53 protein-coding genes, 1 pseudogene and 1 other annotated feature (1 of these 55 cut by a window edge) are annotated in these 57,671 nt (G+C 40.3%); of the genes and pseudogenes, 14 read left to right on the forward strand and 40 right to left on the reverse strand.

The annotated features are described in order from the left end of the window. Positions 1-80 precede the first annotated feature (80 nt). Positions 81-551, reverse strand: coding sequence for a DUF441 domain-containing protein (locus tag BLR93_RS14665; RefSeq protein WP_093216139.1), 471 nt, complete (start codon positions 549-551; stop codon positions 81-83). Positions 552-730: 179 nt separating this feature from the next. On the opposite strand from BLR93_RS14665, the gene ytvI reads away from it, so the two are divergent. Then, positions 731-1,837, forward strand: a complete 1,107-nt coding sequence (gene ytvI, locus BLR93_RS14670) for a sporulation integral membrane protein YtvI (protein ID WP_093216142.1) — start codon at positions 731-733, stop codon at positions 1,835-1,837. A 96-nt stretch (positions 1,838-1,933) separates the two neighbouring features. Here ytvI and BLR93_RS14675 read toward each other — a convergent pair whose 3' ends face one another. From BLR93_RS14675 to dnaE, 8 genes are all read right to left on the reverse strand, one after another. After that, positions 1,934-2,326 (reverse strand): FxsA family protein, encoded by a 393-nt coding sequence (locus BLR93_RS14675; protein ID WP_093216144.1) that lies wholly within the window; start codon positions 2,324-2,326, stop codon positions 1,934-1,936. A 112-nt stretch (positions 2,327-2,438) separates the two neighbouring features. After that, positions 2,439-4,199, reverse strand: a complete 1,761-nt coding sequence (gene pyk, locus BLR93_RS14680) for a pyruvate kinase (protein WP_093216147.1) — start codon at positions 4,197-4,199, stop codon at positions 2,439-2,441. Positions 4,200-4,244: 45 nt separating this feature from the next. Continuing rightward, positions 4,245-5,204 (reverse strand): 6-phosphofructokinase, encoded by a 960-nt coding sequence (gene pfkA, locus BLR93_RS14685; RefSeq protein WP_093216149.1) that lies wholly within the window; start codon positions 5,202-5,204, stop codon positions 4,245-4,247. 186 nt (positions 5,205-5,390) lie between these two features. Next, positions 5,391-6,356: an acetyl-CoA carboxylase carboxyl transferase subunit alpha gene (gene accA / locus BLR93_RS14690; RefSeq protein WP_093216152.1), complete on the reverse strand. Its 966-nt coding sequence runs from the start codon at positions 6,354-6,356 to the stop codon at positions 5,391-5,393. Then, positions 6,353-7,213, reverse strand: a complete 861-nt coding sequence (gene accD / locus BLR93_RS14695; RefSeq protein ID WP_093216154.1) for an acetyl-CoA carboxylase, carboxyltransferase subunit beta — start codon at positions 7,211-7,213, stop codon at positions 6,353-6,355. Before accD ends, accA begins: the two co-directional genes overlap by 4 nt. A gap of 60 nt (positions 7,214-7,273) precedes the next feature. Then, positions 7,274-7,891 (reverse strand): FadR/GntR family transcriptional regulator, encoded by a 618-nt coding sequence (locus BLR93_RS14700; protein ID WP_245690169.1) that lies wholly within the window; start codon positions 7,889-7,891, stop codon positions 7,274-7,276. Positions 7,892-8,056: 165 nt separating this feature from the next. Beyond that, positions 8,057-9,295 carry an NADP-dependent malic enzyme gene (gene ystJ, locus BLR93_RS14705; protein ID WP_093216157.1) on the reverse strand — a complete coding sequence of 413 codons (1,239 nt, stop codon included), beginning with the start codon at positions 9,293-9,295 and terminating at the stop codon, positions 8,057-8,059. 149 nt (positions 9,296-9,444) lie between these two features. Beyond that, complete coding sequence (gene dnaE / locus BLR93_RS14710) at positions 9,445-12,789, reverse strand: DNA polymerase III subunit alpha (RefSeq protein WP_093216159.1); 3,345 nt, start codon at positions 12,787-12,789, stop codon at positions 9,445-9,447. A gap of 172 nt (positions 12,790-12,961) precedes the next feature. Between dnaE and ytrH the strand changes: the two genes are divergently transcribed. Beyond that, on the forward strand, positions 12,962-13,294 hold the full coding sequence (gene ytrH / locus BLR93_RS14715) for a sporulation membrane protein YtrH (RefSeq protein WP_093216162.1): 333 nt from the start codon (positions 12,962-12,964) through the stop codon (positions 13,292-13,294). Further along, positions 13,294-13,797, forward strand: a complete 504-nt coding sequence (gene ytrI / locus BLR93_RS14720; protein WP_093216164.1) for a sporulation membrane protein YtrI — start codon at positions 13,294-13,296, stop codon at positions 13,795-13,797. Before ytrH ends, ytrI begins: the two co-directional genes overlap by 1 nt. A 63-nt stretch (positions 13,798-13,860) precedes the next feature. On the opposite strand, the gene BLR93_RS14725 is transcribed toward ytrI, so the two are convergent. Next, positions 13,861-14,808 carry a DHH family phosphoesterase gene (locus BLR93_RS14725; protein WP_093216167.1) on the reverse strand — a complete coding sequence of 316 codons (948 nt, stop codon included), beginning with the start codon at positions 14,806-14,808 and terminating at the stop codon, positions 13,861-13,863. A 113-nt stretch (positions 14,809-14,921) separates the two neighbouring features. Here BLR93_RS14725 and BLR93_RS14730 point away from each other — a divergent pair, with 113 nt between their 5' ends. Beyond that, a complete protein-coding gene (locus BLR93_RS14730; protein WP_093216169.1) occupies positions 14,922-15,230 on the forward strand; it encodes a YtpI family protein in 309 nt (102 codons plus the stop codon). A 357-nt stretch (positions 15,231-15,587) separates the two neighbouring features. On the opposite strand, the gene BLR93_RS14735 is transcribed toward BLR93_RS14730, so the two are convergent. The 8 genes from BLR93_RS14735 to BLR93_RS14770 form a co-directional block, all read right to left on the reverse strand. Further along, on the reverse strand, positions 15,588-16,901 hold the full coding sequence (locus BLR93_RS14735) for a DRTGG domain-containing protein (protein WP_093216172.1): 1,314 nt from the start codon (positions 16,899-16,901) through the stop codon (positions 15,588-15,590). Positions 16,902-16,975: 74 nt separating this feature from the next. Further along, positions 16,976-17,203: a hypothetical protein gene (locus BLR93_RS14740; protein WP_093216174.1), complete on the reverse strand. Its 228-nt coding sequence runs from the start codon at positions 17,201-17,203 to the stop codon at positions 16,976-16,978. A gap of 141 nt (positions 17,204-17,344) precedes the next feature. After that, complete coding sequence (locus BLR93_RS14745; RefSeq protein WP_093216177.1) at positions 17,345-18,025, reverse strand: metal-dependent hydrolase; 681 nt, start codon at positions 18,023-18,025, stop codon at positions 17,345-17,347. Positions 18,026-18,110: 85 nt separating this feature from the next. Then, positions 18,111-19,661, reverse strand: a complete 1,551-nt coding sequence (locus BLR93_RS14750; RefSeq protein WP_093216179.1) for a polyamine aminopropyltransferase — start codon at positions 19,659-19,661, stop codon at positions 18,111-18,113. 133 nt (positions 19,662-19,794) lie between these two features. Continuing rightward, complete coding sequence (locus BLR93_RS14755) at positions 19,795-20,190, reverse strand: DUF350 domain-containing protein (RefSeq protein ID WP_093216181.1); 396 nt, start codon at positions 20,188-20,190, stop codon at positions 19,795-19,797. 19 nt (positions 20,191-20,209) lie between these two features. Further along, the gene (locus BLR93_RS14760; RefSeq protein WP_093216184.1) at positions 20,210-20,866 is read right to left on the reverse strand and encodes a DUF4247 domain-containing protein; all 657 of its coding nucleotides are present in this window, start codon (positions 20,864-20,866) and stop codon (positions 20,210-20,212) included. A gap of 128 nt (positions 20,867-20,994) precedes the next feature. Next, entirely contained in the window at positions 20,995-21,663 is a 669-nt protein-coding gene (locus BLR93_RS14765; RefSeq protein WP_093216186.1) for a PspA/IM30 family protein, read from the reverse strand. A gap of 16 nt (positions 21,664-21,679) precedes the next feature. Next, positions 21,680-22,189, reverse strand: a complete 510-nt coding sequence (locus BLR93_RS14770; RefSeq protein ID WP_093216189.1) for a DUF4178 domain-containing protein — start codon at positions 22,187-22,189, stop codon at positions 21,680-21,682. 215 nt (positions 22,190-22,404) lie between these two features. Between BLR93_RS14770 and BLR93_RS14775 the strand changes: the two genes are divergently transcribed. Beyond that, entirely contained in the window at positions 22,405-23,499 is a 1,095-nt protein-coding gene (locus BLR93_RS14775; protein ID WP_093216191.1) for a M24 family metallopeptidase, read from the forward strand. 625 nt (positions 23,500-24,124) lie between these two features. On the opposite strand, the gene ald is transcribed toward BLR93_RS14775, so the two are convergent. Both ald and BLR93_RS14785 read right to left on the reverse strand, forming a co-directional pair. Beyond that, positions 24,125-25,252 carry an alanine dehydrogenase gene (ald, locus tag BLR93_RS14780; RefSeq protein ID WP_093216194.1) on the reverse strand — a complete coding sequence of 376 codons (1,128 nt, stop codon included), beginning with the start codon at positions 25,250-25,252 and terminating at the stop codon, positions 24,125-24,127. 78 nt (positions 25,253-25,330) lie between these two features. Then, complete coding sequence (locus BLR93_RS14785; RefSeq protein WP_093216196.1) at positions 25,331-26,083, reverse strand: SDR family oxidoreductase; 753 nt, start codon at positions 26,081-26,083, stop codon at positions 25,331-25,333. Positions 26,084-26,235: 152 nt separating this feature from the next. On the opposite strand from BLR93_RS14785, the gene BLR93_RS14790 reads away from it, so the two are divergent. Continuing rightward, positions 26,236-26,676: a universal stress protein gene (locus tag BLR93_RS14790; protein ID WP_093216199.1), complete on the forward strand. Its 441-nt coding sequence runs from the start codon at positions 26,236-26,238 to the stop codon at positions 26,674-26,676. 49 nt (positions 26,677-26,725) lie between these two features. On the opposite strand, the gene BLR93_RS14795 is transcribed toward BLR93_RS14790, so the two are convergent. The 6 genes from BLR93_RS14795 to BLR93_RS14820 form a co-directional block, all read right to left on the reverse strand. Then, positions 26,726-27,040, reverse strand: a complete 315-nt coding sequence (locus tag BLR93_RS14795; RefSeq protein ID WP_093216201.1) for an EcsC family protein — start codon at positions 27,038-27,040, stop codon at positions 26,726-26,728. A gap of 145 nt (positions 27,041-27,185) precedes the next feature. Then, a complete protein-coding gene (locus BLR93_RS14800; RefSeq protein ID WP_093216204.1) occupies positions 27,186-28,373 on the reverse strand; it encodes an acetate kinase in 1,188 nt (395 codons plus the stop codon). 148 nt (positions 28,374-28,521) lie between these two features. Further along, positions 28,522-29,514, reverse strand: a complete 993-nt coding sequence (locus tag BLR93_RS14805) for a class I SAM-dependent methyltransferase (protein ID WP_093216206.1) — start codon at positions 29,512-29,514, stop codon at positions 28,522-28,524. A 264-nt stretch (positions 29,515-29,778) separates the two neighbouring features. Further along, complete coding sequence (gene tpx, locus BLR93_RS14810) at positions 29,779-30,279, reverse strand: thiol peroxidase (RefSeq protein WP_093216209.1); 501 nt, start codon at positions 30,277-30,279, stop codon at positions 29,779-29,781. A gap of 82 nt (positions 30,280-30,361) precedes the next feature. Continuing rightward, positions 30,362-30,892: a GerW family sporulation protein gene (ytfJ, locus tag BLR93_RS14815; protein WP_093216211.1), complete on the reverse strand. Its 531-nt coding sequence runs from the start codon at positions 30,890-30,892 to the stop codon at positions 30,362-30,364. 13 nt (positions 30,893-30,905) lie between these two features. Beyond that, a complete protein-coding gene (locus BLR93_RS14820; RefSeq protein ID WP_093216214.1) occupies positions 30,906-31,529 on the reverse strand; it encodes a DUF2953 domain-containing protein in 624 nt (207 codons plus the stop codon). A gap of 210 nt (positions 31,530-31,739) precedes the next feature. Here BLR93_RS14820 and BLR93_RS14825 point away from each other — a divergent pair, with 210 nt between their 5' ends. Next, entirely contained in the window at positions 31,740-32,540 is an 801-nt protein-coding gene (locus BLR93_RS14825; protein ID WP_093216217.1) for an NAD kinase, read from the forward strand. 84 nt (positions 32,541-32,624) lie between these two features. On the opposite strand, the gene BLR93_RS14830 is transcribed toward BLR93_RS14825, so the two are convergent. From BLR93_RS14830 to refZ, 7 genes are all read right to left on the reverse strand, one after another. Then, the gene (locus tag BLR93_RS14830) at positions 32,625-34,220 is read right to left on the reverse strand and encodes an amidohydrolase (RefSeq protein WP_093216219.1); all 1,596 of its coding nucleotides are present in this window, start codon (positions 34,218-34,220) and stop codon (positions 32,625-32,627) included. Positions 34,221-34,433: 213 nt separating this feature from the next. Further along, positions 34,434-34,628, reverse strand: a complete 195-nt coding sequence (locus BLR93_RS14835; RefSeq protein WP_093216222.1) for an alpha/beta-type small acid-soluble spore protein — start codon at positions 34,626-34,628, stop codon at positions 34,434-34,436. A gap of 96 nt (positions 34,629-34,724) precedes the next feature. Further along, positions 34,725-35,927, reverse strand: coding sequence for a tRNA uracil 4-sulfurtransferase ThiI (gene thiI / locus BLR93_RS14840; protein ID WP_093216224.1), 1,203 nt, complete (start codon positions 35,925-35,927; stop codon positions 34,725-34,727). Positions 35,928-35,933: 6 nt separating this feature from the next. Beyond that, on the reverse strand, positions 35,934-37,073 hold the full coding sequence (locus BLR93_RS14845) for a cysteine desulfurase family protein (RefSeq protein ID WP_093216227.1): 1,140 nt from the start codon (positions 37,071-37,073) through the stop codon (positions 35,934-35,936). 93 nt (positions 37,074-37,166) lie between these two features. Next, positions 37,167-37,451: a hypothetical protein gene (locus tag BLR93_RS14850; protein ID WP_093216229.1), complete on the reverse strand. Its 285-nt coding sequence runs from the start codon at positions 37,449-37,451 to the stop codon at positions 37,167-37,169. Positions 37,452-37,462: 11 nt separating this feature from the next. Next, positions 37,463-39,154 carry a septation ring formation regulator EzrA gene (gene ezrA, locus BLR93_RS14855; RefSeq protein ID WP_093216232.1) on the reverse strand — a complete coding sequence of 564 codons (1,692 nt, stop codon included), beginning with the start codon at positions 39,152-39,154 and terminating at the stop codon, positions 37,463-37,465. A gap of 353 nt (positions 39,155-39,507) precedes the next feature. Then, a complete protein-coding gene (gene refZ, locus BLR93_RS14860) occupies positions 39,508-40,152 on the reverse strand; it encodes a forespore capture DNA-binding protein RefZ (protein WP_093216234.1) in 645 nt (214 codons plus the stop codon). A 189-nt stretch (positions 40,153-40,341) separates the two neighbouring features. On the opposite strand from refZ, the gene BLR93_RS14865 reads away from it, so the two are divergent. Continuing rightward, positions 40,342-40,821 (forward strand): GAF domain-containing protein, encoded by a 480-nt coding sequence (locus tag BLR93_RS14865; protein ID WP_093216238.1) that lies wholly within the window; start codon positions 40,342-40,344, stop codon positions 40,819-40,821. A 41-nt stretch (positions 40,822-40,862) separates the two neighbouring features. On the opposite strand, the gene BLR93_RS14870 is transcribed toward BLR93_RS14865, so the two are convergent. Continuing rightward, positions 40,863-42,755, reverse strand: a complete 1,893-nt coding sequence (locus BLR93_RS14870; RefSeq protein ID WP_245690170.1) for a sensor domain-containing diguanylate cyclase — start codon at positions 42,753-42,755, stop codon at positions 40,863-40,865. Positions 42,756-43,185: 430 nt separating this feature from the next. Between BLR93_RS14870 and rpsD the strand changes: the two genes are divergently transcribed. Further along, positions 43,186-43,788, forward strand: a complete 603-nt coding sequence (gene rpsD / locus BLR93_RS14875) for a 30S ribosomal protein S4 (RefSeq protein WP_093216240.1) — start codon at positions 43,186-43,188, stop codon at positions 43,786-43,788. A 319-nt stretch (positions 43,789-44,107) separates the two neighbouring features. Then, a pseudogene (locus tag BLR93_RS14880) lies at positions 44,108-44,458 on the forward strand (transposase); the annotation flags it as partial. A gap of 476 nt (positions 44,459-44,934) precedes the next feature. On the opposite strand, the gene BLR93_RS14885 reads toward BLR93_RS14880, so the two are convergent. From BLR93_RS14885 to tyrS, 3 genes are all read right to left on the reverse strand, one after another. Beyond that, a complete protein-coding gene (locus tag BLR93_RS14885; protein ID WP_093216243.1) occupies positions 44,935-45,567 on the reverse strand; it encodes a type 1 glutamine amidotransferase family protein in 633 nt (210 codons plus the stop codon). Positions 45,568-45,641: 74 nt separating this feature from the next. Then, positions 45,642-46,604, reverse strand: coding sequence for a helix-turn-helix transcriptional regulator (locus tag BLR93_RS14890; protein ID WP_093216245.1), 963 nt, complete (start codon positions 46,602-46,604; stop codon positions 45,642-45,644). A 1,041-nt stretch (positions 46,605-47,645) separates the two neighbouring features. After that, on the reverse strand, positions 47,646-48,917 hold the full coding sequence (gene tyrS / locus BLR93_RS14895; protein ID WP_093216248.1) for a tyrosine--tRNA ligase: 1,272 nt from the start codon (positions 48,915-48,917) through the stop codon (positions 47,646-47,648). A 62-nt stretch (positions 48,918-48,979) separates the two neighbouring features. Further along, positions 48,980-49,185: a binding site (T-box leader), on the reverse strand. A gap of 161 nt (positions 49,186-49,346) precedes the next feature. Between tyrS and BLR93_RS14900 the strand changes: the two genes are divergently transcribed. From BLR93_RS14900 to BLR93_RS14915, 4 genes are all read left to right on the forward strand, one after another. Beyond that, positions 49,347-52,358, forward strand: coding sequence for a transglycosylase domain-containing protein (locus BLR93_RS14900; RefSeq protein WP_093216250.1), 3,012 nt, complete (start codon positions 49,347-49,349; stop codon positions 52,356-52,358). Between the two features lie 674 nt (positions 52,359-53,032). Then, positions 53,033-53,686, forward strand: coding sequence for a GNAT family N-acetyltransferase (locus BLR93_RS14905; protein WP_093216253.1), 654 nt, complete (start codon positions 53,033-53,035; stop codon positions 53,684-53,686). After that, entirely contained in the window at positions 53,687-54,337 is a 651-nt protein-coding gene (locus tag BLR93_RS14910; RefSeq protein WP_093216255.1) for an acetoin utilization AcuB family protein, read from the forward strand. It begins immediately after the preceding gene. Then, positions 54,330-55,517 (forward strand): acetoin utilization protein AcuC, encoded by a 1,188-nt coding sequence (locus BLR93_RS14915; RefSeq protein WP_093216258.1) that lies wholly within the window; start codon positions 54,330-54,332, stop codon positions 55,515-55,517. The genes BLR93_RS14910 and BLR93_RS14915 overlap by 8 nt, the downstream gene beginning before the upstream one ends. Positions 55,518-55,570: 53 nt before the next feature. Here the strand turns inward: BLR93_RS14915 and motS are convergent, their stop codons facing one another. From motS to ccpA, 3 genes are all read right to left on the reverse strand, one after another. Then, complete coding sequence (motS, locus tag BLR93_RS14920; protein WP_093216260.1) at positions 55,571-56,326, reverse strand: flagellar motor protein MotS; 756 nt, start codon at positions 56,324-56,326, stop codon at positions 55,571-55,573. Next, entirely contained in the window at positions 56,316-57,140 is an 825-nt protein-coding gene (motP, locus tag BLR93_RS14925; RefSeq protein ID WP_093216263.1) for a flagellar motor protein MotP, read from the reverse strand. The genes motS and motP overlap by 11 nt, the downstream gene beginning before the upstream one ends. Positions 57,141-57,266: 126 nt before the next feature. Further along, a protein-coding gene (gene ccpA / locus BLR93_RS14930; protein WP_093216265.1) for a catabolite control protein A crosses the window boundary here: on the reverse strand, positions 57,267-57,671 show its 3' portion. The gene runs 603 nt beyond the window's last position; 405 of the gene's 1,008 nt are visible here — the last part of the coding sequence; the start codon falls outside the window, past its right edge; the stop codon is at positions 57,267-57,269.

Raw genomic sequence — 57,671 nt, forward strand, 5'->3', positions numbered from 1 at the left:
AATAAATTCCATCCACAGCCAATAATATAATAGAAAGGATGTAATCATTTAATAAAACGTCCTTTTACCAAGTGTTTTCTTTAACCGATCTTCAGTAAAAAATCGACAAACTTCATTGCCATATAAGCGATTCCTGCACCTATCAGCGGACCGACTGCCACCCCGTGGAAAAAAACTACTGCCAAAATCGTCCCCATTACCAGGGCTGTCGTCAGGTGCGGATCGTTAGCCAGCAGGTCAAGTCCGTTTTTAGCTATTAATGCCACGAAAACTCCTGAAGCTAAAGCAATCCATGCATAGTAAGACTTGATGCTGTCCAGTAAATCCTTAAACCCAATATCCCCGGTAGCGATAGGGACAAGCACTGCGATCGTAATAATGGTAACACCCCAACTGATGCCTTTATCTGCGAAATAAGGAAATACCTTTTCATCCAGGCGAAAAATCTGTAACCCGAGCAGTACATAAACGGCAATCATGATTGATTGATTTTTTCCGATGTATCCTAATATAAATAATATAAGCAAGAACAACGTTGATTGATTAAACATAGCTGAATCCTCCATTACCTAGATGCTTTATAAGACCATTTTTTATCCTATCACAAAGAAATCTGTTTTCAAATGTTCCAGGAAGAACACCTCTCCTTTGCCGCTATTTATTGGAGCTGAATTGACTGGAAGGCTGCCGTGGCACCTGGATGTGAATATGAATAAAGGGAAGTGTTGTCATGATAAACGCACACTTATCCAAATGGTTTAGGCTGATCGTTGTACTGGCTGCCACAGCAACTGCTATGATCTCCATATTTTATATAGCCAGCTATACCTATCCATTCATTATAGCAATTATTATTGCCATGGTACTGAACCCTTTTGTTAATGGTTTAGAAAAAAAATTGAACATGCCAAGGGCGCTGGCTGTAATATTTACAATGCTCTGCTTTTTGCTATTAATGTCAGGGATAATCGTGGTTCTAATCGTTGAACTGATTAACGGCACCGCCTACTTAGCCGATATGATTCCTGGCTATTACAAAGAATTGATTCGTTTTTTTGAAGACTTCATTGCTTACTATATTACCCCATTATACGAAAAAGTTTTAACAGTCGTAGATATGCTTGAACCTTCGCAACAAACCATGGTTTATGACCAATTAAAAAAAATTGGCGAAGAGGCTGCGATTACTGGCGCTTTTATATTACAGAGACTATTCCAACTCGTGACAATGACGCTTGCCAGTCTTCCCAGCTACTTGTCTATTTGGTTATTTTCTCTTTTGGGTACCTTTTTTATTAGCAAGGATTGGTACAAGCTAAAGAAAGCAATGTTCACCTATCTCCCTGAAACAATCACTCAGTTTGCTGAAGCGGTGTATACAGGATTAAAGAATGCTTTTTTTGGATTTCTGAAAGCTCAGCTGACTTTAATATGCATTACCTTTCTCATTGTGTTATCAGGTCTCATGATCCTTAAAGTGAATCATGCTTTGACAATAGCTGTTATAACCGCCTCCGTTGATTTACTTCCTTATCTTGGTACAGGAATAATATTCATTCCCTGGATCTGTTACTTGTTCTTTTCCGGTAATTATGCAATGACTATCAGTTTAGCCATTTTATATGCGGTAGTCATCGTCCAAAGGCAAATAACCGAACCAAAGCTCTTAGCTACCACAATCGGCATCCATCCGTTAGCTACGCTTGTTGCATTATTTGCAGGATTTCAAATATGGGGACTGTGGGGATTAGCTGCTGGACCGGTAATCCTTGTCCTTATTGTCACTCTTGTTAAAAGTGGAGTGATTCTTCAATTATCCAACTATATTAAAGGGTGAACCAGGAAGAAAACAAAAACACAAGAAACGCTTCAGCATCCTTGTGTCATGATTTTCGATATTGAATTCTTTTCGCTTACCCATATCCTTCCATAATCACTTTCGGAAAATAGTAATCGTTCCCTTGTTTAACATTGCCCGGAGAATTTTTAGCATCCATTGTTTTACAGGCTTACGTGTAAATGGCAGCAAAAGAATAAATCCAAAGGCATCCGTGATGAACCCTGGAGTTAACAGTACTGCAGCACCTAATAAAATACAAATTCCATCCAGGATTTCTTCCCTGGGAGGCTGGCCATAAGCCATTGCCTGCTTTGCCCTTGCCACAGTTTCCAATCCTTGCCGTTTAGCCAGCCATGCACCTAATACGCCTGTTGAAATGATTAAAAGAATTACCCACCATGGGCCGATCAAGTTTCCTGACCAAACGAGCAATCCTACCTCTAAAGCGGGCACAATCAAGACTAAAAGGATTAACCATCGGAACATATTGTAATCTCCCTTCTTCTCCCGACATCGGGAAGCAATTCCTTCCATTACGAGAAGAATTTCCTTAGCTAAAGTGAAAAGAAGAGGTATAAACCTCTTCTTTTACTAAATATTATAGAACACTTGCATGGCCTTTGTAGATATCGCCTTTGCTGGCATCAATCGTAATGTCTTTGCCATCTTCAATGATGTCAATTGCTTTTTCCACGCCTACGATAACAGGTATGCCAAGACTCAACCCTACAACAGCGGCATGGGAAGTTAAGCCGCCTTCTTCTGTAATCAGCCCGCTTGCTTTTTCAATAGCAGGCATCATTTCTTTGTCTGTACCATAAGTAACCAAGATGTCATCTTCTTGGACTTTTTCCAGAGCATCTGCAGCGTTTTTGGCGATAACAACTCTGCCATAGCTGCTGCCCTTGCCTACTCCTTGTCCTTTCGCTAATACATCACCGATTACATGAACCTTCATAAGGTTGGTAGTACCACTTTCACCTACAGGAACGCCGGCAGTGATAATTACACGGTTGCCTCTTTGCAGGATACCGGAATTTACTCCACGATCGATGGCAACGTCAAGCACATCATCAGTAGAATGGGCAAGTTCGCCGACAATCGTTTGAACTCCCCATACTAAAGCAAGTCTGCGATTGATTTTTTCATCAAAAGTCACTGCTATAATTGGTGCTTTGGGACGGTACTTAGAAATCATACGAGCCGTATGCCCACTGACAGTTGGCGTTAAAATCGCATCGACTTCTAAATTCATCGCTGAGTGATTGACAGACTGGCTGATCGCATCTGTAATTGTCATATCGCTATTTTTAGAACGCAAGTCTAAAATTGCTTTATGGTCTATTGCAGTTTCGGCTTTCATCGCAATGTTACTCATCGTCTGTACTGCTTCGATTGGGTAATCACCTGCAGCTGTTTCTCCCGATAGCATGATGGCGTCTGAACCATCGAAAATAGCATTTGCTACGTCTGAAGCTTCAGCCCTTGTCGGCCTCGGGTTCCGCTGCATAGAATCCAGCATTTGAGTGGCTGTTATTACTGGCTTTCCGGCAGTATTACACTTCCGTATCATATTTTTCTGAACCAATGGTACTTCTTCTGGGGGAATTTCCACGCCCAAGTCCCCACGGGCGACCATCAAGCCATCACTAACCTGAAGGATATTATCTAAATTATCGACACCCTCTTGGTTTTCGATCTTAGGAATAATCTGAATGTGCCCGGCATTTTTCTTCTCTAATAAATCGCGGATTTCCAATACGTCTGTCGCGCGTCTTACAAAGGAAGCGGCAATGAAATCGACACCCTGTTCAATACCAAACTCAATATCCTTCGCATCTTTATCGGTTATACCCGGCAAATTTACACTAACGTTTGGGACATTGACGCCCTTTTTATTTTTAAGCAGGCCTGAATTCAATGCTGTTGTTTTCAATTCATTTTTGTCTTTATCAATTTCCGTAACTTCCAACTCAATTAAGCCATCATCCAGCAATAGCTTGGAACCGACATGAACGTCATTGATTAACTCTGGATAAGTAACAGAAATACGCTCAGCGCTTCCTTCGATATCTTCCATGGCCACATAAACAGTGTCACCTTTAGTCAGCTGTGCTTCTCCACCTTTAAGGGTTCCTGTTCTAATTTCCGGTCCTTTGGTATCAAGAAGGATAGCAACTGTATGGCCTGTTTTCCCTGCTGCTTCTCTAATATTTTTAATTCGTTGTCCATGCTCTTCGAAATCTCCATGAGAAAAGTTCAATCGGGCAACATTCATACCGGCCTTGATTAACTCGGTAAGTGTTTCTACTGATTCAGAAGCAGGTCCAATTGTACTAACTATTTTTGTTTTTCTCATATGATTTCCTCCTTTCAAATTTCCCTATTTTGTCATTTTTTTCTCTTAGATGGAAAGCTGTTTAGATAGTTGATACATTTCAAAATCTACTACATGTTTTTCATCCAGTATTTCTAAAATATCATGGTCCACCAGCTTATTGTTTTGAATGCCAACCACTCTTCCAGCTTGGCCAGCCAATAACAAATCGACCGCTTTAGCTCCAAGCCGGCTGGCAAGGACACGGTCAGAAGCAGTAGGTGATCCGCCGCGTTGTGTATGGCCCAAGACAGTTACTCTTGTTTCAAGCTTGGTGGCATCTTTAATGCGCTGGCCAAATTCCATGCCGGAACCGACACCTTCAGCCAGCACAATGATACTATGTTTTTTCCCTCTATCCTTTCCCCTTTTCAGCCTCTCAATAACATCTTCAAATTCATCGGCGTGTTCTGGGATCAGGATACTTTCAGCTCCATCGGCCAATCCTGCCCACAAGGCTATATCTCCTGCATGACGGCCCATAACTTCCACAACATATGTACGCTCATGGGAGGTTGCAGTATCCCTGATTTTATCTATTGCTTCTATTACTGTATTCAGGGCCGTATCAAATCCGATGGTGAAATCAGTACCAGGAATATCATTATCAATAGTTCCAGGCACACCAATACAAGGATAGCCTTTTTGGGTCAATTTTTCTGCGCCTCGGAAAGAACCGTCTCCGCCAATAACAATAAGTCCTTCTATACCGAACTTATTTAATTGCTGGATCGCTTTCTCTCTGCCTTCTTCCGTACGGAACTCGTCACTGCGGGCCGTATACAAAATAGTTCCGCCACGCTGGATAATGTCCCCCACCGATCCTATATCCATTTGTTGAATATTGCCATCGATTAAACCTTGATACCCATTGTATATCCCAAATACCTCAACATCATGGTAAATAGCTTTTCGGACTACTGCTCTTATCGCAGCGTTCATGCCAGGAGAGTCGCCGCCGCTTGTTAGTACTCCAATTTTCCTCATATGTTATCACCTCTTAATAATGATTATTCCTATTAATCCGTCTCCCCATTCCAAGATAATCCTAAACACTGATATTAGCAAATAAAATTATACATGAAAAGAGCAAGGAACGCATCAGCTGCCAACCACGAAACAGCTGTCCCTAATCAGTAAAGGGACAGCTGTACACATGCCATGTAAAGCGCATTACTCTGGTTCTAACTCGCTATAATCGCCGATACGTTTATATTTTTCCCATCTGGCTTCAAGTAATTTCTCAAATTCCAAGGGCACCAGTTCCTTAATAGAATCATTCAGCACCTTATCTATAGCGGCCGCCTGTGTTTCGATATCTCTATGGGCACCGCCGCGAACTTCCGGAATGATTTCATCGATAATTTTTAAATCTTTTAACTCATAAGATGTAATTTTCATCGTTTCGGCAGCCCGCTGCGCCTGGGTAGAATCCTTCCATAATAAAGCAGCTGCACCTTCAGGAGAAATAACGGAGTATGTAGAATTCTCCAACATGTGTATCTTGTCACCCACTCCTAAAGCTAAGGCACCTCCGCTTCCGCCTTCTCCAATAACGATACAAATAATCGGAACCTTTAGTCCGGCCATTTCCATTAAATTTCTGGCGATAGCTTCGCTTTGGCCCCGTTCTTCTGCAGCCTTTCCAGGATAGGCACCCTTCGTATCAATAAAACAAATAACCGGGCGCTGGAATTTTTCCGCCTGTTTCATATGCCGTAAAGCTTTCCGGTATCCTTCTGGATGAGGGCTGCCAAAATTCCGCCTAATGTTTTCTTTTGTGTTTTTTCCACGTTGGTGGCCAATCACGGTCACCGGACTGCCTTTGTATTTAGCAATCCCGGCGATAATTGCCTCATCGTCTCCAAAACGCCTGTCTCCGTGGAACTCCATAAAATCTGTAAACAATCTTTCAATGTATTCCATGGTTGTCGGGCGTTCGGAATGCCGGGCGATCTGGACCCGGTCCCACGGCTTTAAGTTTCCATAAATATCATTTTCAAGCTTTTCCAGTCTTTTTTCAAGGGTAGTTATTTCATCTGTTAAGTCGATATCACTATCCTCGGTGAACGTCTTTAGTTCAGCAATTTTTTCTCTCAGTTCAATCACAGGCTTCTCAAATTCCAATACCTGCTTCATGACACTTCCCCCCCTGCTTGATGAATATCAAGCAATGATGTCAACGTATTTTTAATCGCTTGCCGTTCGACAACTTTATCTAACTGTCCATGTGCCAACTGGAATTCAGCAGTTTGAAAGTCATCCGGAAGCTTTTCCCTGATTGTCTGTTCAATGACTCTTCTGCCAGCAAACCCGATTAAAGCTCCAGGCTCAGCGAAATTATAGTCACCGAGCGAGGCGAAACTTGCTGATACCCCCCCGGTTGTAGGGTTGGTCATAATAGATACCATCAATCCACCAGCGTCACTAAACCGTTGAATGGCAACTGAGGTCTTACTCATCTGCATCAGACTTAGCACGCCTTCCTGCATCCTGGCACCCCCTGATGCAGTAAAAATAATGAAAGGCAGGGATTGGTCTTTTGCTTTTTCGACAGCCCTGGCAATCTTTTCTCCTACTACCGAGCCCATACTCCCCATCCGAAACCTGGCATCCATTACTGCTACAACGGCATCAAAGCCGTTAATCGTACCCTTTCCAGTGACAACTGCTTCATTCAGCTCTGTTTTTTTCCTGTCTTTCTCCAGTTTTTCTTCATAACCGGGAAATTGAAGAGGATTACTAGAGATTAACTGCTTGTCCCATTCTACGAATGATCCTTCATCAAGTGTACAATTGATTCTATCATAAGCTGTCATTTGGTGATGAAATCCGCAATTTGGACAAACATTCATATTTTTAGCCATTTCTTTTCCATAAAAAATTTTTTGGCAGCTATTGCACTTTTGCATTAATCCCTGAGGAACATCTTGCTTAGCTTCCTCTCTTGGTATAGATGCATACTTTTTCTTCTTGCTAAAAAAGTCTTTAAGCAAGGGAAATCCCTCCTTTGAACTACAATCTTAAAAAATGGTTTCCAATCCTTGAATAGCCCATTATTTAATGTCTGATGATTCGTCTGTCTGCATTAGGCAACCTTTTCGAAATAGCCCGCTGAACAGTTCTTCAATTTTTTCGTATTGCCCCTCAACATATATATGTACAAGCAATTGATAAAATTGCTTGTTATAAGAAACATTCTCTATTGTATAAGAAAAATCATTCAAAAGCAGCCAAATTTTTTTCAGCAAGAAATTTTCAGCGTACTGAAAAATGGTAAGAAAAAATTGGTAATGTGCTTGCTTTTCATCAAGCTTTTGGTTATTAAGCACGTTCTGCAACTCTTTTATCTCTTTATGGGTAACATGGCTGAAAGCAAGTTTTGCTGCCTCTTTTTCGATAATGCTCTTCGAAAATACAATATCCTGTCTAGTATTGGGGTCCTGAAGGATGAACGCAGATAAAAGTTCAACGGTGTGATAGGGCTGATACATTCTTAAAAAGGTACCTTCTCCTCTTCTCGTTTCTATTAATCCGAGTAATTCGATTGCCCGCAATGCCTCTCTGACAGAGGAACGGCTCGCTCTTAAATGCTCCGTCAACTCCCTTTCAGAAGGCAGTCTGTCCCCAGGAGACAGACCATTTTTTTCAATGTAATTTCTTATCTCGTTCAAGACTTCCTCATATACTTTCTTTTTTTCCGGCATGGAAATGATTCGTATCCCTCCTAACAAGGAGAGCCTTGGCATGCAAGGCTCTTGCTGCCGCACCAAGGCTGCTAATCCAGTTGATGAATGAGATCCTTTCTCTATGAGCATCTTCGCTAAATAGTGCTAGTGCTATTCTTCCTCAATCATGGTTAATTGTCTTGTTTTTTCCGCGACTTGTTCAGGATCAGCTTGGATTCTGGCAACGCCTGAATCCATGGCAGCTTTTGCGACACTTGCTGCTACAGCTGGAGCTACCCGTACATCAAATGGAGCCGGGATGACATAATCAGCAGTTAACTCGTCTTCACTAATAAGAGCTGCGATTGCTTCTGCAGCTGCTATTTTCATTTTTTCATTAATTCGCGTTGCCCTTACATCTAAAGCTCCGCGGAAGATGCCTGGAAAGGCAAGCACATTATTAACTTGATTAGGAAAATCAGACCGCCCAGTTCCAATTACTTTTGCACCTGCTTTTTTGGCTGCTTCCGGCATTATTTCAGGATCTGGATTGGCCATAGCAAAAATAATCGGGTCTTCATTCATGCTCTGAATCATCTCTTCAGATAGGAGGCCGCCGACGGAGACACCGATAAATACATCAGATCCTTCCATCACCTCTGCAAGACTGCCTTCCTTCTTGTCTTTATTGGTGATTTTGGCAACTTCATCCTTGACTCCATTCATCCCGTAGGCTCTGCCTTCAAAGATTGCCCCTTTAGAATCGCACATGATGCTATCTCTCACGCCAAGACTATGTAGAAGTTTGATAATTGCAATACCGGCAGCGCCAGCCCCATTAGCAACAACTTTTATATCAGAAAACTTTTTGCCGACAAGCTTCAGTGCATTCAAAAGACCGGCAACTGTTACAATGGCAGTGCCGTGTTGATCGTCATGGAATATAGGGATATTTGTCTCTTTTTTTAATCTTTCTTCGATAATAAAACAATTAGGAGCGGCGATATCTTCCAGATTGACCCCGCCAAAGGTAGGTTCCATCAATTTAACCGTTTGAATGATTTCTTCCACATCGTGTGTGTTTAAACAAATGGGAAAAGAATCAACTCCGGCAAAACTTTTAAATAATACAGACTTCCCTTCCATGACCGGCAGTGCAGCTTCCGGCCCAATATTTCCAAGGCCTAAAACAGCGGACCCGTCACTGACTACAGCGACCATGTTACCTTTCATCGTATATTCATAAACGGCATCTTTTCGATCATAAATCTCTTTACACGGTTCAGCGACTCCTGGCGAATATGCAAGGCTAAGATCCCGTGAATTTCTCACTGGCACTTTTGATTGAGTAGTGAGTTTGCCTTGATTTATTCGATGGATATGTAGCGCCTCATCCCTTAAATTAGACATCTCGAATCCGCTCCTTTTATATTTACGGATATTTTTCCGTCTTATCAAATTGGTCTGACCACTTAACTATTCTATTATAACAAAAGCTATATCGGTGTAAAGGCTCGGTTTTTCATCCTGTTTTGCAGCGTATCGAGTATAGAATTTGTTTATTCACTCTTTATCGCAACATTATCTTTTCCAAGAATACTGTACAAGCTGTTCAGACTATTATTATTGATATGGATATGATAGCTGCTTGAGAGCTGATAAGTTTTTCTCCGGTCGGCATGGTAGACAATAATCGGATTGCTTCCCGGATATTCATCAGCAATTGCTTTAATTTTTTCCAGCATCCCTTGATCATTACTGCTATATATTTTAATAAATAATTGCTTTTCAGGTGTTTTTGCCAAACTATCTTCTTCGAATAGTTTTATTTCCGACAGCAGCCACTGGATGCGATCATTTCTTTTTTCCGGCTTGCCTTTTATTACTATCAATTGTTCTTCTTCTAGCCACCTGTGTACTTGACGGAAAAGTTCCGGAAAAATTACTGACTCTATTTGCCCGCTTTCATCCCCAACGGTCATAAAAGCCATCGGATCGCCTCTCTTTGTTCTAATAGTCTTTAATTCCTGGACTACAGCTCCTGCAGAAAGGTTATTCCTTCCGACAAACCTGCTTGATTCGCTCAACCGTATAAAACCAGCCGCCCGCAAATCCTGGCGGTACTTCGCCAATGGATGGCTTGAAACATAAATGCCTAAGACTTCTTTTTCAAAGGCAAGTTTTTTCATCTCGGAGAAGTCTGCTGTTTCCTTGTAGGCTGCATCAAGCTCGACATCACTTTGGAAAAAAGTTTGTTGATCATCAAATTCGCCAAACAATTCCCCTTGTTCCATTGCCTGGTCAATCGTCCCCAGCAAACTGGCCCGATTAGCGTAAGTTCCATCAAACGCACCTGCAAGTACCAGTGATTCCAGTACGGGGCGGTTAACAGTCTTTAACGAGACTCGCAAACAAAAGTCAAACAGGTTTTTGAAAGTACCCTTTTTCCTCGCTTGAAGTATTTCTTTTACTGCTTGTCCGCCGACACCTTTAATCGACAACAACCCCATTCGAATATGGTTGTTTTCCACACTGAACCTGCCATAACTCTGGTTTATTGAAGGGGGAAGCACACTTATACCAAGTTGTTTAGCCTCACTGACATACAGCTGAATCTTCTCCTGCTGATTAGCCACAGAACCCATAAGCTCAGCCATGAAGAAGGCTGGAAAATGAGCCTTTAAATAAGCCAGTTGATAAGAAATCATACTATAAGCTACCGCATGGCTCCGATTGAACCCATAATTGGAAAACCGAACAATCCAGTCGAATATTTGACGTGCTGTCGATTCCTGATAGCCATTGCCTGTACATCCCTTAAGAAAGGCTTCCTCTTGTTGCTCGATAACACCCTTTTGTTTTTTACTAACTGCTCTCCGCAAAATATCTGCCTGGCCTAGCGTGAATCCAGCCATTTTACTGGCAATCTGCATGATTTGTTCCTGATAAACAAGGACGCCGTAGGTCCTGCTCAGGATAGGTTCCAAGTCGGGATGGGGATAATTTATTGCTTCCCGTCCATGTTTCCGGTCTACATAAACAGAAATATATTCCATAGGGCCCGGACGGTATAATGCGTTGACGGCTACAACATCTTCAAATTTTGTCGGCTTTAAATCCACCAAAACGCCTTGCATCCCTCTTGATTCCAGTTGAAAAATCCCCGTGGTCTTCCCTTCACGTAGCAGTTTAAAGGTAGCTTCATCTTCAAGCGGAATATCCTGAACCTCTATTTCGACTTTTTTCCTGTGGTTGATGGAAGATAGGACTCTTTCCATGAGCGATAAGTTCCTAAGTCCTAAGAAATCCATTTTTAATAAACCAAGCGCTTCTAACTCTTTCATGGCAAATTGTGTTAGCGCCACGTCGTTATGCCCTGCGATCAACGGAACATGATTGACTAACGGTTCCTCACTGATAACGATACCTGCTGCATGTGTAGAGAGATGCCTGGGAAGCCCTTCAAGTTTGGCTGCAACCTTAAATAATATCTGCAGTTTAGGTGCTTTCTTTACATACGCTGTAATTGATTCGCTTGCCTTGACTACCTCAGTTATCGGCTGGGAAGTATGTAGAGGTATTTCCTTCAGGATAAAAGCTGCGTCCTGATGATCGATTTCCAGTGTCTTAATTAATTCCCTAATCAATGACCTTGCGGCAAATGTGCCATAAGTAATGATCTGGGCAACATGGTTATGCCCATATTTATTTTTTACATACTGAATGACTTCTTCCCGCCGCGCATCCGAAAAGTCGATGTCAATATCAGGCATGGACACACGCTCGGGGTTGAGAAACCTTTCGAACAATAAGTCATATTTAACCGGATCTACATCTGTAATACCTAAAACAAAAGCAACAAGCGAACCGGCAGCAGAACCGCGTCCAGGCCCGACCATGATTCCATTTTCTTTTGCATAGCGGATGAAGTCCCAGACAATTAAAAAATAATCGCTGAACTGCATGGATTGAATAACTTTCAACTCGTAATCCAATCGTTTTTTTATCTCGGCTGTGACAAAATCATATTTTTCAAGAATAAAATCATAGCATAACTTCTCCAAATATTCATCTGCAGTGCTCTGTCCGGGTACAGGGAATGAAGGGAGCATTCGTTGATCAAACCGGAGATCTACTTCACATCTCGCGGCAATTGCTGCAGAATTCCTCACCGCTTCAGGCCATAACTGGTATTCTTCCTGAATTTCTTCTTTAGACTTCAGATGCGTGATAAAGGACTGCTTATCTCTTTCTGCAGGCGTCCATTTCTCTCCCCGGCGGATTGCTTGAAGGCAATCATACGCATGATGATCTTGTTTAGATAAGTACCTTACATCATTCACAGCTGTTACGGAGACTCCAGCTTTATCACTAATGCTATTCAGCCTGTCAGCCAAATGGCCTGTAGCAGCCACATTACTGTTCATCCCTACATAAAAGTGATCTGCCTGGAATGCAGTTTTCCACTCATTTATTGATGTGACTTGCTTCTCCTGGGCTAAGTCCTGCAGCCACTGTTCTTCTCCACTCTCTTTTGCAACGAAAACACCAATGACCTGCTGCGTGTACTTTTCAAGTTCTTCCCTGGAAACCGTGTTCTTTTCCTGCAGCTGAACCCAGGTACTTAACTTCAACAAATTCCTGTATCCTTGATTATCTACAGCGAGAAGAATACAAGAAAAGGCGTCTTCACTATCTAATTGTACAGTCATCCCAATGATTGGCTTAATTCCTTTCTGGACACATTCCTGATAAAAAGATACTGCACCGTGTAAGACTCCTTCATCTGTGAGTGCTAGTGAATGATAGCCCAAATCAGCGGCTTTTTGTACTAACCGTTGGACATTAATGGTGCTTTTCATCAAGCTGTAACCACTTCTAATCTGTAAATGAGTAAAATCCATATATCATACCTGCCTTTATATTCATAACTATTATAGCTGATAGGCTGTTTAGATTAAAAGATTAACACTTAACATAACTTGTCTTTTTCCCTCATAAAATGAACGGAGGTGACAAGCATAAGCTGCCATTTTCTCTAATCAATAACCTGCGAGAGAAAAGGGAGGAAAACCCATGGAAGAGAGATTTGTATTTTCGCTGATCCATTGTTTTTTTATCGCTCTAGGAGTAATTATGGGAGGGTCTATTATTGGTTGTATCGGTTATTTGGCCACAGGCGACCCTCCACTGACTTCAGTTAGTACAATAGCTAGGAGATTACGCATTTGGGCAATCGTTGCCGCGATAGGCGGCACCTTTGACGCAATCTCCAACTTTGAAAAAGGTATTTTAGAGGGATCGACTATCGATTTGGTCAAACAGGTTCTTTTAATTGTATCTGCCATGGCGGGAGTACAAACTTCCTTGCTTATCATAGAATGGCTGACCCAGGAGGAAATTGATTAATGCATATCCCTCCTTATTATAAACAGGAAAGCTGGCAGCGTTTTTTTGCAGGTGCCTTCATTGGAGCAATTATCGCTTTCGTTGTTTATTTATATATCTACGGCCAGAATTATGAGAAATGGCTGGAAGACAACATGGATCTGCGTTCGCAGCTAGCTGAGCTGGAGAGGCAAAACGAAGTGCTGCTGGAAAATAAAAAAGAACTGGATGAGAAAACAAAAGAAAAAGTAGTTGTTCAGTCGATTAGTATTAAGATAGAAAATGAAAAACAATTAAAGCTGGACCGACTGATTGTCCACCAAATAGAAGAAAGAATCAAAGCAGAAATAGATAATGTTATCGGACGAGATATTGTCAGTTTGTCGGAGAACGATCAACTGCTTATCTCTACAATTGAAAACACCGTCTATCGCGTAGAAGATATCAATTACCACGCAAGCATCAACCAGCTCGTAATTGCTCCGGTATTAAAATTGAACTTATCGTTGGATTTTGGAAGCTAAATATGCAAAAAAGGACACCCGCCGTACTAGCAGGGTGCACTCCTTTCCGCATACAATCAAGTTTTATTTGTTGTATTCTCCGCATACTTTTTCCAAATCAACGATCACATCTTCTGTCTCGCTCCAATTAGAAACCGAAGCTCCAGCTGCCATCGGATGACCGCCACCATTATATTTTGCCGCGATTTTATTAACAACAGGGCCTTTCGAACGGAGTCTGACACGGATTAAGTCCTCTTCCTCTACAAAAAACGCCCATGCCTTAATCCCTTCTATATCCCCTAGGATTCCTACTAATTGGCTTGTTTCAAGGGCAGTCATGCCAAATTCGCTTAATGTCTGCCGGGAAATCTTTATACTGCAGAATCCCGCTTCGCTAATTTGGAAATTTTGAAGGATAAATCCCTTGAGTCTGGCAATATGGGGCTTAGTATTATATATACCATCGTATAGGCTACTCCGGTCGAATGGATAACTGACCAGCTCGGAAGCATATTGGAACGTTTTGGTCGTCGTACTTGGAAATAAGAACCTTCCAGTATCGCCGACAATTCCGCCATAAATGAGCCGTGCCGCCTTTTCATTAAATTGGAACCCTTCTTCTCTTCCTGCTAAAAACAACTCATAAATCATTTCGCTTGTCGAACTAGCGATTGTTTCAACCCATGAATGATCACCATAAGGGTCCACATTCGGATGGTGGTCAATCTTGATTAATTCTTTTCCTTTTATATACCGCTGATCAGCGACCCGCTCCTGATTAGCAGTATCACAAACGATTACCAGCGCATCATCATAAGTTTCATCTGGTATGAAGTCCATCTCCGTTAAGAAATTTAGTGAAGGATCCTGATCACCTACTATATAGACGTTTTTTTTGGGAAAAGAATGTTTAATCATTTCTGCTAATCCAGCTTGTGAGCCAATGGCATCAGGATCAGGCCTAACATGCCTATGGATAATGATTGTTTGGTAATCTTTTATTTTGCGAATGATTGTATTTTTTTCCATGTTTACACTCCTTTATGTATGGTTCTCCTTGTTACTAGGAATAGTTCTAGCAAATCTACTTAAAACAAGCTACAATGGATACGATGAAATTTTAGGTTAGGAGTAGATATTCCATGGTCGTTTTTCCCATTGTAATTATTATATCGTTAATATTATATGTCTATTATAAGGTGGCAATCTTAAAAAGCAACGATACGCTTAACCAGCTTTATATGAATGCTAAAGGCAAGATATCATTGGGTGTGTTTATTGGGTTCTTCGGAATTAACCAATACCTTTATTATCAAACACAATTAGCATTATATATAGGCATTGTATTTTTAATCCTTGGCGCCATGCAATTCCTGGACGGATTCAAACGAGCCAAGCACTACCGCAAAGAACAAAAAAAACTAGACACTAAAAGCGTAAGCGAGCGGTAGCAACGTATGGGCTGGACTGATTTTTTCAAGATAAAGGAAAGCCAAAAGAATTCTTTATCCTTTTGTGCTTGACTTATTGAAGAAAAAAGAAGGAAGTCCACTAGTTGCTGGGAGCTGAAGCTAGATAACACTAAAAGCGTAAGCGAGCGGTAGCAACGTATGGGCTGGACTGATTTTTTCAAGATAAAGGAAAGCCAAAAGAATTCTTAAAGCGATGCAGGAAGCACGCTAGTCGTATGAAACGATACAGGCCGACAGATTAACAGCGGCCCGTATCGTTTTTGATTTACCCGAAGCCAGTAGGGAAAATATCACTTGTACTTATTTGCGTTGAGAGGCAAAAATGAAAATGTTGCGTTATCGGTCTATTAACTGGGCTAGCAGTAACGCTTTTCCCACTAATGTTTTATTGTTGAATACCTCGATGTCTACTTTAGCAAATTTCCTGCCTGCTTCCAGCAGCCTCGGCTTGATTTCCAACATACTCTCCAATTGAACAGGCTTGATAAAATAAATGGACAAGTTTTCCACTACTAAATCTCCCTTTTTATATTGGCGAAGCAGCCTGCTTGACGCTTCAGTAACAAAAGAGGTGAATACCCCATATGATAAGGTTCCAAGCTGGTTGGTCATCTGCGGAGTAACAATCGAACGGTAAATTGCCTGGTTATCTTCATCTGTCACTGCTTCTAATCGGCTTGTTACAATATCATCGATTGTTTCTCCCACATGCGGCTGTCTCTGAATGTTCTGAAGAGCTTTTAACACATCCTGCCTGGAAACCAAGCCTTCCAGTTTTTGATGCTGGCCGACAACTGGCATAATCTCAATTCCTTCCCAAACCATCATATGTGCTGCGTAAGTTAAAGAGGTTTCTTTTTGGACAGTCATAGGATTTCTCGTCATCACTTTGTCAATCGATAAAGAACGATCCTTGCCTATGATATCTTTAGACGTAACCATCCCTATCACTCGCCTATTTTCATCTACCACCGGATATCTACTATGGGTGGTTTCCTCATTTAGTTGATACCATTTGTCCAGCTTGTCTTTAACTGTCATGAAAAAAGCTTCCTGTTCCGGAGTATAAATATCACCTACCAAAACAATTTCTTTCTTGATCAGTTGATCATAAATCGCCCGATTGATCATCGCTGCGACTGTAAATGTATCATAACTTGTCGAGATAATCGGCAGTTTTTTTTCATCCGCAAGCTTTTTAACGTGGTCTTCCGTATCAAAACCGCCGGTGATTAAGACGGCCGCACCCTCCTGGATTGCTAGTTCATGGGCTCCCACCCTATTACCAACAATCAACAAGGAATCTCTTTCTGTATATCTCATCATTGCATCCAGTTTCATGGCTCCAATCACAAATTTGTTCAGCGTTTTATGAAGTCCTTCTCTGCCGCCTAATACTTGTCCATCAACAATACTAATAATTTCAGCAAAGGTGAGATGTTCGAAATTTTCTTTTTGCTTCCTTTCAATTCTAATCGTCCCAACCCGTTCAATCGTACTGACCATGCCTTGATTTTCAGCTTCTTTAATTGCACGGTAAGCGGTCCCTTCACTAACGTTCAGTTCTTTTGCAATCTGTCTGACCGAGATTTTATTTCCCACAGTCAGGGAATCTATGAATGATAGGATCTGTTCGTGTTTGGTAGCCAACCTTTTTCACCATTCTTTCATCTGTACTAATAATAATTCTCCTATTGTTATTATACAGATGATTAGCTATACCTTCAATTTTTTCCAGCTTGGAGTTCTTGGTCTATCCCTTGTTCCATAACCGGCGGCTTTGTCATCCTTAACAAGGTAGCAAGATTGGCACCTGTTACCAGCAAAAAAAACGCCAGCCAGCCTGCCCAAAAGTAAGCTGCCAAGGTTCCGCCTGCTTGATGGATTGCCGGCCAAGCTAAGTATAAAAAGAAGCAAGCCAACAAAATTCGCAGCAAAGCATACTGTTTCATATTTTTTCCCCCTCTGTTTTTGCTATTATATGCAAAAAGGTCTGCTGACATGATTTTGTCCAGCCACTTGTTCATAAAGAGAGTGATAAAAAAATCCTTGCATCTAAAGGTTTAGATACAAGGATTTTACGCAAGTTAAATTTAAAGTTCGATGCTTTCTCCTGGTTTCAAGGCCACACCTTTACCTGGCTTCACTTTCTTGGCAAAGGCTTCTCCATCTTGTTCAATCAATGGGAAAGTATTGTAATGAATCGGAACTACCTGCTTAGCTTGCACCCATTTCGCAGCTACCAGAGCATCTTCCGGCCCCATGGTAAAGTTATCGCCAATAGGTAGAAAGGCTAGATCAATGTTGTTCATTTCGCCAATTAACTTCAAATCAGAAAACAGCCCTGTATCACCAGCATGGTAAATGGTTTTGCCTTCAAAAGTAAAAAGTATTCCTGCGGGCATACCAGTGTATATACTTTCTCCATTTTCATCGGTAAAAGCGGATCCATGAAATGCCTGCGTGAACTTCACTTTGCCGAAATCAAACGTATGAGCGCCTCCAATATGCATTGGATGCGTCTTTAATCCGCGGGATTCTAAGTAATTTGCCAGTTCAAATGGAGCAACTATTAATGAATCGTTTCGTTTAGCAATATCGATGGTATCTCCAACATGGTCATTGTGCCCATGGGTAAGCAGAATCACATCTGCTTCTACTTTGCTGGCATCCAAATCAGAAGTACCGTTTCCGCTAATGAAGGGATCGATTAAAATCGTATGCTTGCCTGTGACAATTCGTACGGCTGACTGGCCATGGAAAGAAACTTTCATCATCTCTCACTCCTTTGGGTTATTTATCCTCATCGTAGCAATACGATAAGCCTTCTTCAAACTTTATACCCTTTTTAGGCTATAATTAATAATTTTCCCAGGCATTCTCATACTTTTGAATTAAATGAGGATCAATAAGCGTGTTAGGCTTTAATTCTTTCGAATCTCCGTTTTTGTCAATAATGTGATTATCTTCATCCTTGCCGAACTCCGTCAGGCTCGGGAGCAAGCTTGTTGTAACAAAGCGAGTAGGGACTGAAACGGCTAAGCCTGATATGTTAATTGGTTCCCGACTCGCCATTACATAACCCCAATTCCCAAAACTTGGTACATCCACATGCAGGTTTTCAACATGTAAGTTGGTAGAAGCCACTGTTTCAGAAATCGTCCAATAAACTTCACGAGCAAAAACAGGACTGGTTGCTTGTACCATCATTGCTCCATCAACGGACAAATGGTTTCTTGCCAGAGAGTAAAATTCTTTCGTATATAGTTTATTTAGACTTTCATCATTCGGGTCGGGTAGATCGATTAGGATAACATCAAACCAACGGTTCGTTTCCTCCAAATACTTAAAGGCATCCTGATGAATGATCTTCATTTTTTCATTTTCCAAGGAACCCTTGTTAAGTTTTAACAGGTGTGGATTGGTATTGGCCAATTTCACAACTGCCGGGTCGAGGTCAACTAAGGTTACCGTTTCCACATTATCATATTTCAATACTTCCTTGGCAGCAATACCGTCTCCTCCGCCGAGGATCAACACATTTTCCGGGTTTTCCGCCTGGCTCATCGCGGGATGCACCAATACTTCATGATACCGGTACTCATCTGTTGAACTTAATTGAAGTCCGCCATTTAGATACAACCGTGTATCCTGGCCATCTTTGGTTAGTATGATTTTTTGGTATTGGCTCTCCTCCATATGGATAATAGGATCCTGATATAATTTTTGTTCAAAAGAGAAAGCCATTTCTTCTCCAAATAAAAAACCGATTATCAAAAACAACAGAATCACACAGCCAATTGCAAAGTGTATCGCCATTTTCGCTATTTCTTTCCTGAATAACCACAAAACTGTCAAAGCAACCAGCAGGTTGATACAGCCTACGAAAAAAGCACTTTTAACCATTCCTAATTCCGGACGCAGAAAAAAGACAAAAAGCAATCCGCCAATTAAACCACCTGCATAATCAGAAAACAATACTCTAGCCGTGCTTCGATTCAGTGTTACGCCGATTTCATTCGCTTTACGGATAAGAATCGGCAGTTCCACCCCTGTTAATGCTCCTACAGTGAGTGTAATTAAATAGAGGAACAGTGCATCGGTGCCCTCTGGAGAAAAAGCAGTGATGCCAAACATCGCAAAACTGGAAAAACCCCCAATTAAGGCAACCATGAATTCAATGTACACAAAAGAAATCAGCAAATTCTTCATTACTTTTTCACTTAAGCTCGCGCCAATACCCATACCTGTCAAAAAGAAAGAGATGACTAACGTATATTGTTTTACTCCATCTCCTAATATGTAAGACCCTAATGCGCCAAATAACACCTCGAAGATAATCCCGCAAATAGAAACTATTCCGGATGCCCAATAGATAAAATGACTTTGCCTTATAGATTGTTGGTCCAAATTTGTTCACTCCGTCTATCAAATCAACCATTACTTCTGTAATGATTATTCTTACTAATTAATTCCGTAACCCAATGCATCCTAATAAAATCAGGCCTGACTCAGCTATCTTAAAGTCAGGCCTCTTGATAAATTATGTAATGGACGCACCGATGACAAATGCTAACCCTATGGAAACAGCCATGGAAACAATACCAACAGCTACATTATTTTCTTTTATCTTAGCCTCGACGGAAAATTTCCTTGTCAAAGCTTCAAATAGAAGATAAGCAATCATCTGTAAGACAACTCCGTAAGCTCCCCAAATAACTGTCTCCCAAATACTGATGCTGTTATAGATAGCAAAAGCTAAAACAATACATATCCCTATGATTTTACCTGAAACTGATAGAGCAACTGCAGTGTTGCCGGTTGCAATTTCCTCCCAATCCTTGTACTTTCTTGTCAACATTTCAAAGATTATCAGTCCGACCAGGACCACAAGGATAGCAATAATAAAATAAATCAATGTAGAAATAAATGGTTCCATTCGATAATACCTCCTCTAATTATTTTCCAGAACTTGACCCGCCGCCCCTGTATGATGACATTCCCCTGTTTGTATTGAGGCCACCGCGGTTTTGTGTGGTGTAGCCGCCATAACAGCTGCTGTTTTTGCACTGATCCATCCGGGATCTTTCCCAGCTGCTAGTGCCCAGCATCCTGTTGATAAGTAGAAATGTAAAAAATCCATTTAAGTAGTTGGGGGAATAATTACTCCTCACAAATTGATCTGAAGCAACTTCGATCAACAAAACTTCATTATCCTCTTCACTTGTTTTAAAAGTAACGAAATGATTAGGATAGATTAACATTTGCTGGTTATCTTTCACTTCACTTTTCTCATCAGGGGAGTTTATTTCGGTTATGAGGGACACCAGTTCTTCCCTGGTAAATTGCCTGGTAGCATATACATTGGCATTCCCATCATCACCTGATACGACATCCAAAAGATGAAAGTTATTAGAAATAAGTGCTTCTATTTCCGTGTCAGAAGCCGATTCCAGCTTTTCTCTTAATTCTGATTGGCTGGGTTCATCTGGAATTTCGTCGACCGATACGGATGGTTTTTCTTCTGAGCCAGATAACTGTGAGTTGCTGAGCGGACCGCATGATGCCAGAATCAATATTAAAGATAGCATGCTCACTCCTAAGATTTTAGGCATATTAAAAGTCAGACCTCCTTTCGGTATTCTTGTTGAAAATAAAGAACCCTTGCAACCTAGCCGGGTACAAGGGTTCAACCATTTCCATCCGTCTCTTATCCTAATACTTACGGATGGTTACTGGTTTGTTATTCCTTGCCAAGCTTTTTTTTCAATGCCGATAATTCATCATCGACATCATCTTTTTCTAAACTTTCAAATTCATCATCCAAGGACTTGCTTTCTGTTGAAAGATCGTCGCTCGTATCTGCCTCCGCTTCAAATTGCAAGACTTTTTCTTCCATCCTTTCAAATCCGCGTTTCGAATCATCACTTCCGATAGAAGACATTGTCCTGTTCATTTTTGTTCTTGTTTTGGCAGATTCTGCACGAGCTTTTAGCGAGTCTTTCTTCAGCTTCATTTGCTGATATTCTTTCTTCATTTCATCAAGTTTTTCACGAAGCACTTCTGAGTCTGCCTTCGCTCTTTCCCAAGATTCTTTAAGTGAATCAGCCTGCTGCTGCTGGTCTTTTTTGTCTTTTAAAGCACGTCTTGCTAAATCTTCATTTCCTGCCTCGATAGCTTTTTCTGCCTGTGCTTGTCTTTTGTCTACTAATGCTTGTGCATCATTATATTTACGATTCAACATTTTTTCATTGGCTATTTGTTTGGCAACAGAGCCTTCTACTTCTCTAATGTCAGACTCCATATCTCTCATAAATTGCTCCAGCATTTTGACTGGGTCTTCTGCTTTATCCAACATAGCATTTAGTTCTGAATTTACTAGTGTACTTACACGTTTAAACATTTTGAACATAAAAAATTCCTCCTTATTATATCGAACCTGCAATAATTTTAATTTCATAGGGCTCAATTGCATAGCCAAAGCTCGCCTCTATCTCGCTTCCCCATTCTTCCAAGCTGATAAAATGTTCTTCTGCTTCATCATAATACTCTGCATAAGTTATCTGCCTGCCATTTATATTTTTGCTTCTGCCTTCTCCGACTACCCTTGCTTCCCCAGTTTCATCAAGATAATAAATATTGTCCTGATAAGTCAGCTGTTTTGGAAAAGGCTGATTTACCGGAAGGTTGATTGTCTGGTAGATACCAAGCTCCAGCTCGTCGTCCATTTCTGCAGACAACCATATAATATTCTTGCCTTCCAACAGTTGATAACCAAACCATTCGTATGAATCTTGCCGATAAATTATTTTGCCGACAACTTCATAATCAACCAATTCATAGGTAATAATATCACCAACTTCGATGGATAATGCTGAACGTTCTTTTATTGGTGGATTGCTTTCATTCTTTTTAAAGAGTTTAGAGAACAGTCCCACTTGTTCACCTCTGCTTTCCAGGATTAATCCTTATATATTATTTCATACGGAAAAACTTCCAGGAAGGTTTCATTATTTCAATTTTTATTCCTGCTTCATTTATGTTAACAAACTTTCCAACAAAAAAACATATTGGCGTTCGTTCCTGTATCGTTATCATTCGTAGGACTTAGTTTGTTATACTAATCAACAGAAATAAGAAAGGTGGAAAATCAATGGATAGATTACAGTCAGTCATCAATCAACTCAAAGAGAATAACTATGAGAGTGCACTAGTTACTTCCCAAGCAAATGTGTACTATTTAAGTAACCACTATACGGATCCTCATGAGCGGCTTATCGCTATTTATGTAGACACTGCCGGCAACCCTCTGTTTATTCTGCCTGAGATGGAAAAAGAAGATGCATTAGCAGCAGGATGGAAGGGTGACATTCTAACGTATAAAGACCAGGATAACCCTTGGGTGCTTTTCCAGAACCATTTGAAAGACAGGGGAAGCTCACCTGATACAATAGCTATTGAAAAAGAGGATTTTTCAGTAGCAAGGCTGGAACAATTAAAACAGGCAGTAAGCGGTGCACAGATAACTGATGCTACCTCCATTCTTGCAAGCCTGCGGGTTATTAAAGACAAGAAAGAATATACGATTTTAAAGCAAGCAGCCGATTTAGCAGACTTTGGTGTAAAAACCGGTGTAGAAGCTATTAAAGCAGGAATCACTGAAATGGAAATACTAGCCAAAATTGAATATGAACTCAAGAAGCAAGGTGTAAGAGAAATGTCCTTTTCTACAATGGTTTTATCTGGAAAGAAAACAGCATCTCCACATGGTACTCCTGGCCAGGATAAAATAGAACCAGGTGACTTAGTCTTGTTTGATCTTGGAGTGGTCTTCGAAGGCTATTGTTCCGATATCACTAGAACCGTGGCCTATAAAAATATTGGAGCAGACCAGGAAAAAATTTATCAAACAGTATTAGCTGCCCAGGAAAAGGCTATTCAAGAAGCGCAAATCGGAAATGCTGCAGGAAAAATGGATCAGTCTGCACGAGAGCATATTGCCAGCCAAGGGTATGGACAGTATTTCACACACCGCATCGGCCATGGAATAGGAGTAGATGTCCACGAATATCCTTCGTTAACCTCGGAAAATGACTTATCATTGCAAGAGGGGATGAGCTTTACCATTGAACCTGGTATTTACGTGCCGAATGTTGGCGGAGTCCGAATCGAAGACGAACTATTTATGACGAAAAAAGGACCAGAACTCCTGACCAATTTCCCTAAAACACTACAAATAATTGATTGATGATGAAAGAAAAGCGGAAGCGCCTGATCAGCGTCGCTGGAACTGGATTGCCCCGCAGGAAGGAAACACAGTGCGACATCTGTCGATTCCACGAATCGCTTGTCGGTGGATGCTTGCCGCGGGCACGGCCTCAGCTAACTTGGTCAAGAAGACCACTTGACCAAGTGGATCTTCGGCTCGTGCTGTTCCCGCAGGCGTCACCAACGAACGCCCCTTGTGGAATCAACAGAGGTCAATCTTAAAGAGTGATTTTACATAGACACGGATATGAGGTCGTCTCATCTGTGGGCCTCGAAGGCATACGTATTCAAGGTGCTATGGCTATTTTTACAGCAAATATGATACGAATCGTTAAACAAATGAATGAATAGAGGGAACAAACCTCTTGAAATTAGACGAAAAGCGGTCTGTATGGAAATTAAATCCCACACAGACCGCTTTTTTAAAATTCTAACTATCATTGAGCTTCAGTTTTTCAGTCTCTTAGGCCGCCCTGCGCTCTTTTTCTATGTCCTGCTGCAGCGCCTAGCGTCTAGTGAACTTCCTGCACCTTCGTCCGATAAGTCAACATCATCGCTGTAAAAAGGACTTTTCTTTTCAATCTTTCAATAAACCTTTCATCCATTCAATCTGTTGCTCTTTCTAAAAGATCTTGAACTTCTGCGTATTCAAGTTGGTGTGCCTCAGCAACAGCTTGGTATGTCAGATAACCATCTAATGTATTTATTCCTTTTCTAAGAGCTGCATTTTCTTTGCACGCTTGACGATATCCCTTGTTTGCCAATTGTAATGCATATGGCACAGTGACATTCGTCAGGCCTATTGTCGATGTGCGGGGGACAGCCCCTGGCATGTTTGCTACCGCATAGTGCAATACACCATGCCTATTGTATGTAGGGTTGTCGTGCGTAGTAATCCGATCGGTGGTTTCAAATATTCCTCCCTGATCGATTGCGACATCGACAATGACAGATCCTTCTTTCATAGCTTGTACCATTTGTTCTGTTACAAGTTTAGGGGCTTTGGCTCCCGGTATAAGGACAGCACCAATCACTAGGTCTGATTCCTGCAAAGCTTCCTCAATATTTAAAGGGTTAGACATCAATGTATTAATCGAGGACCCAAAAATATCATCAAGCTGGCGCATACGGTCAGGATTTAAATCCATAATTGTCACATCAGCACCTAATCCCATCGCGATCTTAGCTGCGTTCGTGCCAACTACGCCACCTCCAATAATCGTCACTTTGCCTCTTCTAACGCCGGGAATACCCGATAGCAGCACACCTTTACCGCCTTTTGGCTTTTCTAAAAATTGTGCACCGATCTGCGAAGCCATTCTGCCGGCTACTTCACTCATAGGGGTTAGCAAAGGCAGAGAACCATTAGATAACTGAACGGTTTCGTAGGCAATGGCTACGACCTTTTTATCAATCAATGCCTTCGTTAACTCCGGCTCAGGGGCCAAATGTAAATATGTAAATAAAATCAATCCTTCATAAAAATAGCCATATTCACCAGGAAGCGGCTCTTTTACTTTCATTACCATTTCCTGTTTCCACGCGTCGGCTGCTGTTTCGACAATTATCGCGCCTGCTTTTTTATATTGCTCGTCCGTAAAGCCTGAGCCTTCACCTGCTGTTGTTTCAACAAACACAGTATGCCCGGCATTCTGCAGAGTAATTACTCCTGCTGGTGTCATCGCTACACGATTTTCATTGTTCTTGATTTCTCTTGGTATACCTATATTCATCTTAACCCCTCCAAAGTAGTCTTCTTCCTCCCTCACCCAGTTTGGGCTTCAGGAGGTCTATTTATGTATAAATATCATTCAACGGTATCGATGAATGACGTCTAACCCGCCTGTCACTTCAAATACTGATCCAGTAATCATATCTGAATCCTCTTCACAGAGAAACAAAATGGTTCTCGCGATGTCTTCTCCGGTGCCGGATCTGCCAATTGGAGTGTTGCTGTCCGGGACCGCTCTGCTTGCCTTTATTCCAGCCTCTTTCATTTCACCTGTTATGTTTCCCGGGCATACCATATTAGAAGTAATACCATATTCAGCCTCTTCGTATGCAAACGTTTTCGTTAAAGAAACCAGCCCTACTTTAGCTGCCGCAAAAGCGGAACGGTACAGCCATCCAGACGCAGAGTTAGCTCCCTGGAATCCATAGTTGATAACTCGTCCGAAGTTTTGGGCTCTCATCCCGGGAACAGTCAGCTGGAGTAGATGAAACACAGAATCTAAATTCCCTTTTATCATAGCATCCCATTCCGTTTGTGAATAGTCCATTAATTTCTTTCTTTCAAAAATATATGGCCCAGCGTTATTAATTAAGTAGTCAATCGTTCCGAATGTCTCATTTGCCTGATTTATTAACGCTTTCAATTGATTCTTTTTCAATACATCAGCTTGTACAATTAACAAATTATCACTGCCATACTTCTGTTGTAACTCACTTGCCTTTGTACTATCTTGCCGATAAGTAGCAGTTACTTGATGACCTGCTTGCAGAAATGCTTCTGTTACCTTCCTGCCTAACCCTTTTGTCCCTGCCGATATTAGTGCATGACCCAACACGAGCACCTCCACTACAAGATATCTTACAAAAAATCTCACTTTTATCCTACATTACCTTTTATTGAAATTCTATTTAAATGAATCTAGGGAGAAATTCTTCTCCATGATATACTAAAAGAAAGTACCAATGAGTGAAAGGAGAATTTGCTATGGAGTTTGAATATAAGCATATCGTTGTCGCGGTTGATGGCTCTAAAGCTGCTGAGCTGGCATTTAACAAAGCGGTTAATATAGCTAAACGGAATGATGGCCAGCTAATTCTTTCTCACGTCATTGACCATCGCACGTTTGCAACTGCAGAAGCCTATGATCGTTCGCTGGCTGAACGGTCGGAAGCCTATGCGAATGAATTACTGACAGGCTACCAGGAAAAAGCTGCAGCAGCCGGTGTAAAAGACATCAAAATAGACATAGAGTATGGTTCTCCTAAGATAAAAATCGCCAAGAATGTTGCCAAAGCTTATCAGGCAGATTTGATTATTTGTGGCGCTACCGGGATGAATCCAGTCGAAAGATTTTTGATTGGCAGTGTTTCTGAAAGTATAACCCGCTATGCCTCCTGTGATGTACTTGTCGTTAGAAGTGAATAATAAATAGCCTATCTCCTTATTAAATAAAGGGTAGGCTAAGAATCAGTTTCTATTGTTCTTGTGATTCTGCCATCCCTCGTTTTTGATAAAAACGCAGGGCGAACTCTCCCACTTTTTTAGGGATCTGGTAGTTAGCAGATGCGGCAACAGCCACTCCTACTATCGGGATTCGCTGTACCGCCTTTTTTTTAGACGATAGAATAAACAATGACTTTAACGCTTGTTTTAGAGGCTGATGAAGCCAAGAGTATTCGATCACTTCTACCTCACCTTGATATATATACTCTGATGCAAAAGAAGCTTCATCCAACAGCTTCTGCCATGCTTCGGCTTGAAATCGCCTTTGTTTGATTTCCTGAGCGATTGGTTTATCGCCTTCCGTGTTTACCCCTCTTCCAGTATTTTCTCTATCTTACCATATTGATGCCTTTCAGGACCCTTCCAACAAATAAATCTCGATAAAAAAACCAGGCTGTATTAGCCTGGTTTGCGTTTCTTGTATTAACATACTATTGAGTAAGCCTGATGGTATCTCTTGCAATCATAACTTCCTCATTCGTCGGTATAACAATTACTTTTACGGGAGAGTGCGGATAGTTTATGAAAGCTTCTTTGCCGCGAATATTATTCAATGACTGGTCCCAATAAACACCCATGAATTCCAGTCCTTTTAGAACTCTTTCACGAATTTCGGTACTGTTCTCGCCCACACCAGCAGTGAAAATAATTGCATCTACCCCATGCATCCTCGCAGCATAGGAACCAAGATATTTATGGATTCTTTCAGCAAACACCTCAAGTGCCAGCTCTGCACGCTCATCTTCATCCTTCGCTCTTTGGGTAATATCTCTTAAGTCGCTTGAGAAACCAGACAGAGCAAGCATTCCACTTTCTTTGTTCAATACATTCATCACTTCATTGGCTGTTTTACCTGTTTTATCCATAATATATGGAATCAAAGCAGGGTCAATATTTCCAGATCTTGTCCCCATTGTCACTCCAGCTAAAGGCGTAAAGCCCATAGAGGTATCAATGGACTTTCCGTTCTCAATAGCAGCAATACTTGCACCATTTCCCAAATGACAGGAAATCAGCCTTAATTGATCCAATGGCAAACCTAATAACTCGGAAGCCCGCTGTGAAACATATTTATGGGAAGTACCATGGAAACCATATTTTCTAATTCCGTATTCTTTGTAATATTCATACGGAAGACTATATAAGTAAGATTGCTCTGGCATCGTTTGATGAAAAGCTGTGTCAAATACTGCAACTGATGGTACTTCAGGCAAAATATCCCGGAAGGCACGAATCCCTGTAAGGTTGGCAGGATTGTGCAATGGTGCAAGTTCGGATACTTCTTCTATCTCATTGATTACTTCTTCTGTGATAGTTACCGAATCACTGAACCGCTCGCCGCCGTGGACGACACGATGGCCGATTCCATCAATTTCCTCCAGCGACTGGATGACGCCTGAGGAGGTCAATTTTTCCAGCAGCATTTTTACCGCTTCTTCATGATCCGGTATTTCTGTTGTTGTTTCATCCTTATTTTCACCGACTTCTATAGTAAAAACAGAGTTTTCAATTCCTATCCGTTCTACCAAGCCTTTAGCCAATACTGTTTCCGCAGGCATTTCGATCAATTGGAATTTAAGTGATGAACTTCCTGCATTTATAGCTAATATTTTGCTCAATTTGATTCAACCCTTTCGTTAATACGTCCTAACATTTCGTTCTATCATTCTTCCCTTACTCATTTAAACACCGCTTTAGAAAGTTTGCAATATCAAGGTTTTAATGATAACGCTTGCCATTTAAAATCTTTATTTTCTAACTATTTCTTTATGTTTGCGATATTCCTTCCTTTTTAAACCATTGATTGATTTTGACCAGAATATCGTTCATCGCCGATGCATTTTTGAATGATGGCAGTTTCGCCATCAGGGCTTCTTTTGGCGGCTTTGTATTTTGACCCTTTTTTTGCAGGATAAAGATGCTTTTCGCATTGTTTTCTGTTTTAAAAATGCTTGTTGGCAACTGGACTAGACCAAGTATATGAGCATTTTTTTGGATAAAGGCGTTTAACTTGGAGGCCTCGTCACTGTCAAATAGAAAGTTCGGGATAATAAACATCAAATATCCACCCGGACTGGTGTATTTCATGCTTTGCTCTATAAGAAGATGATGCGCATAGGAATGTCCTTCATCTGCCTTTAATTCATAATCATTGGCTACAATATCGTCTGGATAATAACCAACAGGCAAATCTGAAACAATCAAGTCTCCAGGTTCCATTAAAAATGGACGCAAACTATCCTGATGAAAAAGTTCCAGGTCAATTTGCTGCAAATTGGCACTCATCAATGCAATTTTTATTAGGGAAGGGTCTACTTCACTCCCAAAAGGAATAGCGTTCACCCGCAAATTATTTATTACGGCCGTCAATAAGTTACCTGTTCCACACGCAGGGTCAAATAAACGTATTTGCTGATTCGACTGGATGAGCTTATTGGCTAAGTATCCGACAAACATTGCCACTGTGTCAGGCGTAATTAAATGTTGTTGCTGCGTGGCTCCCTTCATCCCCTTCAATGCTGCCAGCTGTATCCCTTTTCTTATCTCTTCTTTCTCAAAGTTGTCTATATCAATTTCAGTTGCTTTTTTTTGCAGTTGTTGCTTTAATAAATCAGTCATTTCTTCTGTTGCTTTCTGCGTGAATAAAAATTCCAATACTAGAGCCAGACCATCCAAATAAGTTATATTCATCTGATGCTGTGCCTGTTCAGACGCTCCATCGAGCCAATTGAAAATATGTTCAATGTTATTGTGTTCCAAAATACTTCCCCCATTCCATTCTGTTCATCAGCCTTTAATTTTAACAAAACAAGCCGAGACAACGAAAAAATATGTTTACCAATTCAATATACTCGCTATGTATCTTTTACTTACTCTGTGCTCTTTCTTATTTAAAACATAAAAAAGCTGCCCTTCTGAAGTTCGTCTTTTTCATTAGTAACAGCAAGGAATATAAACGATGTGTCCTCGCATTAAAATGAATCAGACCCTGACAGTTGGGGCAGCCTTTTGATCAATTACTGATTAATTAGTCGTTCTGACAGCTTCCAAGGCTTTTTCATAGTTCGGATGGTTAGTTCCTTCGCTCACGTACTCTGTATAAGTTACTTTTCCTTCTGAATCAATTACAAACACGGAACGGGCCAGCAAGCGTAACTCTTGCATCAGCACCCCGTAATTTTCTGCAAAGTCGGCATCTTTATGGTCGGAAAAGATATCTATATGCTGGATATCATTAGCCGCTTTCCAACGTTTTTGAGCAAAAGGCAAGTCCATGCTAATAGTTAAAACCTTAACATTACCAAGCTTTTCAGCCTCATCATTAAACCTTTTCGTTTGCTCTGCACATACTCCTGTGTCAACGGATGGTACCACACTAATTAGTTTTACCTGGCCGCTGTAATCAGCTAAACTAACTTCATTCAAGCTATTATCTAATACCTTGAAGTCGGGAGCCTGGTCTCCTGTCTTTACTTCTTTACCAACTAGAGTCATAGGCGTTCCTTTAAAAGTTACTTCTGCCATTTTATCAGCCTCCAAAAATTAATTTATCTTTTATAATTATGAAGGCAATGGGTAAGATTGTCTAACATAATGAAATCGCCCTCTACTCTTCCTCATCCTCACTATTGTCTTTGTCTTTGCTTTTATCTTTGTCCTGCTTAGACTTGCTCTTTTCCTCTTTGGACTTTTTACTTTTATTGCTATTGCCAGTGGATTGATCAATTATTTCTTGAATCTTGTCCATAGCCTGTGGAGCAAATTCAAGCAATTTTTCGTAAAGATGTGTGTGTTGATCTAGATGGATCATTTGCACACCTTTCTGATTGACAATAAGAAAAGCTATCGGTGTAATTGATACGCCCCCGCCGCTGCCGCCGCCAAATGGGAGACTGCTTTTGCTGCTTCCCTCAGAATCAGAGTCAGAGTCAGAATCAGAACTGGAATTGCCGCCAGATTGGCCGCCTTTAAACTCGGATCCCCCAGCTGCAAAACCGAAACCCACTCTGGAGACAGTAATAATCATACTACCGTCTGGAGATTCTACCGGATCACCAATAATAGTATTGACATCAACCATATCTTTTAGATTTTCCATGGCTGTAGTCATTAACCCTTCAATTGGATGTTCACTCATGTGACTAGCCTCCTTAGGTTTTAATAGGTTCTTTGGTTGCCTGCGTATTCTGTTTAGGCAGATACTTCGCTATATGACGAAAGATGCGTATAGCTTGTCCCAATCGAATGGAAAAAATACACTCTAGTTCTGTGTGAATCCGGTCTTGCTGAAACAATGGCTGTACATCTACATCACAGGCAGCTAATTTATAGACATGTTCATTAATCCAGGAGAGAATAATTGCTTTTATACTCCAGCCAGCACCGGCAGCTACTCCGGTTAAAGTAGCATCGTCTAATCCGAGCTTTGAAGTCCATGTCAGTTTTTTTATGGTTATTTTAGATAAAAATTCAATAAGGTGCGGAAGTATACTTGTGATGGTCCTCCTTGTTTCACGGAACTTCTCCCATTTGCTTTTAAGATATTGGATATTTATAGAAACAGGATTCTTTTGTTTAAAAGGTGAATGGCTGTCGCCGGCGCTTAATACTTCTATTTCTTTGGTAAGTATATTGACCCCAAGCGTTTTGATTTCCAGCTTGAGATAGTCAGAGCCATCCCTGAATGTGTAATAAAAAGTTGTATGCACACGTAAGAACAGCAGTGAAATCACTAAAAGAATAATCATTAATCCAATCAAAAATACCCACCACATACAAGATCACCTCCGTCTTCACCAGTATTTTCAAAAAGACAGATGGTTAAACTAACTTTCATAGATACTTTCCTGCTGGGAATCTTAAAAAAATGATGATAACATGGGATCATACTAGTCTTTGTCCATTAAACGACTGGCGGAACGGATTGTCAGCCTTTAAATGGACAAACTGGGATCAAGTTTCTAGTAAGACAGGAGGAAGCATTGATGGATAAACGCCGCAACCTATATTTTTATTATCCAAAAGAAGATGAATTAGAAAAGAGGTTACAACCTTTATTTAATTTAGCAAAAGATAACGGATTCAATATTGTAGAAAATTCAGCCGATGCCAACATTATCATAAGTGTAGGCGGAGACGGGGCTTTTCTGCAGGCAGTAAGAAAAACCGGATTTAGGCAGGATTGTTTATACACAGGAATAGCCAAGTCGAATGAGGCAGGATTGTATTGTGATTTCAATCTTGATAACTATGACGAAATGGTCAACTCGATGTTACACGAAGAAATGGAAGTTCGCCGCTTTCCCGTCATAGATGTATTAGTCAATAACCAAGCCCACTTCCTATGCCTTAATGAAGCTAGTATTAGATCCACTTTGATAAAAACAATCGTTATGGATGTTTTTATCGATGACCAACATTTTGAAACGTTCCGCGGAGATGGCTTGATTGTCGCCACTCCAACAGGCAGTACAGGATACAATAAATCTACTCATGGTGCCGTTGTTGATCCCAAAACACCATGCTTTCAAGTAACTGAGCTGGCTTCTTTAAATAACAACAGGTATCGCACACTGGGATCTTCATTTATTCTTGATAAGACAAGGAAGTTGACTTTAAAAGTTATTCAGGATGGTAATGATTATCCAATCATCGGTTTTGACAATGAAGCATACTCTGTCCGGAACGTAAAAGACTTAACAGTTACTTTAAGCGACAAAATCGTGAAGACAGTGAAGTTGAAAAATAACTCTTATTGGGACCGAGTGAAAAGGACATTTCTCTAGAAAATAATCCAAACATATAAAAAGGAGGTTTCCTGTCCGGAAACCTCCCTAAGCTGTCGAGGGACTCCCGACAGCCCTTTTTAATTACTGGATTCTTTGATATACAACTTCTTCGTCCACTACTGTCTGCTCTACTTTTAAAGTATGTATTTGCTCTGGGTCAATGGTAAAAGGATCCTTGTCAAGTATGGTGAAATCTGCAGTATAACCTCTTTCAATTTTGCCTTGATCATGTTCATGGCATGATGCATAGGCACTTCCCTTCGTATATAGTGAGATTGCTTCATACATAGACAATCTTTCATGATCCTGGTAAGTTTCTCCATTTGCGGTTGATTTTCTTGAGATTGCAGCTTCAATGCCGAGTAACGGGTCTACACTTTCAATTGGTGCATCCGACCCGGCTGCACACGGAATCTGTCTATTCAAAAAGGATTTCCAAGCATAAGCATATTTTAACCGTTTCTCTCCAATCCTGTCGATTATCCAAGGAAAATCGGAGGCAACGAAAGTCGGTTGGATATCTAATACGACGTCCAATTGTTCTAATAGCCCTAACAGCTCCTCGTTTACGATCTGTGCATGAATGATCCGATCCCGCCTGCCATTATCCAGAGGGAACTTCTGTAATGTTTTTGCTACTGCCTCAACCGCCTTATCGCCAATAGCATGCACAGCGACAGGCATGCCATATTTCCGAGCCATCTGAACAAGTGATTCCAATCTTTGCTGGCTATGAATGTTGATACCCGAGTTTTCAGGCTCATCCTGATATGGCTCTGACAACCAAGCTGTTCGTCCGCCCAGCGCACCGTCAGAAAAGATTTTCATTGCCCCCATTTCAATGTAAGGTGTTCCCTGGTGATAATCCAATCCAGCAGCTGCCATGTCCTCGATTACTTCATGATGCACGAGTAAATGCGCGCGGAATTTACGCTTGATTCCATCGATTCCTTTTTTAAAAGCATTATATGTTTTAGTAAAGCCTCCGTAATAGTTTAAATCTTCACTATGCCCGCCGACTAATCCATACTGATGGAGATCATCTACCGCCGTTTGTACGATAGCTGTTAAATGTTCTTCTGACATCGATGGAACCACGGCCTTAATAAACTCTTGCGCCGTATCGAGAAAGTAGCCAGTCGGTTCGCCTGTTGAATCCCTTACGACTACCCCACCCTGCGGGTCCGCTGTATCTCTATTAATACCTCCCATTTCCATTGCAGCCGTATTGGCAAGCAAAGCATGCCTGCAAATTCTGTTCAATACCATCGGATTTTCCGGACAAATAGCGTCCAGTTCATCTTTATGCAGTATTCTTGGTGTTTCCCATTGATTCTCGTTCCATCCCTCTCCGATCAGCCATTCGCCGGCTGCTAATTGGGTTGATCGGCTGCGTAGCGCCTGGAGAACTTCTTCCGGAGATTGCAGTGCAGATAAATCCAAATGGATTAACTTTTCACCGTGGCCGATGATATGTAAGTGGCTGTCAATGAAACCCGGGAACATCGTTTTCCCCTGCAGATGATGAACAGTGTCTATTTCTTCCTGATATTTAGCTCTCAATTCAGAAAGCGATCCAGTATCCTGAATCAAACCGTTTGCCGTAAAAACTGCTTCTACTTTATCCATTTCAGCTTTCATTGTATAAATATTGCCGCCTTGCCATAGTGTTCCCATTGCCTTTTCTTCCCCTTTGCGAACCTTCTTCTTTGTTGATTGATAATAGTTACTTCCAAGATAAACATGGCCTTGATCAAGAATTTTTGCGTTGTTCTCCTGTTACAGACCATAAGAAGGTTGTTTAATTGTTAATCATTTTAAACTTTTCAGACATAAAAGAAAAGGGTAGTGCATCACTACCCTTTGTTTATGCCAAAATATTATTTATTATTATCCGCGGAACTGTTGTTGGGCAGTTGACACCAAACGTTTAGTGATTTCTCCACCTACAGAACCGTTAGCACGGGAAGTTGTATCAGCACCAAGCTGTACACCAAATTCTTGAGCGATTTCCACTTTCATTTGGTTAAGCGCCTGCTCAACACCTGGAACTAAAAGCTGATTGCTATTGTTGTTATTTGCCATGATGATTCACCTCCTTATAACATTTTTATCATATCCTCTAGGAAGTGAATCATTCAGTACGGCGAATGGTAGTTGTTGCAAATAACCCCAGTATTATTACAAGAGATCGCTAAATTCCCGTTCCTCTTCAGAGGCAGGCTTAATGCTTACAATGTCTATATTAGCAAGTGTCTCATTTAATTCTTCGGTAAAGTCTGCTGATTGTTCAAACTGATTGACTTTTTCACGCCTTGGCATAGTTTTAGGTGCATTAGGCACAAATACGGTACAACAATCTTCATATGGTCGAATAGAGATATCATACGTATCAATCGATTGCGATATATCGATAATATCCTCTTTATCCATAGCAATCAACGGGCGAAGCACGGGATAGTTAGTTACCTCATTGATGGAATGCATACTCTCCATTGTCTGGCTCGCTACCTGTCCCAAGCTTTCCCCGGTAGTTAATGAAAGAATACCTTCTCTCTCAGCAATTTTCTCACTTACTCTCATCATCATGCGCCGCATCACTGTCATCGAATAACCGTGAGGGATGGATTGGTGTATTTTCTGCTGCAGTTTTGTGAACGGAACAACATGAATACGGATGGAATGGCCATAATCAGTTAATTTGCGCGCCAAATCAAATACTTTTTGCTTCGATCTTTCGCTAGTGAACGGCGGCGAATGAAAGTGAACGGCTTCCACCTGAACGCCCCGCTTCATTGTTAAGTAACCGGCAACAGGGCTGTCAATGCCGCCAGAAAGAAGCAAAAGCGTTTTGCCCGAAGATCCGACAGGCAGTCCTCCTGCTCCTGCAATTTTTTGAGAAGTGATATAAGTTCCATCCTGGCGTACTTCTACTCTCAATTCTATATCGGGATAATGGACATCGACCGTGTAGCCATCAGTGTTACTCAACAGATACCCTCCCAATACTTGATTCAAGTCTTGGGACTTAATCGGAAACGACTTATCCGTTCTTTTAGCAGTAATTTTAAAAGTTTCTACCCCATCTGCTTCCTCGAGAGCAAAAAGAGCAGCTTTTTTTATTTCTTCTGTATCATTTTCTACTTTAATAGCCAGGCTCAAGCTGTGAATACCGAAAATATGCCGGCATTTCTCGATGATTGGTTCAGGGTCCTGGCCATTCAGTAAGACATACATTCGGTCTCTTTGTCTTTTGATTTTTATATCTGGTACTTCTTTTAATTTATTTCGCACATTTTCTTGTAATTTAACGGTGAAATTTTTTCTGTTTTTTCCTTTTAATGCTATCTCTCCATAGCGGAGGACAATGTATTCATATTGCATTTCTATCTACCCCATTACTTCACTTAATTGATTTAAGACTTCACTAAAGGCTTTACAAAATTCTTCAATTTCTGTTTGTTTATTTTGATAGGAAAGGCTGATTCGCAAGGCATGATTGCTTCTCGAATCAGGCAGCCCGCAAGCAGCCAATACGGAGCTTTGGTCTTCCTGTTTTGAGGAGCACGCCGACTTTGTTGAGATGTAAAAACCTTTTTCACTTAATGCATGAATAACAACTTCAGGTTTAAACCCCGGAACTGAAAAATTAATAATGTGCGGGGCATGGTCCTTTGGTGAGTTTATAACCACTTGATCTAAGGCAGATAAATAATTCCAAAGTGTTTCTTTTAAGTGACAAAGATGCTGGATTTTTGAAGTTTGATTTTCTAAGGCTATCCTAATGGCTTTTACGAGTGCTGCATTTCCAGCTAAGTTCTCTGTTCCTGACCGATAGGACATCTCCTGGTCTCCCCCATGCAACAAAGGAAACAGCAACGTACCTTTTCTAACATACAAAAATCCAGTACCTTTTAACCCATGGATTTTGTGGCCAGAGACAGTACAAAGATCAATGCCGCTATCTGCTAATCGCAACGGCACCTTTCCGAACCCTTGCACATTGTCTACGTGAAAGTGCAATTTCGGGTACTTTTTAGCGATTAAACCTATTTCCTTGATTGGTTGTATGGTGCCCATTTCGTTATTTACATGCATGATACTGATTAAAATAGTTTCTTCTGTAATAGCAGCCTCCAGGTCCGTTGTTGACACGCTTCCAACGTGGTCAACAGGCAGATAGGTTACTGTAAACCCCAGTTTTTCCAAGGCCCGGCAACTCTCCAAAACAGATGGATGCTCCACTTGCGAGGTTATAATGTGCTTTCCTCTGGTTTGATGTGCTAACGCAATACCCTTGATGGCTGTATTATTCCCTTCCGTTCCTCCTGAAGTAAAGACAATTTCTTCCTCTTCAACATCCATTACACTAGCAGCCTGCTGTCTTGCTCTCAAAAGCAGCTTTTCCGCTTCTGCACCTGTTGGATGAATCGATGAAGGATTTCCAAAATATTTTTCTGACACTTGGTTAAAACTGTCGATGACTTCTATATACGGCTTAGTTGTTGCACTATTATCTAAATAAATCATGGCAGTAAGCAGCCCCCTTTATTTGCAATCAATTATAATACCACAAATAATCCCCTGCTACAATTATACAGCAGGGGTTTCAGTATTAGTTCATTATTCAATATCCAAAGCAGATAATAAAAAGTCAATCGATATGCGCCGATTTTCACGGACACTCTCGGTGTCAGACTCATTGGCGAGTGCGCGTTGGTCAGTTATTAGCCGATCACCCATAGTTAAGGCACTGGTATTTATATAGGGTATTTCAGACCGCTTCCCTGTTGAGTGATCCCGTACAGGAGCCGTGTCCTCTTGCATATTGCTTTCCGTTAGCAGCCACCATGAGGTACCCCAAAGGAATACAACAGTAAAACTGAAGATGATTACCAGCTTTTTCAATTTGATCACACCTAGCCTGGAACTTTATTGTACTCTTCCAAACGCTTCAATGCTCCTGGTTCAATATCTTCCAATGCCTGGACAGCTTCCTCTAAAGCTGATTCATATTCATATTTCCGGAACAGACTTTCTGCTTCCGACAACCTGGCCGATAGCAAAGGGTATTGGCTTCTGTATCTGTTGGCATACTGAATCACCAATTCCACCAATCGTGCTTGCTCCAAAAGCATATCTGTCTGTTCAGTCATGGAGTGTACTACATCCTCAGCTTTGGCCAGCGAGTGTTGAATTTCGCCAATATCCAACGGCTGTTTTTCCAGCTTATGGGTGACTTCTTCAATTTGAATCGAAGCGTCCTCTAACAGTTTCCATATATAAGATGGCACACCTGGAATATTACTCTTCATTAACATCCGATGGGAGTTTTGCATGGCTTTGCGCATATCCAGAATCAGTTCTTTTGCCTCTATTTCATCTTTTCTTAATGTTTGGATTTGGCTTCTGAATTGCTCGTGTAAAACCGTCAAATCTTCCAATTCCTTAAAGCCGGCTTCCACCTTATCTCTTAATTCAATATGGGTAAGCTTTTGCTCATTAAGCCCTTTATCGATTTCTTCCAATTGATCCTTCAGCAGCTTCATTTTCTTCTCAAGGCTTAAGTGGGTTTCCATATCGTTATCTTCAAAGTAGTAAGACTCCTGCAGCGTCTCCACTTCCAGTCTTGTTTCCTCCAAAGCCCGAAGTTCCTCTTTAAGTTCTTTCCGATAACCTGGCAGTTGTTTAAGGACATAGTTTTTAGCAATCGCTTCTTTTTCCAAGAGCTGGTACATCTCTTTCATTCTTTCCTCTACATGTTCAATAAACTGAGGAATTTCATCCAGTACACCTTTTTCCAGATGTTCCAGACACTCTAACAACTCTGCCTGGTACCTGTGAATTTCTTTTTCGAAACCGAGGTGGTCTATATGGTATCCATCATTTTTCATGCCAATAATTCCTGTCAGCAAATCATCCAGCTGGTTTGGCAGTGTTTGTTTGCATGTTTTATAAATAGCTGGAAACTCTTCAATTTCACCCTCCAGCGAGTCAAGCTCACCTTTCAATTCATCTACCTGTTTCTGTGCTTCAAAATAATTTCCATCGTCGGTGAGTTGATGGTATTTATCGATCATTTGATTCAGCTCATCTAATGCCAATTCAAAACGCACTTCCGAATTTCCGAAGTTATGGCGGTTTTGAAGAAGTTTTTTCCGGAGTTCCTTCACCCTCGGTTTAAGTTCTTCAACTGCATTACGGCTGTTTTCTTCAGAATCGAGCAGTTGTTCCAACTCGATAAACATCTGCTCAATATCCGCTTCTATTGCTTTTAACGCCCCTCCTACATTTAACAAGTTCTGTTTTGCTGTGGGCATTCGGTATTTATCCGCTGCTTCTTCAGCATCAAATAAATATTCTTCCATATCAGGAAGCTCCCTGGTCAGAATTGAATCCCAGCGCTCTTTCCATTTTTCGAAGTTTTCCTGAGTTTCCCCTGATAAATTTAAGGCTTTCACTTTGGATAATTCCGACGTTACATTTCGATTCATGATGTCCATTTTCCAAGCCTCTAACCTGTCAACTTCATCATAAACCCTTTTTCTCCAAATCAACCCAAAAATAATTAATGTTATAAGTATAAGAATGCTGCCAATTATGTACGCCATAAATAACCTCCTGACTAAATCCAGTACTATATGTATCGAAAAAGGAGGATGAAGACTGTATGCTTGAAAAGCTAAATCCCCTTCACCATCACTTATTCCCCAGAAATAAAATATCCAACTGGAATAAAGGAGCTTAAAGCTCCTTAACCATTTCTCCTATTTATCTTTTAAAATCCAATCATTACTAATTATTACTAATATGATACCATGAGAACCGACATTTTTGGTTATATTTTTTCAAATTTATTCATATAGCGACTTTTTTTTCTAATGATAAATAAATGCAGGCAACCCGTAACAGTAAAAACAGCCGTTTTTATTGACGTCAACCTTATCCCGCGGCTTTTACTTGATTAGAATTGAACATGGATATTGCCTCTTTCTTCATATCTATTTTCCGATGCTAAATGGTCGATCCAGCTGCATATAAAACTAGTATATTTCTTAGCGAAGAAGTCCTGGGAATGATTCCACTCTAAAAAATTGCGCCATTCATTGGGCGAAGAAAATGGACTGCTTAACATACCTTTAAATTGGATGAAGAGAAATTTCATATCTAAATTGGTATGGGAAGTTCTCTGCAAGGATTCATTAAACACAGAGCTTAGTAAATAGTTCTCTTTTGCCAAATACGTCACCATCATTTCCCTGACAAAAATCGAATCCAACGTAAGCTCTCTATGGATGAAACAAGTAAATTGATGGTGTGCTTGTTTATATTGTATAATTACTGCAATCATTTTTTTCAGCCTCTCTAATTTAGGCATCGCTTTTGTATCTGTAATCACTGCCTCTAATTGGCCCAAATACTGTTCATAGTAGCAAGTGACGATGGACTCTAACAACCCTTGCTTGCTATTAAAATAGTAATTGATCAAAGATACATTTATTGAAGCAGACTTTGCAATGTCACGTACGGAAGTTCCATGGTATCCTTTCGTAAAAAACAATCGACAAGCCGCATCCATTACTTTTTGTTTTGTTTGATTATTGCTCACGGTTACCACCTCCTCTTTTCTTTTTACGACATATAAGAGGAGAGTCCTGCATATTTCGCTCGTCAAATCGTGCAGGCTGACAGTCGATTGATTTCCTAAGGAGGCGATTAACGTCGAACGCTGTTGCCAAATCGTTCAGCAACGTTTTTTGACAGGGGATTTTACACTTATACTTAAAGGTGGGATTACATGTTTGAAGCAAAAAGTTATTCAGGATCCAAGGAGAAAGATTACAAACTGCTTCTAAAACAATTGGAAGCACTTATTGAAGATGAACAGGATGCGATTGCCAACTTATCGAATGCATCAGCTTTGCTTAACCAGTTTTTATCAGAAGTTAACTGGGTTGGATTTTACCTTTGGAAAGATGGAGAGCTTGTTTTAGGGCCATTTCAAGGTCTTCCAGCCTGTGTAAGGATTAAAGCTGGAAAAGGCGTTTGTGGAACAGCTGTACAACAAGGCAAGACGCAGCGGGTCCAGGATGTAGAACAATTTCCGGGGCACATTGCCTGTGACGCAGCGAGCCAATCAGAAATTGTGGTCCCTTTGTTTAAAAATAAAGAGATTTTTGGTGTCCTGGATATTGACAGCCCTATTAAAAATCGTTTTGATGAAGAAGATGAAAAATTTTTAGAACAGTTTGGAGCTATAATTGAAAAGTATATTTAGTCTTGATAGCAAGAAAAGCTGGCCTGGAGGCCAGCTTTTCTTCATTCTGCTGTATGTTTTGCTTTAGCTACACAATTCTTTCCTAATTTCTTAGCTTCATAAAGTGCTTCATCCGCTCTATCGAAAATACTTCTTGCCAAATCTTTATGGTTTTTCTCCCAGGAAGAGACTCCTACGGAAATAGTTACTGTTGGCTCTGTAAAAGCTTCCACCTGTCTGACCAGCTGATGTGCCGTTTCCAGCCCATCTTCCATTGAGGCATTCGGTAAATATACCGCCAGCTCTTCTCCACCCCACCGGGCAGCAAAGTCTTCCTTCCCGAGGTGCCCCTTCATAATATTTGCAACTTGAATAATTAATTCGTCTCCAACCTCGTGCCCATATGTATCGTTAAATTTCTTAAAGTCATCAATATCAATCAACAAAAAGGAGCCCTGTTCGTCAGATTTCAAATGTTCCTGCAGCTGCTCATCAAGATATTTTCTGGAATACAAGCTAGTTAAGTAATCAGTTATCACCAAATGTTCGAGCTTTTCTCTTAACATCGAATTGACAAACGCAAGCGTAGAATGATGGACTAAGGACTGAATCAGCTTGAAGGATTCAAATGAAAAATAGTACGGTTGTTTATGAAGCGCAATAATGGCCCCTTTTATTTGTTTCGATTGAACCATAGGTATCGCCATTACAGAATGAAATGGTAAAGGGATATTGGGATATTTGATTGAAAAATCCCCGATAAAAACGGAATCATGCTGCTTCTGCAAAAGGTCAAGAATCGTCGGCAGAAATTTGTTGGATCCTTTGAGGAGGAAGTAGTCAGTGCTTCCGTCAAGAATTTCATACTCCTCTTCTTCATCTTCTTTATATAAAATAAACCCAATTTCTTGTGCACCGAATTTATCCTTTATTTGCCTGTTCATAAAAGATGTTGTTTCAATTAACCTTAGATTAGAATTAAGAGTATGGGAGGTCTCATTAATTAATTGCAAGTCTTCGATTAACTGCTTAGATTGTTGGTAAAGCCTCGTATTTTCTAATGCATTACCTGCAGCATTTGCCAGTGATGTAATAAACTCGACTTCTTCTTTAGGGAAAACGACAGCCGCGGGTGAAATGATTTGCAGTACGCCATAAACACCCTGGGTACCCTTCAAGGGAGCGTATAGACAAGTTTCACTTACTTCATGGTCTTCCTCGATTTGCACTTCCCCCGTTAAAAAAGCATGGACGCTTACTTTATTTGTTACATTATCATTATAAATCAATTCTTTAATAGGCAGTTCCCCATTGGAAGGAAAATCCTGCGATAAAAATAAAAAGTATTCAAATCTTGGATAAACACCCTTTAATGTATTAATCACTTCTCCTAATACATGATTGGTATTGATAGAGGAATGAAACTTTGCCGTTACCCGGTATAACACTTCAAATCTGTTTGCATTTTGGGCCATCCTGGCATGCACATTCATACTATTTATGACGCTGGAGATTTCCCCTGCTACTTCTTGAAATTCCAGTATGTTAGTCTCCATATGCTCGCTATTCACCGTGGCCGCAAAAAAATAGCCAACAATTACCTCGTCTTCCTCTAATGAAATTAACAAGGAGTCTAAGAAAGTCTGCTCTTTTAACACAGGTTTCCCTGAAAATATCTTCCTATTATCAAAGGGAGTATTATTCATGTTAACTGCTTCTTCCGCCAGCTCTGAAAGCAATACTTCTTCGTCTTTTTCCGAATCTGTATGAAGAAAATAACTGTTTTTCCAAGGATCATATAAATAAACAGCAGCATATTCCAATGACAAAAACTGCTTAACTTTTCTGCATATCTCTGTTACTTTTGTATCAACAGAGACATTGCTTTCATTTATAAAACCTTCAATTATGTAATTCCAAAATTCGAACCTTGCTTGCCTGTTGTTGGTTTTCATGAAATCTCACCTATCATATAAACTGGCTTTGCCGACAAGGTTGATCCCCTGTCCGTTGCCTTCATTAGTATTTAATCTTTAACTATTAAGAAAAACTTAATCCAATAAGTCTTGATTATATAGGAGATATATCCTAATTATATACGAAAAAGCAATTTTTTCCTACATTTATCCTATTTAATTATCAGTAATTGTTAATTGTCTACCGACGTATTGACTTCTTCGCTAAATAATCTTATAATGGACTTTGTGTAAAAAAGGTAGCCTATGTGAACCTCCGCCTGTTTCATTTTGTTCCTTACAAAGCAGTAAGGTGTATCGTGTAACTCTCTGCTGCTGGAGCGATGGTACATGAAAACAAAATGGGCAGCGATCGGGAACACACTGTCTTATTTTATGCAAATCTACTATATAAAGGAGAAGATGTACAATGGCTCGCTATACAGGTCCTGTATGGAAAAAGTCTCGTCGTCTCGGAATTTCTTTAACTGGTACTGGTAAGGAATTAGATAAGCGCCCTTACCCGCCAGGACAACATGGTGCTAACCAGCGCCGTAAACTATCAGAATATGGTCTGCAATTACAAGAGAAGCAGAAGCTTCGCTTCATGTACGGAATTAACGAACGTCAATTCCGCCGTTTGTTTGACCAGGCAGGAAACATGAAGGGTATCCATGGTGAAAACTTCATGATCCTTCTTGAATCACGTTTGGATAACTTGGTTTACCGTATGGGTCTTGCCCGCACTCGTAGACAAGCTCGCCAGCTTGTAGGCCACGGCCACGTAACTGTGGATGGCGGACGTGTCGATATTCCATCTTACCGCGTAAAACCAGGACAAGTGATTGGCCTTCGTGAAAAATCACAAAACCTTGACATTATTAAAGAATCAGTGGAAACAAATAACTTCGTTCCAGAATATCTTTCTTTCAATGAAGATACTCTTGAAGGAACGTACACTCGTTACCCTGAACGTTCTGAATTACCTGCTGAAATTAACGAACCGCTTATCGTTGAATTCTACTCTCGTTAATCTTTGCAGTTTGCAGGATAACACACAAAGAACCCTTAAAACGTTGATATATCAATGTTTCAAGGGTTCTTATTTTTAATTTAGTTTGCAAAATAATGTAAGATAATGAATTGATTTGATTTGGGGCCAGCTGGGACCAAAGTGTGACCAATAAAATCATAGCATGGGTGAAGGGATAGAAAGTAGCAAGTCGTATAATGAATATTAAGAGGATACTTACGAGGAATATTCATTAAAATTCCAGACCAATCTGCAAGGTGATTGACACCATTTGCATTTTGATATTCACGGTGTATATCACATATAAAAAGCTAAGAGTGATTTGCCACGGTTTAGTCATCCAAAATTGCTTGTAGCCTTCGCAGGAATTGATCCAAGTGTCTTTGAGTCTGGGAAGTTCAGAGCCACGATCAATCGCATAACCAAAAGAGGTTCAAGCCGTCTACGCCAGGCATTATTTATGGCAGTAAAGTGTGCAATTCGTTACTGTCGAAAAAAGAAAACAACAGATGAGATTATCCCTCGGAATAAAAGGTTAAGGGCCTTTTATGATAAGAAACGAGAAGAAGGGAAACCTTACAAAGTAGCCATAATAGCCTGTGTAAGCAAACTCTTAAGATGGATATTTGCGATTATGACAAATAAGGCAGCTTTCCAAGATATAGACTAAAAGATAAACTTGACCACTAAATACAAAACCTTCCATAACCAGAAGAGTGGAAGGCTATTTGGTATGCCCAAATTTAGTGTAACATGATTAATTTAATTTTTTCATTGAAAAATGTTGACAAACTATTAGCTGGTTTAGTTGAAGAACGTAATTCCACAACAACCTGTTTTAATGATTATGAAATTAGTAATTATATATATATGTATTTATTATTCCTTATAATAAATTTAGGGAGCGTTGGATAGTGTGTTCTTCGATTAAGTCGATATTTCTTTTGTCCAAAGTATAATTCATTAATTGGTTTTGTATATTTGCATATAGGGGTAGCGTCAGGAAAATGCGGATTTACAACGATAAGGAAATTCCAAATTAAAAAGCCCAACTTCTCTGCAAAACAAAATAGAGAAAGTGAGCTTTTCAGTTACTACATTATTTTTATTTGAACTAATATAAAACTGCTAAGTTGATTTTTTAGCTCAGCTATTTATTGAATTCATTAACTGGAAGAAGTATTCAGGTTTATGAGTCTTATTTAGGTTATACCATGAGTGTAATGTATCTGGTGCAAATACATCTAATTTTTTCAGTACTTCCACCGCAAATTCCAGAGGAGCTATTCCTGATGCAGTAACTAAATTCGCATCAGATACCGCAGATCCCACCTCATAGAACCTTTCTCCTTTATAGTTAGGACATACCATTTTAGTGTATTCTAAATTATTACTTGTATGCTTTCTAGTATCTAAGTATCCCATATTCGCAAGGGCCTCAGTTGCACCACAAATTGCAGCAACAATAGTGCCAAGCTTTAAAGCTTGGCCAATTCTTTCCAAGATAGGTTGATGAATTTCTTCATTCCAAGTAGTACCTCCTGGTAAAATTAAAAGATCTTTACTCTCAAGAGTACATTCATCAATGAAAATATCTGGTTTTATGCTCAGTCCTCCCATAGTAGTAATCATTTCTTTATTAGCTCCTACTGTAATTACTTTTAAAGGTACTAAATCTTTTTTGAAATATCTTCCTGAGTTTAGTTCAGCAATTAAATATCCATATTCCCAGTCCGACATTGTATTAAATACATATAGAAAAACTTTTTTTGTTTGCATCCAATAACACTCCAATCACAATTGATATAGCTATTATAATATAACCTCCCTGACAGTTAACGTCAGGGAAGTTATTATTCTTGATGAAATTTTATTAATTCCGACAGAACTTCAATAAGTCTTTTCTTAAGACTTATTGGCTCAATAACTTTAATAGATTTATTGTACGGTAAAAGTAAATAAGGTACATATGTATGTATCATATCTTTTTCAAGATGAAAAACTGCTTGGTTTGAAGTCCGTTCTTGTAAATAATGTCCTAAAAACCAATGTTGGCAAATATCAGCCAATACACTTTTATCCCCATTAATAACCAAAGAAATAATCCCTTCCTTATCTTCTATAGTTGGAAGAAGATTTTTTATAAAAAAGTCACGTGCCGGAAAATTTTCTGGCCGGTTAAACTTATTTTCGGTTAGCATTAGACTTTCAATTCGATCTACTCTAAAACTACGGATATCATTTCTAAGATGACAAAATCCAATCATATACCACTTATTATTCCAATAGATAATTCTGTACGGATCGACCAATCTATAATTTAATTGCTTTTCGCCACTTTTATGGTAAAGAATTTTTACTGAGTACCCGTCAGCTAAGGCCTGCTCCAACTCCTTCAAAGAAGATTCCATAGAGAGAGAACTTAATCGACTTATTACTTCAAGACTAGTTAAATGTTGGTTTATCTTTGTTTCCTGCTCTTGATTTGAGTATTTACTTAGTTTTGAAATGGCCCTATTTAGTGCTTCACCTCCATAATATCCGGCTTCTTCTGCAAAAACAGCAGCGTGAAATAGTGAAGTTTGCTCCTCAAAATCAAAAAAAAGAGGAGCCTCAATAAAATTGTTCAATAAAGTGTATCCACCGTTATGTCCTGGTTCTGAAATTATAGGTACGCCACTTGTTGAAATTGTATCAATATAACGATACACAGTCCTTATATTAATTTCTAACTTTTCCGAAATTTGTTTTGCAGTAATTTTTTCACCTGAACGAAGCATCCATAGAATTGCTAACATATTGTCAATTTTAGGCATGTAATTCCACCTCTATATATATAATTAATAACCATCTTACAATACCATATATTTCAAATATTATAATATTGAGCAATCCCCTTATTCCATTAAATGGCCCTATACTTGAACATGAGAGAGATGAGTGTACTAAGCAAACACACTAGTTTGTTTTAGTATAAGTTACTTCACAAATATACAAGAGCATCTATTTTGCTTTAAAAGCATGTCCTCGATAATCTACATTGCTTTAATGAACAATATTCACTTGATTGGGACGACATGGAAGAAAACTATTTATTTCATTGGGATATATCAATGGATCCAGTTATCCCATATATTTTGGGATACTCTATTGAAAATTATAGAAATGCTATAAATGTATCTCAAAGGCACCTTATCACAATCCATTACCGAAGACATCAAGTAGAAGGAGAAGGTTGGAATCTATGTTTATTTGGCTGTTAACAAACCTATTGAATTGAAACAAACATCAATAATATAATAATTAGCTGTTTCTTTTATAAAATTTAGTACATGGTGTTTTTTCTCTTTCTTTATAACAACTCTTGCACTTCAACTTGTGTTTCTTAGGGATTCTAAATACTAGAAGTGTAAAGAAAAAAAGATGAAGATTAGCTTTAATCTTCGTCTTTTTTTATTACTGGAATAACATCAATAAATTATAAAAGCATAAATTTAGATACCGGTAATTTACATTTTTACCTAAAATAGGAAATACTAGGAAATACTAGGAAATACACCACAAGGACTTAGAAGAAGAAACAGTTCAGCTATTCTCTGAAAGTTTAGGTGGGGCCAAAAGTGGGGCCAATTCTGAATAACATCTATATAAACATTGATACGTCAAGGGTTGAGTGGAACGTTGAATTCTACTCTCGTTAATCGTCAGTTAATGAAAAAAGCTTGGCATAAATGCCAAGCTTTTATTTTTTTCAGGCTGTCGGGGAAGTCCCGTCAGCCCTCTCTTTGTCTACTTTCCGAACTTCGATTGTTTCGTGTGTTATAAAAACGGCTGCCCTTCTATGGACAGCCGTTCTTTTATTCAAACCGGATGAGAAAATATTTCTTCTTTCCTCTTCTAATAATCGTGAATTTGTCATCGATGCGTTCTTCTGAACCTATCATCTTGTCCAACTCCTGATGTCGCTCGCCATTGATGTAAATTGCTCCGTTTTTAACATCTTCTCTCGCCTGGCGCTTCGAGGATGAAATGCCTGCTTCTACTAGCAGTTCAACAATATTGGCATCTTCCTTCTGTTTATGATAGGAAGGCACGTCCTTAAAGCCTTGTTCAATTTCTGTCCCGTTAAGCGACTTAATATCACCGCTAAACAATGCGCTTGATATCCTTTTTGCCTCTTCCAGTGCTTCACGCCCATGGACCATTTCAGTCATTTCTTCGGCAAGTCTCGTATGGGCCGTCCGTTTTTCCGGTGCTGTCTGTAACTCTTGTTCCAGGCCAGAAACTTCATTCTTGTCCAGGAAGGTAAAGTAGTTGATAAACTTCAGCACATCACGATCGTCTGTGTTGATCCAGAACTGGTAAAATTCATAAGGCGATGTCTTCTCCGGATCAAGCCAGATAGCGCCGCCGGCTGTTTTCCCGAATTTGGTGCCGTCTGCTTTAGTAATTAACGGCATTGTCAGACCGTACACTTTTGCCTCTTCTTCCTGCTCACTGCGGGTCCGGCGGATTAATTCCATTCCAGCGGTAATATTTCCCCACTGGTCACTGCCGCCGATTTGGAGCGTGCAGTTCTCCTTCTCATAAAGATTTTGAAAGTCCAATGATTGTAAAATCATGTAGCTGAATTCAGTAAAGGATATGCCATGCTGGATTCTTGATTCTACTGATTCTTTGGCAAGCATATAATTAATGCCAAAATGCTTACCTGTATCCCTTAAAAAGTCAATAATTGTCATTTTGGATAGCCATTCAAAATTATTCCGGGCTACGGCTGCATTTTCTCCCTGCTCAAAATCGAGTAGTTTTGCAAGCTGGGCTTCAATTTTTTCACTGAACCCTTTCACTACGTCCGTTTCATTCAAAGCTCTTTCAGTAGATCTTCCGCTTGGATCACCAATTAACCCTGTTCCACCCCCAATTAATGCAATCGGACGATGGCCGGCACGCTGGAACCTCTTTAACATTAAAACAGGAAGTAAATGGCCGATATGAAGGCTGTCAGCAGTTGGATCGAAGCCACAATAAAGTGTTACAACGTTTTCCTGCAAATGTTTCTTAATCCCTGTATCGTCCGTTGTTTGGTGAATCAAACCTCTCTCTTGCAAATCCTGTAATATATCCATCTTACCCTGCTCCTTTTTCGTTTTGGCTGTATTATCTAGAGAACAAAAAAACTCCTCCCATAAAAAGGGACGAGTTGCTCGCGGTACCACCCTTGTTGCATTTTAAAAAATGCCACTTGATCAGTAACGGCCAGGCCAGCCGTCTTCCACTTTCATGGAAGAAGCTCAGGAGTGTAATTCGCAATTAATTATGTACTGCCTTCCAGCAACCGGCAGCTCTCTGTCAACAGGGAATCAATCTGCTACTATATTCCATCTTCGCTTATCTATTTACAATTTTAAAATTTTTGTATTTCTTATGGAGTGATTTTTTTCTAATGATACATTAATACCATATAATTTAAGGAAATGCAATAAAAGACAGTATAAAAACTGTGTCCAAGTTGACTGCTATGCTATAATATAGATTGATATTTAGGAGGTTTTGCAGTGAATTATAAAAATTTTGCGGACAAATATATAGATAAAGTAAAAGAACTCTGGCACAAAGGGAAAATTCAAAAAAGTTTTCGAATCACTTATGACGTCGTCTGGAATGTTGTCCTTTTTTTTCTCATTGTTGGCTGTATTGGGCTTTTCTTTGCGGGAGGTACTGGCGCAGGCTACTTTGCTTCCCTTGTCAAAGACGAACCGGTTAGATCTTCTGCTGATATGCGGGAAGAAATCTATAATTATGAAGAAACATCGGAATTATATTTTGCAGATAATAAATACTTAGGAAACATTCGTTCAGATCTTTATAGAGAAGAAACAACTTTAGAAAAAGTATCCGACCACGTAGAGAATGCAATCATAGCTACAGAGGACTCCTATTTCGAAACGCATAACGGAGTAGTCCCAAAGGCAATTCTCAGAGCGATCTTTCAAGAAGCAACCAATTCATCTGTAAAAACCGGTGGAAGTACTCTGACTCAACAATTAATCAAAAACCAAATATTGACGAACGAGGTTTCCTTTGAAAGGAAGGCAAAAGAAATATTGCTGGCCATGAGGCTGGAAAAATCTCTAACGAAAGATGAAATATTAGAAGCTTATTTGAATATTGTACCATTTGGAAGAGATGCTTCAGGCAACAATATTGCTGGTATTGAAACAGCGGCCCAAGGGATTTTCGGGATTGATGCTAGTGAAGTTAATTTGCCACAAGCGGCATACCTTGCAGGACTTCCTCAAAGTCCCTCCTACTATACTCCATTTACCAATGGAGGCGAACAGAAAAGCGAGGAAGCGATCCAGCCTGGATTAAATCGGATGCAGTCGGTACTGAGCCGGATGCTTGAAGCTGGCTATATAACGGAAGAAGAATACAAGAAAGCGTCAGCATATGATATAACAGCAGACTTTACAGAACCGACCAAAACCCCCTTAGATCAATATCCTTATTTAACAAATGAGGTGGAAGAAAGAGCTAAAGAAATTATCACACTGCAACTGGCAGAACAAGATGGCTATACGGAAGAAGATATAAAAAATAACGAGTCCTTACGTGAAGAATACCGTATTCTTGCAGACCGTAATTTACGGAGAAGCGGTTATAAAATCCATACTACGATAAATAAAGAAATCTATGATGAATTTCAAAGAATAGGAAAAGAATACGATAATTACGGTCCTGACAAACCGGAAACCATTATTGACCCAAAGACTGGCGAAGAAACAACCATTATGGAACCTGTACAGGCAGCTGGAATGCTGATTGAAAATAAAACGGGAAAGATTATAAGTTTTCTTGGCGGCAGAGGCTATGATACTTCTGAAGTTAACCATGCCACTGATACGGTAAGAAATAACGGTAGTACAATGAAACCGTTATTGGTATACGGCCCTGCCATGGAAGCCGGTGCCATCCAGCCGGGCTCCGTTGTACTGGATGTCCACCTTAATCAAAAATATCCACAACTCCCTAGGAATTGGCCTAAAAACTATTCAGGGAATTACCATGGACTAGTTACTGCCAGAGAAGCACTCAAAAAATCTTACAACATACCAGCAGTGACTACTTATACAGAAATAATCGATAGTGATCCTGCTGCAAATTATTTAGAAAAAATGGGTTTTACATCCTTAACAGCTGAAGATCACACCAATGCTTCACTTGCGATAGGTTCCATGGGCAAAGGTGTAACAGTTGAAGAGAATACCAATGCTTTTTCCACCTTCGGAAACAATGGTAAATTTGTCGATGCTTATATGATTGAAAAGATTGAAACAAATGAAGGCGAAGTACTTTTTGAGCATGAAACCAAAGAAGTTGAGGTCTTCTCACCTCAGACGAATTATCTCACAGTTGATATGATGAGAGACGTACTAAACAGTGGTACAGCTACTTATACTCAATCCCGCTTAACTAATAAAGGTGTAGATTGGGCTGGTAAAACTGGTACATCGGTCGATTGGTGGGATGCCTGGTTTGTTGCAACCAATCCTAATGTGACCATGGGTAGCTGGATTGGCTACGACACCCCGAAAGAGCTCACTTGTAATTCGCAGTATCCTTGTAGTACAGGATACAGCAATCGTAATATCGGTCTATGGTCGGAATTGGTAAATGCAGCAACAAAAATTGACCCTGAGCTTATGGCTCCGGAAAACAACTTCAGCAGACCAGATGGCATCCAGGAGAGATCTTTCTGCCGCACATCGGGAATGAAGCCATCTGACCTTTGCCAGGACATTGGTTTAGTCAGCTCTGATATCTTTAATGCTAAATATACTCCGGCTAAGGAAGATAATAGTCTTGTCAGTGGTAACTTTGTCAAAATAGATGGCAAAACGGTTGCTGCTGGAAAAAATACCCCTTCCGAGTTTACTAGCGGAGATGGCGTTTCATTTAATGCTGACTGGCTGAAGGAAACGATGTACAATACGCTCAGTGATTTATCCCTGTTAAGGCCAAGAGGTGCTAGCGGTGGATGGGATGATATTGCTTTTACCTCGGGAGATAAAAGGTCTTCTGATATTAAAGATGATGGGAAAGCGCCAAGTGCACCTGGCTCCCTCTCAAATAGCGGGAAAAACCTGAAATGGAAGAAGTCATCAAGTAATGACGTAGTAGGTTACCGAATCTTCCGCGCCGATCGGTCTGGCGGATCTTTCAGCTTGATAGGCAATACTACCGATACTAGCTTTAAGGTTCCAAGCAATGGTGCTGTCTATCATGTGAAAGCTGTAGACTACTTTGGCAGAGAATCATCAGCTTCAAAAACAATACAAATCGGCGATATCAAGGAAGACGATGATTCAAAGAAAAACAAGGAACGCAAGGATGAAAAGAACCAGGAAGATGAAGAAGAAGAAGAGCAAGAACAGGAAGAGGATGATTCTTCCAATTCCGATGAAGAGGAACAAACAGACGAAGGTAGTGGTTCTTCGGACGAGGAAACACCAAACGATGATGAGGCCAACGAAGAAGAAAGTGGTCAACAAGGCGATCAGGAATAAATGAGAACCCCTTGCGAAAAGGGAGGGGACTGAAAAGCTGAAGCTCTATGATAGGTAGAATTTTAAAAAAGCGGTCTGTGTGGGATTTTATTTCCATACAGACCGCTTTTCGTCTAACTTCAAGAGGTTTGTGCCCTCTATTCCTTCATTCGTTTAACGATCTGTTTCATTTGCCGTGAAAAATCGCCATTGCCCCTTGAATGCACATCCTTCGAGATTCGAAGTTGAGGCGATCTCATATCCGTGTCTATGCTTCCATTCGCTGTTTTTTAATTGGCCTCTGTTGCTTCCGCGAAGGGCAATCGGTGGTGACACCTGCAGGAACAGCACGAGCCGAAGTTCCACTTGGTCAAGTGATCTTCTTGACCAAGTTAGTTGAGGCCGTGCTCGCGGCAAGCGTCGACCGACAAGCTGTTCGTGAAATCAACAACAAACGTTGACAGCCCATTTAGACTAAAAAGGACTTTTTCAGGGGCCTCGCGAAAAGCAAGGGGGTTTTTCTAAGCAATAACATGTTCCAATCAATATAATAGTAGACCAAACCGTTTGATAAACGAGCATTGATATCCCTATTCCCCCGCTGACCGTTTTTCTAGTTAACTTTGCCCTTGTTTCCATCGTTTCTTATTTCCTGTATAATATTTAAAGAACGAGATTCCATAGGTGGTGTAATCGTGAAGCATAAAAAAAACTACCAATCTTTGAAACTGGAAACGGAAAAAGGCGAAATAACGATCGAAGGACCACTTTCTTCTCCAGAGTTAATGAATTTTAACTTTCACGAAGGGCTGAACGCCTTCCGTCCAGCAAAGAAGCAGTTTAAGGCAATCCAAGAGATTGCAGACTTTGATGAAGGCAGAATAATTATTGCGCGTACCGAGGATACCATTATTGGCTATGTAACATATTTATATCCCGATCCATTAGAACGCTGGTCAGAATTTAAAATGGAGGACTTAATAGAATTGGGAGCAATAGAAATAGCTGCCTCTTTTCGCGGCCACAAAATAGGCTCCCGCTTATTGATGGTTTCTATGTTAGATGAAGAGATGGAAAACTATATTGTTATCTCAACAGAATATTACTGGCACTGGGACTTAAAGGGCAAGCAGCTGAGTGTATGGGATTACCGAAAAGTAATGGAAAAAATGATGTTTGTCGGCGGTTTGACCCCATCTCCTACGGACGATCCGGAAATTGTTTCCCATCCAGCTAATTGTTTGATGGTAAGAATAGGGAGCAATGTTCCTGAAAGCTCAATTGAAAAATTCGATCGTCTGCGGTTCTTACAGCGAGAGAAATACCGTTCGTTAAGGGAGGGAATCTGAATGCTTGTTGAAGAAATAATGAATACCAATGTAATCAGCTTATCTCCCGATTCTTCCATCGAAGAAGCCTTGAAACTTCTTAATCACTATCATATTCGCCATATCCCAATTGTGGATGAAAACGATCAAGTGATTGGAATTGTTTCAGACCGGGATGTCCGCGACGCAAGCCCTTCTATTTTTACTAGCGGTGATCATTTCCGGGAATTACAGCACCGAATCAAGACAATCATGAGCCATCCTGTCCATACTATACATCCGCTTGATTTTGTTGAGGAGATTGCCGCGATCTTCTATGAACACGAATTTGCTTGTCTGCCAGTCGTCAGAAATAATAAGCTGGTGGGAATGGTAACAGAAAAAGATATGCTTTATACCATGATACAATTAACCGGCACAAATGTTCAAAGCTCACAAATAGAGGTTAAGGTTCCCCACAGGGCAGGGATACTTCCAGAAGTGGCCAGTATATTTGGAAAACGGAAAACAAACATAACTTCTGTCCTGATCTATCCATATAAGGATGATCCAAATTTTAAAATACTCGTTTTTAGATTTCAAACAATGAATCCGCTGCCAATCATTGAAGACTTAAAGGCTGCTGACTATGAAGTCCTTTGGCCAAATTCACAGGTGTCCAAAGATGAATAAAGAACAGGCTGCCTTTATCTACTCAGAAGCATTTACTGATTATCACTTTAATTCCGATCATCCATTTAATCAGCAGCGGGTTGTGATGACGAAAGAACTGTTAGAAGCAGAAGGCCAACTGAAAGAGAATCATTTAATAAAACCGCGGACGGCCACAGTAGAAGAATTAGCCCTTGTTCATGATAAGCGTTATATTGAAGCCGTTATCAAAGCCAGCAATGGGAACCTTAGCCAGGAAGAAGGCTGGAAGTTCGGATTGGGAACTGAAGATACTCCCATGTTCAGCAATATGCACGAATCGGCCTCCCTCCTTGTAGGCGGTACTTTGACAGCTGTTGACACCGTGTTGAACAAACAAGCGTCACATGCGTTAAATTTAGGCGGCGGCTTACATCACGGTTTTAAAAGAAAAGCCTCTGGCTTCTGCATTTATAATGATGGGGCAGTAGCAATAAAGTATATCCGCGAGAACTATAATCTGCGGGTATTATACGTAGATACGGACGCCCACCACGGCGATGGTGTCCAGGCTTTGTTTTACGATGATCCGGAAGTATGTACTTTATCCATTCATGAAACAGGAAGATATTTATTCCCTGGTACAGGAAATATAAACGAACGCGGCTTAAAAACGGGCTATGGATATACGTTTAACTTTCCAATCGATGCTTTCACTGAAGATGAATCTTATTTATCAGTATATGAATCCGCTTTCAAAGAAGTGGCAGAGTATTTTCAGCCAGACGTTATTATTACTCAAAATGGCGTAGATGCACATTGTTATGATCCATTAACCCATCTATGCTCCACCATGAAAACATTTGAACAAATCCCCCTTCTCGCACGGCGCCTCGCTAATCAATATTGTGAAGGCAGGTGGATCGCATTAGGGGGAGGCGGGTACGACATCTGGCGAGTAGTTCCGAGAGCTTGGGGCCAACTATGGAGCGTGATGCTAACAGGGGAAATTATTACCGGAAGGCTGCCTGCTTCATGGAAGGCCAAATGGGAGCAACTTTCCCCTGTCAGCTTGCCGGATGATTGGCATGATGCTTCGGATATCTATCAAAAGATACCCAGAAAATTGGAGATTACTGAAAAAAACGAAAAAATGCTTCAACAGTGCTTACAATATTGCAGAAATAAAAAGCATTTTAACAGTGTCCATTGCGAAAAATAGGTTTTTCCATTTAAAAAAGGATGGAATGAATTCCATCCTTTGATGATCTATACCTAGCCTGGATTTCCCTGTTGCAAAATAACGATTTCCACGCGCCTGTTTTTCGCCCAATTTTCGGGAGAATCATTGGCAACCAATGGCCTGGTATCTCCATAGCCTGCTGCACTGAAACGACTTTCGTCAATTGAGCCGTTTTCAATGACATAGCGGATCACACTGCTAGCCCTTGCTGAAGAGAGCTCCCAATTGGAAGGAAAGCGATAATTAGAGATCGGCCGGTCATCCGTATGACCTTCGACTCTTACCTTATTCGGGATGTTACTTAATAAAGTATCAACTTTATCCAGTAAGGATTTACCTTCATCAATAATATTCGCTTCTCCAGACTCAAACAGCACCTTTTCCTGCAAAATCAACACAACACCCTCGTCCGTCCGATTAGCAGTAATCACATTATTTAGGTCGTTTTCATCCAAAAAAGCAGTCACTTTTTTCAACAGCTCATCAATAGATTCCTGATGATCATCCGCATCTTTTGTTTCTTCCACTTGATCTTCTTCCGTTTTCTCTTCACTGTCCCTCTTGTCTGTACTCTCGGCAGGGTTTTCCATCGGGACTGGAGAAGGAGAATAATCAAAGATCATGTTGTTCTTAAAAGACTCAGCCAATGCCTCGAACTTTACTAAGTCGATTTGGGACATAGAAAACAACAAAATAAAAAAAACTAAAATTAAGGTGACCATATCGGCATATGTAATCATCCACTTCGGAGTACCTTTATTCGACCGTCTTTTCTTTCTAAGCTTCATGAACGGATTCTCCCATGAATTCCTCTTCAGCTTGTTTGCCTGCCTTCTGTTTCATTTCATTAGATAAGAAGGCGCTAAGCTTTTCTTCAAGAATTCGGGGATTTTGGCCTGATTGAATACCAATGACACCTTCTATTACTATTTGTTTAAAAAATATTTCTTCATCTGTCTTATTTTCTAATTTGCCTGCCATCGGAATAAAAACTAAATTAGCAAGCACTGTCCCATAAAAAGTAGTTAATAGGGCTACTGCCATATTAGGGCCTAATGTAGAAGGGTCCTGCAGGTTATTCAGCATAAGCACAAGACCGATCAATGTTCCAATCATTCCCCAAGCAGGAGCATATTCTCCTGCTTTTTCCAGAATCGTTCTCCCTTTTAGGTGGCGCTCTTCCAGGGCGGCAATTTCGGCACTCATAATATCATTTATCATTTCCGGCTCAATTCCATCTACCGCAAGTAGAATCCCTTTTTTCAAAAAAGGATCGTCTACATCTTCTAACTCATTTTCCAGAGTAAGCAAACCTTCCCTTCTGGCTCTTTCCGACAAGCGGGTAAACAAGCTAATCAACTCAGGAAGGCTTTGTTCATTTTTATGAAATGCCTCTTTTAATACATACCGTGTCAGCTTTAACTGTTCTAAATTAAAATTAATTAAGATAGCTGCAGCTAGTCCGCCGATAACAATCAATATAGAGGACACTTGGACAAATGACGAAAATCCACCACTGCCCCCACTTGCCAAAATGCCGAACATTAGCATGACGAAACCTAAGGTAATGCCGATTGGAGTCAAGATGTCTCTTTTTTTCATACACTCTCTCCCTAACTAATAATGAACCAAAAGTGTCGTATATTCCTGCACCCGGTTTTACCAACCATTAGGATTTATTTGTTGGAAGGCCAGTACCTCTTGCATGGCACTAAATCTGCCTGTTTATTAGCTCTTACTGGATTTTGTTGAGTTTCTCTCAATAATCCGATGGGGTAAAATAATGTTTTGGTCACTAACCTCTTCTTTATTCATATATTTGGTCAACAATCTCATTGCAACTGCACCAATATCATACATCGGCTGAACAATTGTCGATAATGTCGGGCGAACCATCGTTGCTAAGCGAGTATTGTCGAAACCAAACACTTCAATATCCTCAGGAACCTTTAATCCTCTGTCCTGCGCACCATGAATGACACCTAGCGCCATTTCATCAGAAGCAACAAAGATGCTTGTCGGTTTTTTGTCTAAAGACATTAACTGATCAAGCGCCTCCATACCAGAATCGTAAGTATAGTCACCCTTAATAATCAAATCTTCGTTGACTGTGACATTTTTTTCTTTAAGTGC

Origin of the sequence: Sediminibacillus albus (assembly GCF_900101125.1) — a bacterium.
GTDB classification, from domain to species: Bacteria; Bacillota; Bacilli; order Bacillales; family Amphibacillaceae; genus Sediminibacillus; species Sediminibacillus albus.

Coding starts and splice junctions, on each gene's coding strand:
- BLR93_RS14665 (WP_093216139.1), bottom strand. CDS start 551: ATGTTTAATCAATCAACGTTGTTCTTGCTTATATTATTTATATTAGGA.
- ytvI (WP_093216142.1), top strand. CDS start 731: ATGATAAACGCACACTTATCCAAATGGTTTAGGCTGATCGTTGTACTG.
- BLR93_RS14675 (WP_093216144.1), bottom strand. CDS start 2,326: ATGTTCCGATGGTTAATCCTTTTAGTCTTGATTGTGCCCGCTTTAGAG.
- pyk (WP_093216147.1), bottom strand. CDS start 4,199: ATGAGAAAAACAAAAATAGTTAGTACAATTGGACCTGCTTCTGAATCA.
- pfkA (WP_093216149.1), bottom strand. CDS start 5,204: ATGAGGAAAATTGGAGTACTAACAAGCGGCGGCGACTCTCCTGGCATG.
- accA (WP_093216152.1), bottom strand. CDS start 6,356: ATGAAGCAGGTATTGGAATTTGAGAAGCCTGTGATTGAACTGAGAGAA.
- ystJ (WP_093216157.1), bottom strand. CDS start 9,295: ATGTCTAATTTAAGGGATGAGGCGCTACATATCCATCGAATAAATCAA.
- dnaE (WP_093216159.1), bottom strand. CDS start 12,789: ATGGATTTTACTCATTTACAGATTAGAAGTGGTTACAGCTTGATGAAA.
- ytrH (WP_093216162.1), top strand. CDS start 12,962: ATGGAAGAGAGATTTGTATTTTCGCTGATCCATTGTTTTTTTATCGCT.
- ytrI (WP_093216164.1), top strand. CDS start 13,294: ATGCATATCCCTCCTTATTATAAACAGGAAAGCTGGCAGCGTTTTTTT.
- BLR93_RS14725 (WP_093216167.1), bottom strand. CDS start 14,808: ATGGAAAAAAATACAATCATTCGCAAAATAAAAGATTACCAAACAATC.
- BLR93_RS14730 (WP_093216169.1), top strand. CDS start 14,922: ATGGTCGTTTTTCCCATTGTAATTATTATATCGTTAATATTATATGTC.
- BLR93_RS14740 (WP_093216174.1), bottom strand. CDS start 17,203: ATGAAACAGTATGCTTTGCTGCGAATTTTGTTGGCTTGCTTCTTTTTA.
- BLR93_RS14745 (WP_093216177.1), bottom strand. CDS start 18,025: ATGAAAGTTTCTTTCCATGGCCAGTCAGCCGTACGAATTGTCACAGGC.
- BLR93_RS14755 (WP_093216181.1), bottom strand. CDS start 20,190: ATGGAACCATTTATTTCTACATTGATTTATTTTATTATTGCTATCCTT.
- BLR93_RS14760 (WP_093216184.1), bottom strand. CDS start 20,866: ATGCCTAAAATCTTAGGAGTGAGCATGCTATCTTTAATATTGATTCTG.
- BLR93_RS14765 (WP_093216186.1), bottom strand. CDS start 21,663: ATGTTCAAAATGTTTAAACGTGTAAGTACACTAGTAAATTCAGAACTA.
- BLR93_RS14775 (WP_093216191.1), top strand. CDS start 22,405: ATGGATAGATTACAGTCAGTCATCAATCAACTCAAAGAGAATAACTAT.
- ald (WP_093216194.1), bottom strand. CDS start 25,252: ATGAATATAGGTATACCAAGAGAAATCAAGAACAATGAAAATCGTGTA.
- BLR93_RS14790 (WP_093216199.1), top strand. CDS start 26,236: ATGGAGTTTGAATATAAGCATATCGTTGTCGCGGTTGATGGCTCTAAA.
- tpx (WP_093216209.1), bottom strand. CDS start 30,279: ATGGCAGAAGTAACTTTTAAAGGAACGCCTATGACTCTAGTTGGTAAA.
- ytfJ (WP_093216211.1), bottom strand. CDS start 30,892: ATGAGTGAACATCCAATTGAAGGGTTAATGACTACAGCCATGGAAAAT.
- BLR93_RS14820 (WP_093216214.1), bottom strand. CDS start 31,529: ATGTGGTGGGTATTTTTGATTGGATTAATGATTATTCTTTTAGTGATT.
- BLR93_RS14825 (WP_093216217.1), top strand. CDS start 31,740: ATGGATAAACGCCGCAACCTATATTTTTATTATCCAAAAGAAGATGAA.
- BLR93_RS14830 (WP_093216219.1), bottom strand. CDS start 34,220: ATGGGAACACTATGGCAAGGCGGCAATATTTATACAATGAAAGCTGAA.
- BLR93_RS14835 (WP_093216222.1), bottom strand. CDS start 34,628: ATGGCAAATAACAACAATAGCAATCAGCTTTTAGTTCCAGGTGTTGAG.
- thiI (WP_093216224.1), bottom strand. CDS start 35,927: ATGCAATATGAATACATTGTCCTCCGCTATGGAGAGATAGCATTAAAA.
- BLR93_RS14845 (WP_093216227.1), bottom strand. CDS start 37,073: ATGATTTATTTAGATAATAGTGCAACAACTAAGCCGTATATAGAAGTC.
- ezrA (WP_093216232.1), bottom strand. CDS start 39,154: ATGGCGTACATAATTGGCAGCATTCTTATACTTATAACATTAATTATT.
- BLR93_RS14865 (WP_093216238.1), top strand. CDS start 40,342: ATGTTTGAAGCAAAAAGTTATTCAGGATCCAAGGAGAAAGATTACAAA.
- BLR93_RS14870 (WP_245690170.1), bottom strand. CDS start 42,755: ATGAAAACCAACAACAGGCAAGCAAGGTTCGAATTTTGGAATTACATA.
- rpsD (WP_093216240.1), top strand. CDS start 43,186: ATGGCTCGCTATACAGGTCCTGTATGGAAAAAGTCTCGTCGTCTCGGA.
- BLR93_RS14885 (WP_093216243.1), bottom strand. CDS start 45,567: ATGCAAACAAAAAAAGTTTTTCTATATGTATTTAATACAATGTCGGAC.
- BLR93_RS14890 (WP_093216245.1), bottom strand. CDS start 46,604: ATGCCTAAAATTGACAATATGTTAGCAATTCTATGGATGCTTCGTTCA.
- tyrS (WP_093216248.1), bottom strand. CDS start 48,917: ATGGATATATTACAGGATTTGCAAGAGAGAGGTTTGATTCACCAAACA.
- BLR93_RS14910 (WP_093216255.1), top strand. CDS start 53,687: ATGCTTGTTGAAGAAATAATGAATACCAATGTAATCAGCTTATCTCCC.
- BLR93_RS14915 (WP_093216258.1), top strand. CDS start 54,330: ATGAATAAAGAACAGGCTGCCTTTATCTACTCAGAAGCATTTACTGAT.
- motS (WP_093216260.1), bottom strand. CDS start 56,326: ATGAAGCTTAGAAAGAAAAGACGGTCGAATAAAGGTACTCCGAAGTGG.
- motP (WP_093216263.1), bottom strand. CDS start 57,140: ATGAAAAAAAGAGACATCTTGACTCCAATCGGCATTACCTTAGGTTTC.